General features: G+C 67.6%; 48 protein-coding genes and 3 pseudogenes (1 of these 51 running past the window's edge). 38 read left to right on the top strand and 13 right to left on the bottom strand.

The genetic code is table 11. From position 1 onward, the window contains the following. Positions 1 to 114: 114 nt before the first annotated feature. Positions 115 to 489: pseudogene (locus tag F1599_RS03485) on the bottom strand (flagellin N-terminal helical domain-containing protein); the annotation flags it as partial. 188 nt (positions 490 to 677) lie between these two features. Next, on the bottom strand, positions 678 to 1,007 hold the full coding sequence (locus F1599_RS03490; protein WP_150082192.1) for an RNA chaperone Hfq: 330 nt from the start codon (positions 1,005 to 1,007) through the stop codon (positions 678 to 680). A gap of 969 nt (positions 1,008 to 1,976) precedes the next feature. Between F1599_RS03490 and F1599_RS03495 the strand changes: the two genes are divergently transcribed. The 3 genes from F1599_RS03495 to F1599_RS03505 all read left to right on the top strand — a co-directional run bounded on the left by F1599_RS03495 (position 1,977) and on the right by F1599_RS03505 (position 5,901). Beyond that, positions 1,977 to 3,794: a methyl-accepting chemotaxis protein gene (locus F1599_RS03495; RefSeq protein ID WP_150082193.1), complete on the top strand. Its 1,818-nt coding sequence runs from the start codon at positions 1,977 to 1,979 to the stop codon at positions 3,792 to 3,794. 133 nt (positions 3,795 to 3,927) lie between these two features. Beyond that, positions 3,928 to 4,185 (top strand): helix-turn-helix transcriptional regulator, encoded by a 258-nt coding sequence (locus F1599_RS03500; protein WP_223819442.1) that lies wholly within the window; start codon positions 3,928 to 3,930, stop codon positions 4,183 to 4,185. Between the two features lie 231 nt (positions 4,186 to 4,416). Continuing rightward, the gene (locus tag F1599_RS03505) at positions 4,417 to 5,901 is read left to right on the top strand and encodes an MDR family MFS transporter (protein WP_150082194.1); all 1,485 of its coding nucleotides are present in this window, start codon (positions 4,417 to 4,419) and stop codon (positions 5,899 to 5,901) included. A gap of 127 nt (positions 5,902 to 6,028) precedes the next feature. On the opposite strand, the gene F1599_RS03510 is transcribed toward F1599_RS03505, so the two are convergent. Both F1599_RS03510 and pdxR read right to left on the bottom strand, forming a co-directional pair. Next, positions 6,029 to 7,489 (bottom strand): FAD-binding oxidoreductase, encoded by a 1,461-nt coding sequence (locus F1599_RS03510; protein ID WP_150082195.1) that lies wholly within the window; start codon positions 7,487 to 7,489, stop codon positions 6,029 to 6,031. Positions 7,490 to 7,622: 133 nt separating this feature from the next. After that, positions 7,623 to 9,218: a MocR-like pyridoxine biosynthesis transcription factor PdxR gene (pdxR, locus tag F1599_RS03515; protein ID WP_190286291.1), complete on the bottom strand. Its 1,596-nt coding sequence runs from the start codon at positions 9,216 to 9,218 to the stop codon at positions 7,623 to 7,625. Positions 9,219 to 9,354: 136 nt separating this feature from the next. Here pdxR and F1599_RS03520 point away from each other — a divergent pair, with 136 nt between their 5' ends. From F1599_RS03520 to F1599_RS03585, 14 genes and pseudogenes are all read left to right on the top strand, one after another. Then, entirely contained in the window at positions 9,355 to 10,674 is a 1,320-nt protein-coding gene (locus tag F1599_RS03520; protein ID WP_150082196.1) for an ArgE/DapE family deacylase, read from the top strand. Positions 10,675 to 10,735: 61 nt separating this feature from the next. Beyond that, a complete protein-coding gene (locus F1599_RS03525) occupies positions 10,736 to 12,340 on the top strand; it encodes an ABC transporter substrate-binding protein (protein ID WP_150082197.1) in 1,605 nt (534 codons plus the stop codon). A gap of 132 nt (positions 12,341 to 12,472) precedes the next feature. Next, positions 12,473 to 13,477 carry an ABC transporter permease gene (locus F1599_RS03530; RefSeq protein ID WP_149319518.1) on the top strand — a complete coding sequence of 335 codons (1,005 nt, stop codon included), beginning with the start codon at positions 12,473 to 12,475 and terminating at the stop codon, positions 13,475 to 13,477. After that, positions 13,474 to 14,313 carry an ABC transporter permease gene (locus F1599_RS03535; protein WP_053823479.1) on the top strand — a complete coding sequence of 280 codons (840 nt, stop codon included), beginning with the start codon at positions 13,474 to 13,476 and terminating at the stop codon, positions 14,311 to 14,313. Before F1599_RS03530 ends, F1599_RS03535 begins: the two co-directional genes overlap by 4 nt. 26 nt (positions 14,314 to 14,339) lie before the next feature. Beyond that, on the top strand, positions 14,340 to 16,016 hold the full coding sequence (locus tag F1599_RS03540; protein WP_150082270.1) for an ABC transporter ATP-binding protein: 1,677 nt from the start codon (positions 14,340 to 14,342) through the stop codon (positions 16,014 to 16,016). Between the two features lie 71 nt (positions 16,017 to 16,087). After that, positions 16,088 to 17,350 carry a 4-aminobutyrate--2-oxoglutarate transaminase gene (gene gabT / locus F1599_RS03545; protein WP_150082198.1) on the top strand — a complete coding sequence of 421 codons (1,263 nt, stop codon included), beginning with the start codon at positions 16,088 to 16,090 and terminating at the stop codon, positions 17,348 to 17,350. A 49-nt stretch (positions 17,351 to 17,399) separates the two neighbouring features. Beyond that, positions 17,400 to 18,857: an NADP-dependent succinate-semialdehyde dehydrogenase gene (gene gabD, locus F1599_RS03550; protein WP_150082271.1), complete on the top strand. Its 1,458-nt coding sequence runs from the start codon at positions 17,400 to 17,402 to the stop codon at positions 18,855 to 18,857. 117 nt (positions 18,858 to 18,974) lie between these two features. Continuing rightward, positions 18,975 to 19,313: a cupin domain-containing protein gene (locus F1599_RS03555; RefSeq protein WP_149319521.1), complete on the top strand. Its 339-nt coding sequence runs from the start codon at positions 18,975 to 18,977 to the stop codon at positions 19,311 to 19,313. Continuing rightward, positions 19,310 to 21,052 (top strand): thiamine pyrophosphate-binding protein, encoded by a 1,743-nt coding sequence (locus F1599_RS03560; RefSeq protein ID WP_150082199.1) that lies wholly within the window; start codon positions 19,310 to 19,312, stop codon positions 21,050 to 21,052. The genes F1599_RS03555 and F1599_RS03560 overlap by 4 nt, the downstream gene beginning before the upstream one ends. 59 nt (positions 21,053 to 21,111) lie before the next feature. After that, a complete protein-coding gene (locus tag F1599_RS03565; protein ID WP_150082200.1) occupies positions 21,112 to 22,182 on the top strand; it encodes a histone deacetylase family protein in 1,071 nt (356 codons plus the stop codon). A 24-nt stretch (positions 22,183 to 22,206) separates the two neighbouring features. Beyond that, on the top strand, positions 22,207 to 23,451 hold the full coding sequence (locus F1599_RS03570; RefSeq protein WP_150082201.1) for a Zn-dependent hydrolase: 1,245 nt from the start codon (positions 22,207 to 22,209) through the stop codon (positions 23,449 to 23,451). Beyond that, positions 23,448 to 24,368: a DMT family transporter gene (locus F1599_RS03575; protein WP_150082202.1), complete on the top strand. Its 921-nt coding sequence runs from the start codon at positions 23,448 to 23,450 to the stop codon at positions 24,366 to 24,368. Before F1599_RS03570 ends, F1599_RS03575 begins: the two co-directional genes overlap by 4 nt. Next, positions 24,365 to 25,872, top strand: a pseudogene (locus tag F1599_RS03580) (aldehyde dehydrogenase). Before F1599_RS03575 ends, F1599_RS03580 begins: the two are co-directional and overlap by 4 nt. Positions 25,873 to 26,142: 270 nt before the next feature. Further along, positions 26,143 to 27,366: a PepSY-associated TM helix domain-containing protein gene (locus tag F1599_RS03585; RefSeq protein ID WP_150082203.1), complete on the top strand. Its 1,224-nt coding sequence runs from the start codon at positions 26,143 to 26,145 to the stop codon at positions 27,364 to 27,366. A gap of 121 nt (positions 27,367 to 27,487) precedes the next feature. Here F1599_RS03585 and F1599_RS03590 read toward each other — a convergent pair whose 3' ends face one another. From F1599_RS03590 to F1599_RS03605, 4 genes are all read right to left on the bottom strand, one after another. Further along, complete coding sequence (locus F1599_RS03590; protein ID WP_150082204.1) at positions 27,488 to 28,435, bottom strand: oxygenase MpaB family protein; 948 nt, start codon at positions 28,433 to 28,435, stop codon at positions 27,488 to 27,490. 139 nt (positions 28,436 to 28,574) lie between these two features. Then, positions 28,575 to 29,597, bottom strand: a complete 1,023-nt coding sequence (locus tag F1599_RS03595) for a cytochrome d ubiquinol oxidase subunit II (protein WP_149319529.1) — start codon at positions 29,595 to 29,597, stop codon at positions 28,575 to 28,577. Continuing rightward, positions 29,594 to 30,973: a cytochrome ubiquinol oxidase subunit I gene (locus F1599_RS03600; RefSeq protein WP_150082205.1), complete on the bottom strand. Its 1,380-nt coding sequence runs from the start codon at positions 30,971 to 30,973 to the stop codon at positions 29,594 to 29,596. The genes F1599_RS03595 and F1599_RS03600 overlap by 4 nt, the downstream gene beginning before the upstream one ends. Before the next feature lie 6 nt (positions 30,974 to 30,979). Then, the gene (locus F1599_RS03605) at positions 30,980 to 31,576 is read right to left on the bottom strand and encodes a GbsR/MarR family transcriptional regulator (protein WP_150082272.1); all 597 of its coding nucleotides are present in this window, start codon (positions 31,574 to 31,576) and stop codon (positions 30,980 to 30,982) included. Positions 31,577 to 31,854: 278 nt separating this feature from the next. Here F1599_RS03605 and F1599_RS03610 point away from each other — a divergent pair, with 278 nt between their 5' ends. The 9 genes from F1599_RS03610 (at position 31,855) to F1599_RS03650 (ending at position 42,180) form a co-directional block, all read left to right on the top strand. Continuing rightward, entirely contained in the window at positions 31,855 to 32,592 is a 738-nt protein-coding gene (locus F1599_RS03610) for a response regulator (protein ID WP_150082206.1), read from the top strand. Beyond that, a complete protein-coding gene (locus F1599_RS03615; protein ID WP_150082207.1) occupies positions 32,589 to 33,962 on the top strand; it encodes an ATP-binding protein in 1,374 nt (457 codons plus the stop codon). Before F1599_RS03610 ends, F1599_RS03615 begins: the two co-directional genes overlap by 4 nt. Positions 33,963 to 34,359: 397 nt before the next feature. Then, positions 34,360 to 36,564: a TonB-dependent receptor gene (locus F1599_RS03620; RefSeq protein WP_223819443.1), complete on the top strand. Its 2,205-nt coding sequence runs from the start codon at positions 34,360 to 34,362 to the stop codon at positions 36,562 to 36,564. A 179-nt stretch (positions 36,565 to 36,743) separates the two neighbouring features. Further along, positions 36,744 to 37,430, top strand: a complete 687-nt coding sequence (locus F1599_RS03625) for a Fe2+-dependent dioxygenase (protein WP_149319534.1) — start codon at positions 36,744 to 36,746, stop codon at positions 37,428 to 37,430. Beyond that, positions 37,427 to 38,518 carry an alpha-hydroxy acid oxidase gene (locus F1599_RS03630; protein ID WP_149319535.1) on the top strand — a complete coding sequence of 364 codons (1,092 nt, stop codon included), beginning with the start codon at positions 37,427 to 37,429 and terminating at the stop codon, positions 38,516 to 38,518. The genes F1599_RS03625 and F1599_RS03630 overlap by 4 nt, the downstream gene beginning before the upstream one ends. Positions 38,519 to 38,685: 167 nt before the next feature. After that, entirely contained in the window at positions 38,686 to 39,282 is a 597-nt protein-coding gene (locus F1599_RS03635; RefSeq protein WP_150082208.1) for a DUF2796 domain-containing protein, read from the top strand. Positions 39,283 to 39,287: 5 nt separating this feature from the next. Continuing rightward, positions 39,288 to 40,082, top strand: a complete 795-nt coding sequence (locus F1599_RS03640; protein WP_223819444.1) for an ABC transporter ATP-binding protein — start codon at positions 39,288 to 39,290, stop codon at positions 40,080 to 40,082. A 37-nt stretch (positions 40,083 to 40,119) separates the two neighbouring features. After that, on the top strand, positions 40,120 to 41,463 hold the full coding sequence (locus F1599_RS03645) for an ABC transporter permease (protein WP_150082209.1): 1,344 nt from the start codon (positions 40,120 to 40,122) through the stop codon (positions 41,461 to 41,463). A gap of 3 nt (positions 41,464 to 41,466) precedes the next feature. Next, positions 41,467 to 42,180: a DUF3299 domain-containing protein gene (locus tag F1599_RS03650; protein WP_223819445.1), complete on the top strand. Its 714-nt coding sequence runs from the start codon at positions 41,467 to 41,469 to the stop codon at positions 42,178 to 42,180. A gap of 58 nt (positions 42,181 to 42,238) precedes the next feature. On the opposite strand, the pseudogene F1599_RS03655 reads toward F1599_RS03650, so the two are convergent. Continuing rightward, positions 42,239 to 42,949: pseudogene (locus tag F1599_RS03655) on the bottom strand (cytochrome c biogenesis CcdA family protein); the annotation flags it as partial. 222 nt (positions 42,950 to 43,171) lie between these two features. Here F1599_RS03655 and F1599_RS03660 point away from each other — a divergent pair. From F1599_RS03660 to F1599_RS03685, 6 genes are all read left to right on the top strand, one after another. Continuing rightward, complete coding sequence (locus F1599_RS03660) at positions 43,172 to 43,915, top strand: response regulator (RefSeq protein ID WP_150082210.1); 744 nt, start codon at positions 43,172 to 43,174, stop codon at positions 43,913 to 43,915. Further along, positions 43,912 to 45,213: an ATP-binding protein gene (locus F1599_RS03665; RefSeq protein WP_149319539.1), complete on the top strand. Its 1,302-nt coding sequence runs from the start codon at positions 43,912 to 43,914 to the stop codon at positions 45,211 to 45,213. Before F1599_RS03660 ends, F1599_RS03665 begins: the two co-directional genes overlap by 4 nt. Before the next feature lie 300 nt (positions 45,214 to 45,513). Beyond that, positions 45,514 to 45,876 (top strand): hydroxyquinol 1,2-dioxygenase, encoded by a 363-nt coding sequence (locus F1599_RS03670; protein WP_150082211.1) that lies wholly within the window; start codon positions 45,514 to 45,516, stop codon positions 45,874 to 45,876. A 66-nt stretch (positions 45,877 to 45,942) separates the two neighbouring features. Beyond that, the gene (locus tag F1599_RS03675) at positions 45,943 to 46,359 is read left to right on the top strand and encodes an organic hydroperoxide resistance protein (RefSeq protein WP_150082212.1); all 417 of its coding nucleotides are present in this window, start codon (positions 45,943 to 45,945) and stop codon (positions 46,357 to 46,359) included. Positions 46,360 to 46,497: 138 nt separating this feature from the next. Then, entirely contained in the window at positions 46,498 to 47,073 is a 576-nt protein-coding gene (locus F1599_RS03680) for a thioredoxin family protein (RefSeq protein ID WP_150082213.1), read from the top strand. 214 nt (positions 47,074 to 47,287) lie between these two features. After that, positions 47,288 to 48,319, top strand: coding sequence for an asparaginase (locus F1599_RS03685; protein WP_190286299.1), 1,032 nt, complete (start codon positions 47,288 to 47,290; stop codon positions 48,317 to 48,319). Between the two features lie 27 nt (positions 48,320 to 48,346). On the opposite strand, the gene F1599_RS03690 is transcribed toward F1599_RS03685, so the two are convergent. Then, a complete protein-coding gene (locus tag F1599_RS03690; RefSeq protein WP_150082215.1) occupies positions 48,347 to 49,279 on the bottom strand; it encodes a LysR family transcriptional regulator in 933 nt (310 codons plus the stop codon). 117 nt (positions 49,280 to 49,396) lie between these two features. Here F1599_RS03690 and F1599_RS03695 point away from each other — a divergent pair, with 117 nt between their 5' ends. The 3 genes from F1599_RS03695 to F1599_RS03705 all read left to right on the top strand — a co-directional run bounded on the left by F1599_RS03695 (position 49,397) and on the right by F1599_RS03705 (position 51,950). Continuing rightward, positions 49,397 to 50,191 carry an SDR family NAD(P)-dependent oxidoreductase gene (locus F1599_RS03695; protein ID WP_150082216.1) on the top strand — a complete coding sequence of 265 codons (795 nt, stop codon included), beginning with the start codon at positions 49,397 to 49,399 and terminating at the stop codon, positions 50,189 to 50,191. Positions 50,192 to 50,225: 34 nt separating this feature from the next. Continuing rightward, entirely contained in the window at positions 50,226 to 51,293 is a 1,068-nt protein-coding gene (locus tag F1599_RS03700; protein WP_223819446.1) for a Bug family tripartite tricarboxylate transporter substrate binding protein, read from the top strand. 132 nt (positions 51,294 to 51,425) lie between these two features. After that, positions 51,426 to 51,950 carry a carboxymuconolactone decarboxylase family protein gene (locus F1599_RS03705; RefSeq protein WP_150082217.1) on the top strand — a complete coding sequence of 175 codons (525 nt, stop codon included), beginning with the start codon at positions 51,426 to 51,428 and terminating at the stop codon, positions 51,948 to 51,950. 5 nt (positions 51,951 to 51,955) lie between these two features. On the opposite strand, the gene nhaA is transcribed toward F1599_RS03705, so the two are convergent. Then, complete coding sequence (gene nhaA, locus F1599_RS03710; protein WP_150082218.1) at positions 51,956 to 53,194, bottom strand: Na+/H+ antiporter NhaA; 1,239 nt, start codon at positions 53,192 to 53,194, stop codon at positions 51,956 to 51,958. Between the two features lie 423 nt (positions 53,195 to 53,617). After that, the gene (locus tag F1599_RS03715; protein ID WP_190286300.1) at positions 53,618 to 54,487 is read right to left on the bottom strand and encodes a DMT family transporter; all 870 of its coding nucleotides are present in this window, start codon (positions 54,485 to 54,487) and stop codon (positions 53,618 to 53,620) included. A 162-nt stretch (positions 54,488 to 54,649) separates the two neighbouring features. Here F1599_RS03715 and F1599_RS03720 point away from each other — a divergent pair, with 162 nt between their 5' ends. From F1599_RS03720 to F1599_RS03730, 3 genes are all read left to right on the top strand, one after another. After that, complete coding sequence (locus F1599_RS03720; RefSeq protein WP_150082220.1) at positions 54,650 to 55,099, top strand: Lrp/AsnC family transcriptional regulator; 450 nt, start codon at positions 54,650 to 54,652, stop codon at positions 55,097 to 55,099. Between the two features lie 143 nt (positions 55,100 to 55,242). Then, positions 55,243 to 55,860, top strand: coding sequence for a 2-hydroxychromene-2-carboxylate isomerase (locus F1599_RS03725; RefSeq protein WP_150082221.1), 618 nt, complete (start codon positions 55,243 to 55,245; stop codon positions 55,858 to 55,860). Positions 55,861 to 55,901: 41 nt separating this feature from the next. Continuing rightward, a complete protein-coding gene (locus F1599_RS03730) occupies positions 55,902 to 56,885 on the top strand; it encodes an NAD(P)H-dependent flavin oxidoreductase (protein WP_150082222.1) in 984 nt (327 codons plus the stop codon). A gap of 239 nt (positions 56,886 to 57,124) precedes the next feature. Here the strand turns inward: F1599_RS03730 and F1599_RS03740 are convergent, their stop codons facing one another. Then, positions 57,125 to 57,671: the 3' portion of an SDR family oxidoreductase gene (locus F1599_RS03740; RefSeq protein ID WP_150082224.1), read on the bottom strand. The gene runs 182 nt beyond the window's last position; only the last 547 of its 729 coding nucleotides appear in the window; the start codon falls outside the window, past its right edge; its stop codon occupies positions 57,125 to 57,127.

The following is a 57,671-nucleotide window of genomic DNA, read 5'->3' on the forward strand; positions in this document are numbered from 1 at the left end:
CGCGCGACTCCTGCACCAGGCGCACGGCGCGCTCGCGCACTTCCGGGGAAAACTTGTTTGCGTTGTTCTTGCTCATGGCTCGCATTCTCTCAAGAGTGAGAGCCTCCGCAAAACCCGGGGCGATTCAGCCAGTCGCTGATTGATTTCGTCTTGAATCGACTTTAGGTCCGACGGGGAGTTCGAGCCGGTCGACGCTTGAACAGCCAACTCACGGATACGCTGCAGATTGTTGTTAACTTCCGTCAGCGCGCCTTCGGTCGTCTGCGCCAGCGAGATGCCGTCGTTGGCGTTGCGCTGAGCCTGAGTCAGGCCGCGGATGTTGGCGGTGAAACGGTTGGCAATCGCTTGACCAGCCGCGTCGTCCTTGGCGCTGTTGATACGCAGGCCCGAGGACAGGCGCTGGATCGCGGTGTTCAGCGCCGATTGCGACGTGTTCAGGTTGTTCTGAGTCATCAGAGACAACGTGTTCGTGTTGATGATTTGCGGCATGTACGACTCCTATTTGCAATGTTTTTCGCATTCCGGCGGTTGCCGTAACGTTGGCTGCCTGCACTGCAAAGCGTGAAGTGCCTCCGTTGCCAAGGTTATCGACCGGGCGGCCGAAAGGTTTAGAGTGATCTTTCGGCGGTGGTGCGGAAAGCTGTCATTGCAAGGCTGCGGGCGGCTCCGGGCGGGGCTCAGGCGCGCCGGCGGGAGCGCGTGCGGGGCGTAAACAAGCGGACGAACTCGGGCGGCACCTCGTCCTGGGGCAGCTGGATCGGCTCCCCGTCCACGTTGTCCGGCGTGATCGCCGCGATCGCGTGCTTGTAGACGATCTGGGGCGCCGGGTCACCCGGGCCGGTGGCAAGCAGCACCATATAGGCGTCGGCGCCGACCACGACCCCGTGCAGGCGCACGCCGCTGGTCAGGTGCAGCACCACCGGATGCCGGCTGGCGCGGTGAAAAGCCAGTTGTCGGTCCTGCAGTTGCCGGCCCGGGCGAATACTTCTGATTTCCTGAAACTTCACGACTTCTCCGGTCGAGCCCGATAGGGTTCTGTCGGCAGACAACGGTACGGGGATCAGGCACGAGCCGGGGCGGATGCGGCGTGACGGTATCCGTATTGGCGAGAGCCTGATCATGGCGAGGGATGAAACATTCGCTCTCGGTACCGGCGCGGGGGAAGCCATCGCGTGTCCTTGCGGCCGTGGCGCTTGTTGTTCGCGGATGTTCTGCCTCGACGGTCGGACTGGCGGTGCTGCCAGAAGAGAAGGGGAATACTTCGGCCCGGAGAGTAACAAATTTTTACAACTCGGGGAGCGAAGGGGCCTGTTCTAAGGTCTAGAGGTAAACCTCTAATTAAGTACTTGAATACATCTGCCGATATACGGAGCGGTTCTCCGCGTAAAGTGCCTTTTGAAGCGTCTCCGAAGCGTCGTGCCGCGCTCCAGGCCGCCTTCCATCCGAGTAGGTACTCACCTCGCCACTTTTTGGCATGCGCGGCTGACGTTGCTTCCTTGTTTTATTTGTAAAACAAAGTAAGCGTCACTATCGGCATTTACCCTGATGGAAACTGTATTTACACCTCATCTAAGCACCGCTATAGTCGGCCACGAGCCAATCGGCTCTAGCAGTCCTGGAAAGCCTACGAGCACCCCGCGCGTGGGCTTCTTTTTTTGCCCGCGTCCTGTGCAATGCCGGACGTCTTCGCCGCCTCAGGCGGAATACCGGATGCTCGACGTCAATTGGACACCTGTCCCGTCTCGAGCGATCTGTGGAGCTGACGGGGTTTTTGCCCCTTGTTTTTCATTTGGGCATGGCATCCGTGCCCACCGCTCGTTTTCCTGACATCTCCGCCTGACGCCCGAGGCCGGGCTCTATCCGGCTTGATCCCGCCGTATCGGTTTGCCCATCAAGAAAGCGCCCCCTTCTGCCGTTAGCGATGCACCGTCGCGCATGCGCGCGAGGCGTCGACTACGAGAGAAAAAGGGGGCGGTATGGGAGGATGGAAGCATTTCGGCATTGGCGCGCGGCTGGCGGGGGCCTTTGCCGCGATGGTGGCGCTGCTGGCCGTGGTGGCCGGTTTCGGACTGATCGCGCTTGGCGACATGAACGCGTCGATGCGGACGACCGTCGAGCAGCGTCTGCTGAAGGTGATGGAACTGGACGGCGTCAAGGAGGGCGCACAGGCCATCGGCATCATGGTGCGCGACGCGGTGCTGACCGAGGATCCGGCCGTGGTCCAGCAGAACGTCGGCCGCGTCAACGAGCGCCGCAAGCAGATGAGCGCCACGCTCGACGAGCTCTCCAAGCTGATCGCCGCCACCGATAACGCCGGCCTGAAGCAAACCTTCAATGAACTGGGCAAGCATCGCGCCGCCTATAACGCCCAGCTGGACCAATTGCTGACGCAGTTGCAGGCTGGCGAGTTCGTCGCCGCGCGCGCCGGTTTGATCGTCACGCTGCCCGCGGCGCAGGCGGCGTACTTTGAACGCCTGGACACGCTGATCGCCTCGGGTCGCAAGATGGCCATCGAGGCGGTGGAGCAGGCCCAGGCCGACTATCTGTTCACGCGCAATCTGCTGCTCGCGCTCGGCGCGGTGTCCGCGCTGCTGGCCGTCGGCCTGGCCGTGGCGATCACGCGCTCGATCGCCGGACCGGCGCGGCAGGCGCTGGCTGCCGCCGAGGCGCTTGCGCAGGGCGACCTGGCCTTCGCCATCCGCGCCAAGGGCAACGACGAGATGGGCCGGATGCTGAAGGCAATGCAGCGCGCCCTCGCTGAGCTGTCCGTGCTGGTGCGCGGCATCCAGGGCGCCTCGGGCGCGATCGACGGCGCCACGCGGGAGATCGCCAAGGGCAACACCGACCTGTCGCAACGTACCGAGGAGCAGGCGGCCTCGCTGGAGCAGACCGCGGCCTCGATGGAGCAGCTGACCTCGACCGTGCGCCAGAACGCCGACAACGCCCGCCAGGCCAACCAGCTCGCCGTGAACGCCTCGGCCGTGGCCGCGGAGGGCGGACGTACCGTGCGCAGCGTGGTCGAGACGATGCAGGGCATCTCGCAGTCGTCGGCCAAGGTGGCCGAGATCATCGGCGTGATCGAGGGCATTGCCTTCCAGACCAATATCCTGGCGCTGAACGCCGCGGTCGAAGCCGCGCGCGCTGGCGAACAGGGGCGCGGCTTCAGCGTGGTCGCGGCCGAAGTGCGCAGCCTCGCGCAGCGCAGCGCCGCGGCGGCCAAGGAGATCGGCGAGCTGATCAACCGATCGGTGGAGCAGGTCGAAGTCGGTGCCCGCCAGGTCGAGCAGGCTGGCGGCACCATGGACGGCATCGTGGAAGCCGTTCGCCGCGTGACCGACATCATGGGCGAGATCTCGGCCGCCAGCGCCGAGCAGTCGACCGGCATCGAGCAGGTCAACCGCGCGATCGCGCAGATGGAAAGCGTGACGCAGCAGAACGCCGCGCTGGTCGAACAGGCGGCGGCCGCCGCCGAGAGCCTGCAACAGCAGGCCGCCGGGCTGGTGCAGGACGCGGCCAAGTTCCGCGTCGAGGCGTCGCCGGCTGCATTGCCGCGTGCCGCGGAACCGGTCCGCGAACCGGTGCTCGCCATGGCGGCGCCGTTGGGGAAGTCGTCGGCGCAAGGGGTCATGTCGACCGCGGCGCGGAGCGAGCCCGCTGCCGACAGGCGCCACCGCGAATCCAGAGCCGGCAGTGCCGCCGCAACGCCTGGGAAGGCCCGACCCGCGGCGCTACGGCCGTCCGCCTTGGCGACGGAAGCTTCCGGTGCTGGGGCCGACGACTGGCAGAGTTTCTGAACATATCTCGCCAGGCGAAAGCAGGCTGATGGCATAGCTCATAGCTCCCAGGACCACTGCGATCCTCCGTTTGTCGCGCACAATCGACAAGCAAAGGAGGCCAGAAATGAATCGCGCTTGAATAGGCAATGCCATGCGCCAGCAACGAATGGCGCTTGGCTTGACGCAGCAGATGCTGGCCAGGATGGCCGACATCTCTCGACAGACCGTGAGCGGCATCGAGCATGGCCGTATCAACTTCACGCTCGATATGCTTGGTCGGTTGGGCGATATCCTGGGGCTAACGCTACAGGTTGCGGAGATTCATCCGAGGGCCATCGGGCCCTTGCGGAGTTCAGAGGGTAGCGAAAGCGTGCAGAAACGCACACTTTCAAGCAAGCGCCTACAATAACCTCCTGTCCTTCATTAGAAAAGCCGGTCCGACCAGTGGGGTCGTGCACCGGCTATGTTGTTTCTCCTTGCCCGCCCGATGATCGCTCCCGCTCGTTCTGGTCTGCGCCTTGTCGGCGCGGCTGCCTCCATTGCGGCCTCCGCAGATTCTCCGACGTCGCCTGCGGCGTCATCCCTCCCGCCAAGGCCTCTTCACCCCGGCGAGCCGACCGGGTCTCCACCGGTCCCGGTGATGCAGGTCATCTTCGGCCTGATGCTGGCGATCCTGCTCGGGGCGCTGGAGCAGTCGATCGTCGCCGTGGTGCTGCCCGAGATTGCCCTGCGCCTGAACGGGTTCGACGTGATGGCCTGGGTCGTGTCGGCCTACCTGATTGCGTCGACGGTCGCCACGCCGATCTACGGCAAGCTGTCCGACGTGCTCGGCCGGCGCTCGGTGCTGTCGTTCGCGATCGTGCTGTTCCTGGTGGCCTCGATCGCCTGTGCGCTCGCGCAGACCATGCCGCAGCTGATCGTCGCGCGCATTCTGCAGGGGCTTGGCGGCGGCGGGCTGATCTCGGTATCGCAGGCCGCCATTGCCGACGTGGTGCCGCTGCGCGAGCGCGGCCGCTATCAGGGCTATGTCAGCGGCGTGTGGGCGGTCGCCAGCATGGCGGGCCCGGTGATCGGCGGCTACCTCGCCCACTATCTGTCGTGGCGCTGGATCTTCTGGATCAACCTGCCGCTGGCCCTGCTGGCGCTGGTCACGGTGCGCCGCGCGCTGCGCCATCTGCCGGCCGGCGGCGGCCGCAAGCATCGGATCGACTATCTCGGCGCGCTGCTGTTCGGCGGTGGACTGACCGGCGTGCTGGTGTTCCTGACGCGCCTGGGCCAGGGGCACGACGTCTGGCGCGCCGATTCGCTGAGCCTGCTGGGCGGCGGCCTGGCGGCGCTGCTGCTGTTCGTCTGGCAGGAGCGCCGCGCGGCCGATCCGGTGATTCCCTTGGCGATGCTGCGCGTGCCGACGGTGGCGATCTGCTGCATCACGCTGTTCCTGTGCTTCTTCCAGTTGATCGCGATGTCGGTGCTGCTGCCGCTGCGCTTCCAGGTGGTCGGCGGCGCGCAAGCCGACAGCGCGGCGCTGCGGCTGGTGCCGCTGACGCTGGCGATTCCGTTCGGCGCCTTCATCGCCGGTCGGCTGATGACCTGGAGCGGCCGCTACAAGCCCTTGCAGCTGATCGGGTCGGCCGCGGCACCGCTGGTGATCGCGGCGCTGGCCTTCGTCGATCCGGGTGCGGTGGTGCTGACCGCGATCGTGATGGTGGCGCTGGGCCTGGCGATCGGCCTGCAACTACCGAGCGCGCTGGTGGCGACGCAGAACGCGGTGCCGCCGCAGCAGGTCGGCGTCGCCACCGCGCTGACGGCGTTCTCGCGGATGCTCGGTGGCGCGGTCGGCGTCGCGGTGCTGACCACCGTGCTGATCGCGCTGCTGCGCCACAGCGGCATGGCGGTCAGCCCGCTGCCCGGCGGCGAGGACGTGCTGATGCATCTGTTCCGCGAGGTGCTGTCGCTGGGCGATGGCGCCGAGGCCGCCGTCGTGCGGCAGACCGCCGAGCGCGCCTTCCGCGCGCTGTTCCTCGCCAGCGCCGCGGTATCGCTGCTCGCGCCGCTGCTGGTCGTGCGGCTGCGCGAGGCGACGCTGCGCGGCAGTCCGGTCAAGGCGGCGGCGAGCGTCGAATAGCGGCCGAATCATCGGGGCGCGCCGCGTCATTCGAGGCGGCACACCCCGATGGCCCATCTCGCTCAATCCCGCTCACTCGCGCTCAATTGCACTCAATCCGCGTCCCATCCCACCCGATCCCGCTGGGTCAGTCCAGATCGACGACCTCCAGATCGACGACCCGGCCCGGGCAGAGGATATGGTTCGGATCGAGCGTCCGCTTCAGCAGGCGCATCACGGCCAGTTCCTCGGGCGTGCGCGAGCATCCCAGGAACGGCTTCTTGTGCGTGCCGATCCCGTGCTCGGCGGAAATGCTGCCGCCGAAGTCCTGCACCACGCGATAGACCACCTCGCTGATCTCGTGCTCCGGAAAGTCCGGCAGCGCGACCCCGGGCAGATAGACGCTGACATGCAGATTGCTGTCACCGACGTGCCCGAAGTTCACCAGCTCGGCGGTCGACCACCGGTCCAGCACGGCGGCGCGCAGGGCTTGCGCAAACTCGCCGATCCGGCCGATCGGCAGGCTCACGTCGAAGGCGGCGTTGGGCGCCCACATCACCGGGAACTCCGCCACCGCGTCGCGCAACTGCCAGAAGCTCTGCGCCTCCTTGTCGCTGGTCGCGACCGCCGCGTCCTGGATCAGGCCCGCATCCATCGCCGTCTCCAGCATCGACTCGAAGGCGGGCGCGTCCTGGCCGGCGTCGTCGCCCTGCAGGTCGAGCAGCACGTAGAAGGGATGGCCCGCGGGCAGCGGCGCACGGACGCCCGACACGCGCGTGGTCACCAGCTCGTAGAAGTCGGCCCACATCACCTCGAACGCGGACAGCCTGCCGGCCAGCTTGCGCTGCGCATGGCGCAGCAGCTGCACCACGTCCTCGTAGCGGGACAGCGCGCACAGCGCGGTCTGCGTGCTGGCCGGCAGCGGCGCCAGCTTCAGCACCGCACGCGTGATCACGCCGAGCGTGCCTTCGCTGCCGATGAACAGCTGGCGCAGGTCGTAACCCGCATTGTTCTTCAGCATCTTGTTCAGCGACGTCAGCACGGTGCCGTCGGCCAGCACCGCTTCGAGTCCCAGCACCTGGTCGCGCATCATGCCGTAGCGGATCACGCGATTGCCGCCGGCATTGGTGGCGATGTTGCCGCCGATCTGGCAGCTGCCGCGCGCGCCAAGGTCCACCGGCAACAGCCATTCCGCGGCGCGCGCGGCCTCCTGCGCGGCCTGCAGCGTGGTGCCGGCCATCACGGTCATCGTGCCGGCCTGATCGTCGATCTCCTCGACGCCGCGCATCCGTTCCAGCGACAGCACCAGTTCGCCGCCGGCGGGCGTCGCGGCGCCGGCCAGTCCGGTCAATCCGCCCTGCGGCACCACCGCTTGCCGATGGCGATGGCAGATCGCCAATACCGCGGAGACCTCGGCGGTATTGCGCGGCCGCGCCACCGCGATCGGCGGCACCGGATCGAGCGGGGCGTACCAGTCCTTGCGAAAGCGCGTTTCGATGGCGTCGCCGGTCTGCAGGCCGGCGGGGTCGAGCACGGCGGCCAGTTCGGACAGCAGGGCGTCACGGCTGCTTGCCGCGGCGGGTTGGGTTTGAGTGATCGAAGTGGTCATGAACGGTCTGGTAGCGGGGTCGGATGGACAGGGGAAAAGGGAGCGGGATTCGGCTTCGCGCTTGGCTCTGCGCTCGGTTCGGCGCTCCGCTCGGCGCTCGGCTCGGCGCTCGGCTCCGCACTCGGCTCCGCGCTCACGCCCCGCTCCACGCCTCGCGGTTGATCTTGACCGGCGATTCGCGTCGCGGCGCCTGCGTGCGGGCCAGATGCTCCATCGCCGGTTCGATGACCTCGGCGAGCTTGCGGAACGACGGCCCGATCTCTTCCTCGGGCACGCAGGCATAGCCCATCAGCAGGCCCTGCCGCGCCTGCGTCTCGTCGCTGTAGTAGCGCGACAGCGGCCGCGCGCTCAGGCCCTGCGTGCGTGCCGCCATGCTGATGCCCAGATCGTCTGCGCCCGGCGGGAGATGCATCACCAGATGCAGTCCGGCCTCGTGCGTGGAGGTGGGCCAGTCCGCGCCGAAGCGCTCGGCGATCGCCTCGCGCAGCAGGCTTTGCCGCTGCGCATAACGCAAGCGCACGCGCCGGATGTGGGTGGCGTAGTGCCCCTCCTCGATGAAGTCCGCCAGCACCGCCTGCTGGATCAGCTGCCCCTCGCGGAACAGCTCCGACAGCCCGATGGCGAAATGCGGAGCCAGCGGCTTGGGCAACACCATGAAGCCCATGCGGATGCCGGGAAACAGCGTCTTCGAAAACGTACCCATGTAGATCACGCGATCGTGCTCGTCGAGCCCCTGCAGCGACGCGAGCGGGCGGCCCTCGAAGCGGAATTCGCTGTCGTAGTCGTCCTCGACGATCCAGACCCCGCGCTGGCGCGCGTACTCGAGCAGCATGCGCCGGCGCGACAGGCTCATTACGGTGCCGAGCGGGTACTGATGCGACGGCGTGGCAAAGATGAAGCGCGGCGGATTCTGCAGCGTCGCCGCGTCCGGCGCGATGCCCTCGCCATCGACCGGCACGGGAATCGGCTCCACGCCCGAGTTCGACAGCAGGCTGCGCGTGCCCCAGTAGCCGGGGTCTTCCATCCAGGCCTTGTCGCCGGGGTCGGCGAGCAGACGCGCGATCAGGTCGATCGCCTGATGGATGCCCGTCGTCATGATGATCTGTTCGGGATCGCACCGTACGCCGCGCGCCAGGCGCAGATGCTCCGCGAGGACGCGGCGCAGCGGCAGATAGCCGCCGTTGTGCGCATAAGTCAGCAGCTCGGGACGCGGCTCGCGCCAATGCTTGTTCAGCAGGCGGTTCCACACCGCGCGCGGAAACAGCGAGACGTCGGGCACGCCGGCCATGAACGCACCCCATTGGCGATCGGACGCACCGGCATGCGACACCAGATGCTGGCCGCGCCGCGACAGCGCAAAGCGGTTCGGGTTTTGCTGCGCTGCAGGCACGGTGATGGTGCCATTCGCGGCGCCAACCTTGTGCAATGCACTATGGTCGGGAAAGGTGTGCGACACAAAGGTGCCACTTCCGGTCGATGCCGTGACGTAGCCCTCGGCCAACAGCTGCTCGTAGGCATACAGCACGGTGTTGCGCGAGACCCCGACCTCCTTGGCCAGCATCCGCGAAGCGGGCAGCTTGCACCCCGCGGGGATCGTACCGGCAAGGATTTCCTGGCGAATGATCTGATAGACCTGCCGGTTCATATGCGTACCGGCCTTGTCGGCGCTGCCGTCGGCCGGCCGTTCCAGCCGTTGCAGCAGCAGCTCGGACAGAATGGATTCTTTCAAAAATGGCTCCAGCAAAAACGGCAAATATGGACCTATCTATGGTGCCAACTGTGCGCTAATTTCCCACCCATCGCGTGCCGGTGCAAGCAGTTTTCACATCGGCGAGCCTCGCAGCCCGGCGTTCCAAGGAGCCCCCATGCAAGATTCGGCAAGCCAACTCAGTACCTCTGACATCGCCGGCGCCGTGCGCTCGCTGTTGCCCTATATGGTCCAGACGCTGTCGGGCTTTGTCGCCGCCGCCAGCCCGTCGGGGCAGGAGCAACCCGCGGCGGAATTCATCGAGGCGGCCTTGCGCGATCTGGGACTCGAATCGGAGCGCATCCATCTGCGCGCCGATGCCATCCGGCATCTGCCGTTGTTCTCGCCGCCGTGCTGCCCCGATGGCGGCCGCTACAACCTGCTGGCCACCCATCGGCCCGTCGCGAAGGGTGGACGGTCGGTGCTGTTCAACGGCCATCTCGACGTGGTGCCCACCGGCCCCGAATCGATGTGGCGCAATCCGCCGTACACGCCGGTGGTCGAGGACGGCTGGCTCTATGGCCGCGGCTCCGGCGACATGAAGGCCGGCATCGTTTGCGCGCTGGCCGCGTTCAAGGCGCTGCGCGCGCTCGGCGTGCAGCCGGCCGGCGCGGTCGGCTTCAACGCGGTGCTCGAGGAAGAGAACACCGGCAATGGGGCGCTGGCGACCGTGGCGGCACTGCGCAGCGCGGTCGGCGCCGGCAAGCTGGCCGCCTTCGATACCGTGATCATTCCCGAGCCGCTGGGCGAGGGCTTGATGAGCGCGCAGGTCGGCGTCTACTGGATGTTCATCGAGCTGACCGGAAAGCCGGCCCACGCGGCCTACATGACGTCCGGCGTCAATCCTGTCGAGGCGGGCGTGGCCGTGATGGAAGACCTGCGCGAGCTCGAGGCCGAATGGAACCGGCCCGAGAACCGCCCGCCGGTATATCGCGACCACGCGCACCCGATCAACTTCAATCTCGGGCAGATCCACGGCGGCGAATGGAATTCGTCGGTGCCGTGCACCTGCACGCTCGGCGTGCGCATCGGCTTTTATCCGCATATGGACATCGACGAGACCAAGGCCATCGTCGAGGCGCGCATCCGCGCCACCGTCGCGCGGCTCGCCAGCAATCTCGAACTCGTTATCCGCTACGAGGGCTTCCATGCGCCGGGCTGCGAGTTCGATCTCGACGTGCCGAGCATGCTGGCGCTGGCCGAGGCCCATCGCAAGGTCCACGGCGAGCCGGTCAAGCGCGAGGCGACCACCGCCACCACCGATGCGCGCCATTTCCGCCTGATGCTCGATACCCCGGTGACGTGCTACGGGCCGGTCGCCCGCAACATCCACGGCATCGACGAATCCGTGTCGCTCGACAGCATGGTGCGGGTGACCACCACGTTGGCGCAGTTCCTGCACGACTGGTGCGGTGTGGAGCCGATTGCCACGGCATGACGATCCAAGTGCAAGCAGTGCCCTCAGTACCCGCTGTTCACTACGACAAGGAAACGAGCCGATGAAACGAGTTACGACGCGCTTTCAACAGCGCCTGGCTTCGCTGGCGATCGCGGCGGCAGGCCTGTCCCTGTTGCCGCTGGCGCTGCCCGCCGGCGACGCCGCCGCACAGACCACCGGCGGCACGCTGTCCGGCATCGTGCAGCCCGAGCCGCCGATCCTGGTCAGCGCGCTCAATTCGCAGGCGCCGACGCAATACATCGCCGGCAAGATCTATCAGGGCCTGCTGACCTATACGCCGGACCTGAAGCCGCAGCCGGAGCTGGCCAAGTCGTGGAAGATCTCGCCCGACGGCCTGACCTACACCTTCGAGCTGCAGAGCGGCGTCAAGTGGCACGACGGCAAGCCGTTCACCTCGGCCGACGTGGTGTTCTCGATCGACAAGCTGCTGCGCGAGGTCCATGTGCGCACGCGGGCCGTACTAAACAAATACATGGCGTCGATCCGCGCGGTCAACGACACCACCGTCGAGATCAAGCTGAAGGAGCCGTTCCCGCCGTTCATCTCGATGTTCGAGACCGGCACCATGCCGATGATGCCGAAGCATCTGTACGAGGGAACCGACTACCGCAACAACCCGGCCAACCAGAAGCCGGTCGGCACCGGCCCCTTCATGTTCAAGGAGTGGAAGAAGGGTGCCTATATCAAGCTGGCGAAGAACCCGAACTACTGGAAGAAGGGCAAGCCGTACCTGGACGAGCTGGTCTTCTACGTGATCCCCGATTCGGCCTCGCGCGCGGTGGCGTTCGAAAAGGGCGACGTGCAGGTGCTGCGCGGCGGCGATGTCGACAACGTCGACGTCAAGCGCCTGCGCGCGCTGCCCAACGTGGAATACACCACCAAGGGCTGGGAGCTGTTCTCGCCGATGGCTAGCATGCTGATGAACCAGCGCAAGCCGCCGTTCGACAACGTCAAGGTGCGCCAGGCGGTCATGCATGCGCTGAACCGCAAGATGATCGTCAACAACATCTTCTTCGGCATGGGCAAGCCGGCGGTCAGCCCGTTCGCGTCCACCACGCTGTTCTTCGACAAGAACATGCCGGCGATGGACTTCAACCTGAAGAAGGCGCGCGACCTGATCAAGGAATCGGGCGTCAATGTCGGCCAGTACCCGATCAAGATCCTCGCCACCTCGTATGGCGCCAACTGGGACCGGCTGGACGAGTACGTCAAGCAGATGCTCGAGCAGCTGGGCTTCAAGGTCAGCATCGAATCGGCCGACGCCGGCACCTGGGCCGCGCGGGTCAGCAACTGGGACTTCGACCTGACCACCACCTACACCTACCAGTACGGCGATCCGGCGCTGGGCGTGGAGCGGCTGTACGTCGCGCGCAATATCGTCAAGGGCACGCCGTTCGCCAACGTGCAGGGCTACAACAATCCGAAGGCGGACGAACTGTGGGCGAAGGCGGGCGCCACCATGGACCCGGCCGAGCGCCAGAAGCTCTATAGCGAGGTGCAGCGCATCCTCGTCAACGACGTCGCCAACGCCAACCTGTTCGAGCTGGAGTTCCCCACGCTCTATCGCAAGAACGTCAAGAACCTGGTGACCACGGCGATCGGCCTGAACGAGTCGTTCGACAACGTCTCGATCGAGAAGAACTGAGGGCTGTAGCGCCATCCGAAACGCCCCCGGTGTTCTCCCCTCTCCCGCCAGCGGGAGAGGGGCAGGGGTCAGGGGTGACCGCCCCAACGAAGTGCTGTCCGCCACCCGCCGATCGCCCGCGTGGAGTCCGCCGTGAATTTCCTTTCCTTCCTGATCTCGCGTCTTGGCAAGGCCATCGTGGTCGTGCTCGGCGTCGTCATCATCAATTTCTTCCTGATCCGCCTGGCGCCGGGCGATCCGGCCACCGTGATGGCGGGCGAGGCCGGCGCCGGCGATGCCGCCTTCGTCGGCCAGCTGCGCGAGCAGTTCGGCCTGGACAAGCCGCTGCTGGCGCAGCTCGGCATCTATCTGAAGGGCGTGGCCCAGCTGGACCTGGGCTATTCGTACCGCAACCATCTGCCGGTGCTGGACCTGATCCTCGACCGCCTGCCGGCCACCTTCCTGCTGATGAGCGGCGCCTTCGTCTTCTCGATCGTGCTGGGCGTGCTGCTCGGCGTGATCGCCGCGCGTACCCGCTATGAGAACCGCCGCCGCTGGATCGACAGCGCGGTGATGTCAGGCGCGCTGCTGCTGTATGCGACGCCGCTGTTCTGGCTGTCGCTGATGGCGATCATCCTGTTCTCGGTGGTGCTCGGCTGGCTGCCGGCATTCGGCATGGAGACCATCGGCGCCGGCTACACCGGCATGGCGCGCGTCAAGGACGTGGCGCTGCACATGATCCTGCCGACGATCTCGCTCGGCTGCTTCTTCATGGCGGTCTATGTGCGGCTGACCCGCGCCTCGATGCTGGAGGTGATGGGCATGGACTACGTGAAGACCGCGCGCGCCAAGGGCGTGCCGGCCAACCGCGTGATCCGCGTGCACGTGCTGCGCAACGCGCTGCTGCCGGTGATCACCTTCGCCGGCATCCAGCTCGGCCAGATGGCCGGCGGCGCGGTGCTGACCGAGACGGTGTTCTCGTGGCCGGGCATTGGCCGCCTGATGTTCGATGCGCTGCTGCAGCGCGACTACCAGCTGCTGCTGGGCATCTTCTTCGTGACGTCGGCCCTCGTCGTCTTCTTCAACCTGCTGACCGACGTGCTCTATCGCTTCATCGATCCGCGCATCTCGGTCGGCGGCAAGGGAGCCACCGCATGAAAGCCTTCCTGCAACGCTATTGCCGCAACTACGGCGCGGTCATCGGCGCGCTGGTGCTGCTCGCCGTGATCGCCTTCGCGCTGTTCGCCCCGGTGCTGTACGAGGAATCGCCGTGGCTGATGGTGGCCGATCCGCTGGTGCAGCCGTTCGCCGATCCGGCCTATCCGTTCGGCACCGACATGCTGGGCCGCGACATCACCGCCGGCATGCTGTACGGCGCGCGGGTGTCGCTGCTGGTCGGCGTGATCTCCACCGCGGTCGCGCTGCTGTTCGGCATCCTGATCGGCGCGGTGGCCGGCTACTGCGGCGGCCGCATCGACGACGCGCTGATGCGCTTTACCGAGTTCTTCCAGACGATTCCGCAGCTGGCGATGGCGGTGGTCATCGTCGCGATCTTCAATCCGTCGATCTATTCGATCGTCGGCGCCATCTCGGTGGTGTCGTGGCCGCCGGTGGCGCGCCTGGTGCGCAGCGAATTCCTGTCGCTGAAGCAGCGCGAGTTCGTGCAGGCCGCGGTGGTGATCGGCCAGAAGCCGCTGCGCATCATCGCCACGCAGATCCTGCCCAATGCGATGTCGCCGATCATCGTGTCGGCCTCGTTCATGGTGGCCACCGCGATCCTGACGGAGTCCGCGCTGTCCTTCCTGGGCCTGGGCGACCGCAACATGATGAGCTGGGGTTTCATGATCGGTGCGGCCCGCACGATGATCCGCGAGGCCTGGTGGATGAGCGTGTGGCCCGGCGTGGCGATCCTGCTGACGGTGCTGTCCATCAACCTGATCGGAGAAGGCTTGAACGACGCCATGAATCCGCAGCTGCGCCGCCGCGGCGAATGAGGGAGCCAGCCATGCCTGTCCAATCCATGCACGCTGACCAAAGCTCCTGCGGCGCTCACGGCTCCCATGCTGCGCAGATCTCCGCGCCGCTGCTGTCGATCCGTGACCTGACCATCGCGCTGCCCAAGGGCGGCGACCGCCCCTACGCGGTGCGCGACATCTCGTACGACCTGCACGCCGGCGAAATTCTTTGCATCGTCGGCGAATCCGGTTCCGGCAAGTCGATGAGCGCCAACGCCATCATGGGGTTGCTGCCGTCCTACCTGAAGCCGCAGGGCGGCCGCATCCTGTTCCGCGGCAAGGACCTGCTGGCGCAGGACGAAGCCACCTTGCTGGCGATGCGCGGCAAGGACATGGCGATGGTGTTCCAGGAGCCGCTGTCCGCGCTGAATCCGGTGATGACCGTCGGCGACCAGATCGCCGAGGTCATGCGCGTGCACCACGCCTATCCGGGCGAGGCGCGCATGCGCCGCGTGCTCGAGCTGCTCGACTTCGTCGGCCTGCCCGATCCGGCGACGCTGGTGCACAGCTATCCGTTCCGGCTCTCGGGCGGCCAGCGGCAGCGCGTGGTGATCGCGATGGCGCTGGCGCTCGAGCCCGCGCTGCTGATCGCCGACGAGCCGACCACCGCGCTCGACGTCACCACGCAGGCGCAGATCCTGGCGCTGATCAAGCGCATCCAGGCCGAGAAGGGCATGGGCGTGATGTTCGTCACCCACGATTTCGGCGTGGTGGCGGAAATTGCCGACCGGGTCGCCGTGATGGAGAAGGGCGTGCTGGTCGAGATGGGGACCGCGCAGCAGGTGCTGAACCACCCGCAGCATCCCTATACGCGCCGGCTGATCGGCGCGGTGCCGCACGGGCGCTGCGGCGAAGCCGACGGCCAGGCCGCGGAGACGGTGCTGGAGGTGCGCGACCTGCGCAAGACCTATGTGTCCGGCGGCGGCCTGTTCTCGCGCAAGCGCGTGGTGCATGCGGTCGACGGCGTCAGCTTCACCGTGCGGCGCGGCGAGACGCTGGGCATCGTCGGCGAGTCGGGCTCGGGCAAGTCGACCATCGGCAAATGTCTGCTGCGGCTGACCGACATCGATGGCGGCACGCTGCTGTTCCAGGGCCAGGACATCGCGAAGCTGCCGGAGCGGCGCTTCCGGCCGCTGCGCAAGGACGTGCAGATGATCTTCCAGGACCCGTTCGCCTCGCTCAATCCGCGTCATACCGTGGGCCGGATCATCAGCGACGGGCCGGTCGCGAGCGGCGTGCCGCGCCAGAAGGCCGAGGCGCGGGCGCGCGAACTGCTGCAGCTGGTCGGGCTGGAAGACTCGGCCTTCGACCGCTATCCGAACCAGTTCTCCGGCGGCCAGCGCCAGCGCATCGGCATCGCGCGCGCACTGGCGCTCGAGCCGAAGCTGCTGGTGGCCGACGAATCGGTGTCGGCGCTCGACGTCTCGGTGCAGGCGCAGGTGCTGGAGCTGCTGGCCACGCTGCAGAAGCGTCTCGATATCGGCCTGATCTTCATCACGCACGACCTTCGCGTGGCGGCGCAGATCTGCCACCACGTGATCGTGATGCACAAGGGCAAGGTCGTCGAATCCGGGCCGCCGGCCCAGATCTTCGACGCGCCGCGCCACGACTACACGCAGCGCCTGATCGCGGCGATCCCCGGCAAGGAGTGGGATCCGAAGGGGATCCGCGCCGCCGCATGACAACGCATTGGCCCGGACGGCCGGCCCGTATGCCGTCCGCGCGCCCAACCCGAAGCCCCATGGAGAAGACGATGAAGAATGCCGAACTGGTCCGCCGCAAGGATGCCGCCACGCCCCGTGGCGTGGGCGTGATGTGCAATTTCTACGCCGAACGGGCCGAGAATTCGGAGATCTGGGATGTCGAAGGCCGCCGCTATATCGACTTCGCCGCCGGCATCGCCGTGCTGAACACCGGCCACCGGCATCCGCTCCTGGTCGCCGCCGTGCAGAAGCAGCTGGAGCGCTTCACGCATACGGCCTACCAGATCGTGCCCTATGCCAGCTATATCGAGCTGGCCGAGAAGATCAACCAGCGCGCGCCGGGCCAGTGGGCCAAGAAGACCGCGTTCTTCACCACCGGCGCCGAGGCCGTCGAGAACGCCATCAAGATCGCCCGCGCCGCCACCGGGCGGCCGGCGGTGATCGCGTTCTCCGGCGGCTTCCACGGCCGCACGATGATGGGCATGGCGCTGACCGGCAAGGTCGTGCCCTACAAGGTCGGCTTCGGTCCCTTCCCCGGCGAGGTCTATCACGCGCCGTATCCGTGCGAGCTGCACGGCGTGTCGGTCGAGGACTCGCTGAAGGCGCTGCAGGTCCTGTTCAAGGCCGACGTCGATCCGAAGCGCGTCGCGGCCATCATCTTCGAGCCGGTGCAGGGCGAGGGCGGCTTCAATGTCGCGCCCGCCGCCTTCGTCAAGGCGCTGCGCGCGCTCTGCGACGAGCACGGCATCCTGCTGATCGCCGACGAGGTGCAGACCGGCTTCGGCCGCACCGGCAAGCTGTTCGCGATGGAGCATTACGGCGTGGCGCCGGACCTGACCACCATGGCCAAGAGCCTGGCCGGCGGCATGCCGCTGTCGGCGGTGTGCGGCCGCGCCGAGATCATGGACGCGCCGGCGCCGGGCGGGCTCGGCGGCACCTATGCCGGCAATCCGCTCGCGGTGGCTTCCGCGCTGGCGGTGCTGGAGGTGCTGGAAGAAGAGAACCTGATCGCGCGCGGCGCCGCGCTCGGCGAACGGCTGATGGACCGGCTGCACAGCCTGCGCCCGCGCGTGCCGCAGATCGCCGAAGTGCGCGGCCTCGGCGCGATGGTCGCGGTGGAGTTCCAGCAGGCCGACGGCAGCCCCGATGCGGAGTTCACGCGCGAGGTGCAGAACCGTGCGCTGCAGAAGGGCCTGCTGCTGCTGTCGTGCGGCGTGCACGGCAATGTGATCCGCTTCTTGTTCCCGCTGACCATCCCCGATGCGGTGATGGACGAGGGGCTGGACATCCTCGCCGACGTGCTGGTCCGCTGATCCGCCGATTCGCCGAGCGATACCGCCCCCCATTCCCCCGGAGCTGATGATGCAATTGAACGATACCGGCCTGCTGCGTGCGCAGGCCCTGGTCGGCGGCGCGTGGGTCGACGCCGACCGCGGCGAGTCCTTCGTCGTCACGAATCCCGCCACCGGTGCGCCGATCGGCAAGGTGCCGATGATGGGCGCGGCCGAGACGCGGCGCGCCATCGAGGCCGCGCGCGTCGCGCAGGTCGAATGGCGCCGCCGCACCGCGCGCGAGCGCAGCCAGGTCCTGCGCAAGTGGCATGAGCTGATGCTGGCAAACGCCGACGACCTCGCGCTGCTGATGACGACCGAGCAGGGCAAGCCGCTGGCCGAGGCGAAGGGCGAGGTGATCTACGCCGCCTCGTTCCTCGAATGGTTCGCCGAGGAAGGCAAGCGCGTCTGCGGCGATGTGCTGGCGTCCCCGACGGCGGACCGCCGCCTGGTGGTGGTCAAGGAACCGGTCGGCGTCTGCGCGGCCATCACGCCGTGGAATTTCCCGCTGGCGATGATCACGCGCAAGGTCGGTCCTGCGCTCGCGGCCGGCTGCACGATGGTGCTCAAGCCCGCCGAGGACACGCCGCTGTCGGCGCTGGCCCTCGCCGTGCTCGCCGAGCGCGCCGGCGTGCCGGCCGGCGTGTTCAGCGTGGTGACCGGCGACGCGGTGGCGATCGGCGGCGAGCTGACCGCCAATCCGGTGGTGCGCAAGCTGACGTTCACCGGTTCGACCGAGGTCGGACGCATCCTGATGCGCCAGTCCGCGGACACGATCAAGAAGCTGTCGCTGGAGCTGGGCGGCAACGCGCCGTTCATCGTGTTCGACGATGCCGACCTCGACGCGGCGGTGGAGGGCGCCATCGCGTCGAAGTATCGCAACGCCGGCCAGACCTGTGTCTGCGCGAACCGGCTCTACGTTCACGACAAGGTCTACGACGCCTTCGCCAGCAAGCTGGTCGCCGCGGTGGCGAAGCTGAAGGTCGGCCATGGCGTCGAGCCGGGCGTGCTGCAGGGTCCGCTGATCAACGAGGACGCGGTCGCCAAGGTCGAGCTGCATATCGCCGACGCGCTGGACAAGGGCGCGCGCGTGCTGGCCGGCGGCAAGCGCCATCCGATCGGCGGCACCTTCTTCAAGCCGACCGTGCTGGCCGACGTCACACCGGCGATGCGCGTGGCGAAGGAAGAGACGTTCGGCCCGCTGGCGCCGCTGTTCCGCTTCCATACCGACGACGAGGTGGTCGGCATGGCCAACGACACCGAGTTCGGGCTGGCGTCGTACTTCTACAGTCGCGATATCGGCCGCATCTGGCGCGTGGCCGAGGCGCTGGAGTACGGCATGGTCGGCATCAATACCGGCTTGATCTCGAACGAGGTGGCGCCGTTTGGCGGGGTCAAGCAATCTGGCCTGGGCCGGGAAGGTTCGCGATACGGCATCGAGGACTATCTCGAGATCAAGTACCTGTGCATGGGCGGCATCGACCGCTGACCTTGCGATCGCCATTTCTTTGCCATCTGTTTGCCATGTCCGCCGCCCGGACGCCGTCCGCGGCGTGGCATCACCGACCCACCGGTCCTCACCGGACCCAATCCGAGCCCGAACAACATGAGCAGACCCCAGGCAGTGCCGACCGTGCAGGTCGACAACGAGCGTGTGATCGTCACCGAATGGCGCTTCGCGCCCGGCGCGGAGACCGGCTTTCATCGGCACGGCTACGACTACGTAGTGGTGCCGATGACGACCGGCCCGCTGCTGCTGCAGACCCCGCAGGGTGAAGTCACCAGCCAGCTGGTGGCGGGACGCGCGTACTCGCGGCCGGCCGGCGTCGAGCACAACGTGATCAACGCGCACGAAGGCGAATGCGTGTTCGTGGAGATCGAGATCAAGACGGCGGCGGGCACGGCATCGCCGTCGTGCGCGGCCGCGCACGGAGCCAATCGATGACAACAGCATCCAATCCCGACCGCGCCGCGCACCGCCAATCGCTGCGCGAGCGCAATGGCGGCCAGATCCTGGTCCAGCAACTGCGCATCCATGGCGTCAAGCGCGTGTTCCTGGTGCCCGGCGAAAGCTATCTGCCGTGCATCGACGCGCTATACGACCATCAGGACGCGATCCAGCCGGTGGTCTGCCGCCAGGAGAGCGGCGCCGGCTATATGGCCGAGGCCTACGGCAAGCTGACCGGCGAGCCCGGCATCTGCTTCGTGACGCGCGGCCCTGGCGCGACCAATGCCAGCATCGCGGTGCACACGGCCTATCAGGACTCGACGCCGATGATCCTGTTCGTCGGCCAGGTCGGCAACGACTTCATCGAGCGCGAGGCGTTCCAGGAGATCGACTATCGCCGCATGTTCGGCGAGATGGCGAAGTGGGTCGCGCAGATCGACCGCACCGATCGCATTCCCGAGTTCGTCGCGCGCGCCTTCGCGGTGGCGACCAGCGGCCGGCCCGGGCCGGTGGTGCTGGCGCTGCCGGAGGACACGCTGTGGGGCAAGGCCACGGTGCCCGATCTGCCGCGCTACCAGCGTGCGCATGCGGCGCCGACCCCGGCGGCAATGGCATCGCTGGAAACGCTGCTGGCGCAGGCGCAGCGGCCCTTCCTGCTGGTCGGCGGCTCCGGCTGGACGCCGCAGTCGATGCGCCAGATCGAGGGCTTCGCCGAGCGCTTCGCGCTGCCGGTGGGCGCTGCCTGGCGCCGGCTGGAATGCTTCGACAACCATCATCCGAATTTCGCCAGCCATGTCGGCTGGGGCATGGGCGACGCGCTGCGCGCGCGCATCCGCGATGCCGACCTGCTGATCGCGGTCGGCACGCGCATGGGCGAGGCGACCACCGAGGGCTACACGCTGGTGGAAAGCCCGCTGCCGCGCCAGCGGCTGGTGCACGTCTATCCGGATGCCAACGAGCTGGGCCGCGTGTTCCAGTCCGCGCTGCCGATCGCCGCCGACGTGGTCTCGTTCGCGCAGGCCGTCGATACGCTGCGGCCCGCGGCCGAACCGGCGTGGGGGGGCCAGACCCGTGCGGCGCGAGGCGACTACCTGGCGCAGCAGGAGCCGGCACCCGCGCCGGGCCCGCTGAATGTGAATGCCGTGGCCTGCCATGTGCGCGACCACGTGCCCCCTGACGCCTGCATCACCGTGGGCGCCGGTAACTACGCGCTGTTTGCGCACGCCTACCACCGCTTCCAGGGCGTCGGCACCAGCCTCACGCCGACCGTGGGCTCGATGGGGTATGGGCTGCCGGCGGCGATCTCGGCCAAGCTGGAATACCCCGATCGCACCGTGGTCTGCTATGCCGGCGACGGCTGCTTCCAGATGAACCTGCAGGAGCTGGGCGTGGCGATGCAATACCGGCTCGGCATCGTCGTGCTGGTCTTCAACAACGGCATGTGGGGCACCATCCGCGCCCACCAGGAGCGCGAGTTTCCCGGCCGCACCATCGCGTTGACCTTCGACAACCCGGACTTCAGCGAACTGGTGCGCGCCTATCGCGGCCACGGCGAAGTGGTGGGCAGCGACGCGGAATTCGGACCCGCGTTTGCGCGCGCGCTGGAATTCGCCAACACGCAGCGGCTGCCCGCGCTGCTCGAGCTGCGCTACGACCCGGACGGCGTGGGGCCCGGCATCACGCTGTCGCAGATTCGCGCGGCGGCGCTGGCGCGCCAGGCGCAGGCCGCCTCCTGAACGCGTCGCGCCGGCTGGCGCTACGCACGACAGCCGCCCCAAAACCTACACCTGACAATATGCGTGCCTTCTTCTCGGATGACCAGTTGCTCCATCAGCCGCGCCAGTTCATGCGCGCGGGCCGGCTGTGCGAGCCGACCGACGTGCCCGCACGCGCCGCCGCGCTGCAGGCCACGCTCGCCACGCGCGGCATCGATCTGGCCGTCGCGCCGGACTACGGCCGTGCGCCGCTGGAAACGGTACACAGCGCGGCCTATCTCGATTTCCTGTGCGAGGCCTACGAACGCTGGCAGGCGCTGGCGCGCCCCGGCTTCGAACCGGGCGTCGAGGTGCTGCCCAATCTGTCGCCGTACCACAACGGCAAGCTCGACCAGAACCGCCGGCCCGATTGCCCGACCGACTCGGTGATCGCGCAGGCCGGCTATTACCTCGGCGACCTGAGCTGCCCGCTCGGCCCGCACAGCTGGCGCTCGATCCTGCGCTCGGCCCACAGCGCGGTGGCCGCGGCGGACTACGTCTGCGAGCAGGGGGACGGCGGCATGGCCTACGCGCTGTGCCGGCCCTCCGGTCATCACGCGCACAGCGACCGCGCCGGCGGCTTCTGCTACGTCAACAACGCCGCGATCGCCGCGCAGGGTCTGCTCAAGCGCTTCGGCAAGGTGGCGGTGCTCGACGTCGACGCGCACCACGGCGACGGCACGCAGCAGATCTTCTACCAGCGCTCGGACGTGATGACGATCTCGCTGCATGCCGATCCCGCGGGCTACTACCCCTTCTATACCGGCTATGCCAACGAACGCGGCTACGGCGCGGGCTACGGCTACAACCTGAACTTCCCGCTGCCGCACGGCACGGGCGACGCCGGCTTCCTGGCGGCGCTCGACAGCGCGCTCGACGCGCTGCGCGACTACCGGCCGCAGGCGCTGGTGCTGTCGCTGGGCTTCGATACCTATGTGGACGACCCCATCAGCGTGCTGGCCGTCGGCATGGACGGCTACCGCGGCATCGGCGAGCGCATCCACGCGCTGGGCGTGCCGACGGTCGTGGTGCAGGAGGGCGGCTACGAGGTCGACGCCATCGGCCACGCGCTGGACACCTTCCTGTCGGGCTTTGCCCCCGCGATGGCCTGAGCCCCGCTTCCCAAGGAGATCACGATGACGACACTGAAGATCGACGGCCAGCGGCTGTGGGAATCGCTGATGGCGCTGGCGCGCATCGGCGCGACGCCCAAGGGCGGCAACGCGCGGCTGGCGCTGACCGCACTGGACGGCCAGGGGCGCGACCTGGTGGCCGGCTGGATGCGCGAGGCCGGCCTGACGGTGACCGTGGACAAGGTCGGCAATATCTTCGGCCGGCGCGCCGGCCGCAACGACGCGCTGCCGCCGGTGATGACCGGCAGCCATATCGACACGCAGCCGACCGGCGGCAAGTTCGACGGCTGCTTCGGCGTGCTGGCCGGGCTGGAGGTGGTGCGTACGCTGAACGATCGCGGCATCCAGACCGAGGCGCCGCTCGAGGTCGCGATCTGGACCAACGAGGAAGGCACGCGCTTCGTGCCGGTGATGATGGGCTCGGGCGTGTTCGCCGGCATCTTCCCGTTGAAGACCGCGCTGGACGCGACCGATCGCGACGGCAAGCGCGTCGAGGACGAACTGCGGGCGATCGGCTATGCCGGCACCGCGGAGGTCGGCGGGCGCCAGGTCGGGGCCTATTTCGAGGCCCATATCGAACAGGGCCCGATCCTCGAAGCCGCCGACAACGTGATCGGCGTGGTGACCGGCTCGCTGGGCCTGCGCTGGTACGACGTGACCGTGACCGGCATGGAGGCCCATGCGGGCCCGACGCCGATGCCGCTGCGGCGCGACGCGCTGTATGGCGCCACCTTCCTGATGCAGGAGGTGGTGCGCATCGCCAACGATTTCGCGCCGCATGGACGCGGCACCGTCGGCGTGGTCAATGCCCATCCGGCCTCGCGCAATGTGATTCCCGGCGCCGTGACCTTCACCGTGGACCTGCGCCACGAGGACGCGGCGTGCCTCGCCGAGATGGACGCGCGCTTTCGCGCGGCCTGCGCGGCGCTGGCCGCCGGTACCACCACCGGCACGCCGCTGGAGGTCGATGTGCGCGACGTGCAGTATTTCCCGCCGACGCCGTTCGACCCGGAGCTGATCGCCCACGTGCGCAATGAAGCGCAGGCGCGCGGCTACCGGCATCAGGACATCGTCACCGGCGCCGGCCACGACGCGGTCTACATGGCCGGCGTCGCGCCCACCGCGATGATCTTCGTGCCCTGCAAGGACGGCATCAGCCATAACGAGATCGAGGACGCCAGGCCCGAGCATCTGGAAGCGGGCGCCAACGTGCTGCTCGGCGCGATGGTGGCGCGGGCGGGCACGTGAACGCCGCGCTGGGCCGCGACGGCGGCTGGTGGCGCGGGGGCCTGCTGTTCCTGTGCGTGGTGATGTTGTTCGCCACGGTCGATGCGACCGCCAAGCATCTGGTGGGGCGCTATCCGGCGCCCTTCCTGAACGCGGTGCGTTATGCGGCCACCTGCACCGTGGCCGTCGCGATGCTGGCGAACGCGGGCCGCCTGCGCTTCTGGCGCACGCCCCATCGCGGCCTGCTGGTGTTGCGCGGGCTGATGCTGGCAGTCATGGGCACCTGCTTCATGACCGCGCTGTTGTGGATGCCGCTGGCCGAGGCCACCGCGATCTATTTCATGGCGCCGCTGGTCGTGGTGGCGTTGTCGCCGTGGCTGCTGGCCGAGCGCGTCGGCGCGCGCCAGTGGCTGGCGGTGGCAACGGGATTCGCCGGCATGCTGTTGATCGTGCGTCCTGGCGGCCAGTTGTCGTGGATCGGCACGGCGCTGATGGTGGCGGCCATGCTCGGCTACGCGCTGCTGCAGCTGCTGACCCGGCGTATGGCCGGAAAGGTCGATGCCACGGTGCAGTACGGCTTCGCGGCGGTCATCTGCATGATCGCCACCGGCTTGCCGGCGCCGTTTTTCCTGCCGCCGGTGTGGCCGGATCTGATCGACTGGCTGACGATCCTTGCAATGGGCTTCATGAGCGCGCTGGCGCAGGTGCTGTTGATCCTGGCGCTGCAGCGGGCACCGGCCTCCACGCTGGCGCCGCTGAACTACTGCCATCTGCTGCTGGCGCTGGTCTACAGCGCATGGTGGTTCGGCCGCTGGCCGGATGCGCTGGCGATGGGCGGCATCGCGCTGATCGTCGGCGCGGGGCTGTCGCTGACGCTGCCCGGACGCGCGGCATCAGCGGTTTCTTCTTCTACCCTGGATTCGAGGCAACCCTCATGAGCGAGCTTCACGACCTGGCCTATTGGCGCCAACGCGCGCAGTCGATCGTCCCGAGCCTGCGCGGACAGGCCTATATCGACGGCAGATGGACCGACGCGGCCGACGGCGCCACCTTCGACAGCATCGATCCGGCCACCGGTACCGTGCTGGCGAAGGTGGCCGCCTGCGGCGAGGCCGACGTGGATCGCGCCGTCGCCGCCGCGCGCAGGGCATTCGAGCAGGGCGTGTGGGCGGCCATGCCGCGCCGCGAGCGCAAGGCCACGCTGTGCTGCGGCTCGCCGCGCTGATCGAAGCGCATCGCGAGGAACTGGCGCTGCTGGAAACGCTGGACATGGGCAAGCCGATCGCCGACACGCTGCTGTACGACATCCCCGAGTCGGCGCGCACCTACGCGTGGTACGCCGAGGCGATCGACAAGATCTACGACGAGATCGCGCCGACCGATGCCAACGTGCTGGCGACCATCACGCGCGAACCGCTGGGCGTGGTGGCGGCCGTGGTGCCGTGGAACTATCCGCTGCTGATGGCGAGCTGGAAGGTCGCCCCCGCGCTGGCGGCCGGCAACAGCGTGGTGCTCAAGCCGGCCGAGCAGTCGCCCTTGAGCGCGCTGCGCCTGGCCGCGCTCGCCGAGGAGGCCGGCATTCCGGCCGGCGTGTTCAACGTCGTGCCGGGGCTTGGCGCGCAGGCGGGGCAGGCGCTCGGCCGGCATCCCGACGTGGACTGCATCGCCTTCACCGGCTCGACCGCGACCGGCAAACGCTTTCTGGAATATGCGGGACAGTCGAACCTGAAGCGGGTCTGGCTCGAATGCGGCGGCAAGTCACCGCATATCGTGTTCGACGATTGCCCGGACCTGGACCGCGCGGCGCAGGCCGCGGCGATCGGCATCTTCAACAACCAGGGCGAGATCTGCATCGCGGGCTCGCGGCTGTACGTGCAGCGCGGCATCTACGACGCCTTCATGGCGAAGCTCGAGGCCTGCGCCGCCAACATGCAGCCCGGCGATCCGCTCGATCCGGCCTCCGCGATGGGCGCGATCGTCGACGCGCGCCAGCTCGACCGCGTGATGTCCTATGTGGCAGCCGGCCAGCGCGAAGGCGCCCGGCTGCGGCTGGGTGGCCAGCGTGTCCGGGCCGACAGCGGCGGCTACTTCCTGCAGCCGACCATCTTCGAATGTCCCGCGCAATCGCTGTCGATCGTGCGCGAGGAAATCTTCGGGCCGGTGCTGGCCGTGACCGTGTTCGATACCGAGGAGGAGGCGCTGCGGATGGCCAACGACTCGCCCTATGGTCTCGGCTCGGGCCTGTGGACCGCGAACCTGGCGCGCGCGCATCGCGTGTCCCGGCAGCTGCGGGCCGGGCTGGTATGGGTCAACTGCTATATGGACGGCGACATCACGGTGCCGTTCGGCGGCGTCAAGCAGTCCGGCTCGGGCCGCGACAAGTCGCTGCATGCGCTGGACAAGTACACGGACCTGAAGACGACCTGGATCAGCCTGGCGTAGTCCGCCTCAGGGCCGCCGCGCGGTCCACGCGGCCCGGGGCCCGGGGCACGGGGCCCGGGGCACGGGGCACGGGGCACAGGGCACGGGGCGCAGGGCACAGGGCACGGGGCACAGGGCACAGGGCACGGGGCACAGGGCACAGGGCACAGGGCACAGGGCGGCGGACCCGGGCGCGGTTCCTGTCCCGAAACGGGTTCCGGCTCCGGTTCCGGTTCCGCTTCCGCGCCACCGTTCGTCAATGTCAGAGGAACAATGTCCCCCCTCTGACCCATGCGCTCACTTCTTGTCCGGCTGCACCGCTGGTTCGGCCTTGCCGCCGCCATCTTCCTGTTCATCTCCGGAGTGACCGGCGCCATCATCTCGTGGGACCACGAGCTCGATGAATGGCTCAATCCCGGGCTGTTCCACGCGCGTACCGAAGGCACGCCGATGCCGGCGCTGGAGCTGGCACGCCACGTCGAGCAGGCCGATCCGCGGCTGCGGATCAGCTATACGCCGCTGGAGCTGGAGCCCGGCCATGCGCTGACGATGTTCGTCGAAGGGCGGATCGATCCGGCCACCGGCAAGCCTTTCGACCTGGGCTTCAACCAGATCGCGGTCGACCCGGTCACCGGCGAGATCCAGGCGCGCCGGATGTGGGGCGCGGTCTCGCTGTCGCGCGAGAACCTGCTGCCCTTCCTCTACAAGCTGCACTACACGATGCATATCCCCGACGGCTGGGGCATCGAGCTGGGCAAATGGTTCATGGGGCTGATCGCGATGGCGTGGGCGCTGGACTGCCTGATCGCGCTGTGGCTGTCGTTCCCGAGCCGTGCCGCATGGCGCAAGTCCTTCGCCTTCCGCTGGCGCAAGGGCGGCTATGCGCTGAACTTCGACCTGCATCGCTCGGGCGCGGTCTGGCTGTGGGGCCTGCTGTTGCTGCTGGCCGTGACGTCGATCTCGATGAATCTCGAGACGCAGGTGATGCGGCCGCTGGTGGCCAAGCTGTCGCCGCTGAGCCCCAACGAATTCGACAAGCGCACGCCGCGCCCGCTGGACCGGCCGCACGAACCGGCGGTCACGCGCGAGCAGGTCTTGGCCGCGGCACGTGCGGAAGGGGCGCGCCGCGGCTGGACCGAGCCGGCCGGCGGCATCTTCTACTCGTCGCCGTACGGCCTCTATGGCGTGGGCTTCTTCGAGGCCGGCAACGACCACGGCGACGGGGGCCTGGGCAACAACTGGCTGTACTTCGATGGCAAGACGCTTGCGCCCGCAGGCGGGAGCCTTCCGGGCACCGGCAGCGCCGGCGATCTGTTCCTGCAGGCGCAATTCCCGCTGCATTCCGGCCGCATTCTCGGCCTGCCAGGGCGGGTACTGATCTCGCTGATGGGACTGGTGGTGGCCACGCTGTGTGTGACGGGCGTGGTGATCTGGGCCCGCAAGCGGGCGGGCCGGCGCGCGGCGGCCGGTATGCGGCAAGTGCATTCGATTCCTGCCGCGGGGCAGGGAGCGTAAGTCGGCGGGGATGCGGCAAGTGCGATCGATTCCCCCGGCGGAGCAAGGGGCGTAAGCGGGGACGCGGCAACGCGATCGATTGCCGCCGTGCAGTAGGGTGCGTAATCCGGGAGGGGCGGCCTCAGCGCGGCGCCGCGGCGGCACGCCGCCGGGCGCGCGCCGCCAGTCCGCCGCCGAGCGACCAGCGCAGCGTCGGCGCCAGCACGCGCATGCCGGCCAGCGACAGCGGGCGCCGCAGCGCGCTGACGTTCGCCCCGGCCAGCCCCAGTTCGCGTCGCACCCACTCCGGCAGCAGCGCAATGCCGGCATCGGCCATGATCCGTACCGCCGGCACCAGCAGCGGGTTGGCGACCGGCATCTGCATCACCAGCCGCACCACTTCATGAGTGCGCTCGGTGACCAGCAGTTGCGGGCGCATCCTGTCCAGATATGCCGCGATCTGGTCGCGCGAGCGCGGCACCTCGGTCGCCCCGAGCAGCTCGGCCACCAGGGCCACCTCGTCGTAATAGCGATCCTGTTCGGCGTGGGATAGCGGGCCGACATAGCGCAGGTAGGCGGCGAGAAAGCTCGAAACCTCGGCGACATGGACCCAGGTCAGCAGCGCGGGGTCGCTTGCCGCATAAGCACGGCCGTCGGGCGCGGTGCCGGTGACCCCAGCGTGGATGCGGCGCACCCGTTCGATCAGCCGCATCGCGTCGGCGCGGTTGCCATAGGTGGTGCCGGCGATGAACTGCGCGGTGCGGCCCAGGCGTCCCTGCATGTCGGTACGGAAGCTGGAGTGGTCCCACACGCCGGCCAGCGCGAGCGGGTGCATGGTCTGCATCAGCAGCGCGCTGACGCCGCCGGCCAGCATCGCGGGAAAGTCGCCATGCACGCGCCAGCAGACCGCGTCCGGCCCGAACAGGCCCGGATCGCCCGGGGGATTGTCGTAGTCCAGCGTCAGGCCGGAGTTGCTGCGGGTCAGCGCGCGCACATGCGCGCCGGCCTGTTCGCGCACGCGCCGGACCACGCTGCCCGGACGCGCCGCCGCGGCATTCAGCCCCTGTCTGCTTCCTTCGCTGCCCTTCATGCCTGCCCGATCTCGTGCCGTCTTCAGTGGATCGGCGCTTCGGGGAGCGCCGCTCTGGCGCCCCTGCTGCGCCGTTCCAGCGCCGTTTCAATGCCGCTTCAATGCCGCTTCAATGCTGTTTCGGCGCTGGTTAGACAGCCTAATAGTAACGAAGGTCGGTGGCCTTGCCCCAGAACACGCGGTAGGCGTAGATCGTGTAGCCGAGGATGGTCGGCAGCACGATCACCGCGCCGATCAGGATCACGGCCAGCGATTCCGGGGCGCTGGCGGCTTGCCAGATGTCGAGCTGGTCGACCACCAGGTAGGGGAACAGGCTGTAGGCCAGGCCGTTGAAGGCCATCAGGAAGATCACCGCGGTGCCGACGAACGGCACCCACGCCCAGCGGTCGTTGCCGGCCTTCTGCATCGGCCCCATCCGCCGCAGCAGCCGGTCGATGATCACGAACAGCGCCACCGTGATCAGCGGAATCGGCGCCAGCAGGATGATGTTCGGCAGCGAGAACCATTTGTCGAAGATCCGCTCGCTGACCAGCGGCGTCACCACCGAAATGGCGGCCACGCCCACGCCGGTCAGCCACAGGCTGCGCCGGGCCCAGTAGATCGCCCGCGCCTGCAGGCTGCCGGTGGTCTTCATGATCAGCCAGCTGGCGCCGAGCAGGCAGTAGCCCGCCACCAGGCACAGCCCCACCACCACCGCGAACAGCAGGTCGAGCCAGCCGTATTCGAAGCCGGTGATATAGAGCCCCAGCATCAGGCCCTGCGAGAACGAGGCCAGCAGCGAGCCGCCATAGAAGGCCCAGTTCCACCACGGCTTGTGGTGGGCGCGGGCCTTGACGCGGAAGTCGAAGGCGACGCCGCGCAGGATCAGCCCGGCCAGCATCAGCGCGACCGGCAGGTACAGATTGGTCAGGATCACGCCGTGCGCCATCGGGAAGGCCGTCAGCAGCAGGCCGACGCCGAGCACCAGCCAGGTCTCGTTGGCATCCCAGAAGGGGCCGATCGACGCGATCATCGTGTCCTTGTCGGCGTCGTCGGCGCGCCGCAGCAGCACGCCGACGCCCAGGTCGTAGCCGTCCAGGATCACGTAGATCAGCATCGACAGCCCCATCAGGGCCAGGAAGACCAGCGGCATCCAGCCGGCGGGTTGGGACAGGTCGGTCATTGCGCGCTACGTGGCTTGCCGCCGATGACGGGTTGAGGGGTTTCGATTTCCGGTTCGTCGATGGCCGGATCGGTGCCGGCGCGGCGGGCCAGATAGAAGACCACCGAGATATAGGCGGCAATCAGCAGCAGATACAGCGACAGGTACATCAGCAGGGTCGAGGCGACCATCGTCGCCGGCACCTTCGAGGCTGCCTCCGCGGTGGTCAGCACGCCGTAGACCAGGTAGGGCTGGCGGCCGATCTCGGTGACATACCAGCCGGCCACCAGCGCGATCCAGCCGGAGAAGGTCATCGCCAGCAGCAGGCGCGCCACGGCGCGGGACGGCTCGCCGCGCCGCTTGAATTGCCAGGCCGCCAGCCAGGAGACCAGCAGCATCAGCATGCCGATGCCGACCATGATGCGGAAGGCGAAGAACACCGGCGCCACGGGCGGATGCTTGCCGGGGAAGGCGTCGATGCCCTTGACCTCGCCGTCGAAGGTATGGGTCAGATAGAAGGACGCGAGCTTGGGGATCGAGATCTCCCAGTCGGTGCTCTGCGTCACCGCGTTGGGCCAGCCGAACAGCACCGCGGGAACGCTCTTGCCGGTAGTCCAGATGCCCTCCATCGCCGCGATCTTGGCCGGCTGGTGTTCCAGCGTATTGAGGCCATGCAGGTCGCCGACGACGATCTGCAGCGGGATCAGCACCGCCGCCACCATCACGCCGGTGCGCATGGTCGAGCGGACCTCCGGCGAGCGGTCGTTGCGCAGCCAGCGATAGGCGGCGATGCCGGCCAGCAGGAAGGACACCGTCAGCCCCGAGGCGATCAGCATATGGGTCAGGCGGAACGGGAACGACGGGTTGAAGATCACCTGCAGCCAGCTGACCACATGGGCCTTGCCGTCGATCATCTCGAAGCCCGCCGGCGTCTGCATCCACGAGTTCAGCGCCAGGATCCAGAACGCCGACAGCGTGGTGCCGCCGGCCACCAGCAGCGTGGCGATCGTATGGGTGCGGTTGCTGACGCGGCGCATGCCGAACAGCATGATGCCGAGGAAGGTGGCCTCCAGGAAGAACGCGGTCAGCACCTCGTAGGCCAGCAGCGGCCCGGCGATATTGCCGACGGTCTCCATATAGCCGGGCCAGTTGGTGCCGAACTGGAAGCTCATCGTGATGCCGCTGACCACGCCGAGCGCGAAGGTCAGCGCGAACACCTTGACCCAGAAGCGGTAGGCCGCCATCCAGCGCTCGTCGCCGGTCTTGCCGTAGCGCAGCTTGAAGAACAGCAGCACCCAGCCGAGCGCGATGCTGATGGTGGGGAACAGGATATGGAAGGTGATATTGGCGGCGAACTGGATCCGCGCCAGCAGGATCGGGTCGAGCGACGACAACATGGGGCACTACTCCTTCTTGGTGCGAGCCGGCTTGCGCTTGCCTTCGGCGGGTTTGCCGCCAAGGGCCCCGGATAGCTTGTCCTTCACTTCCAGCAGCTTAGTCACGCGGGAACCGAGTCGCATCAATTTTTCCAGGGTGGCGACATCCAGCTTCTGCATGTCGCTGAACCAGCCGGTCACCAGCAGGATCAGTTCGTACATCTCCTGCATGCGCCGCTGGGCGTGCTTGTCGTCGGGATCGGACGGCGTTTCGAGCTGAACTTCCCGCAACATCGACAAAGTCGGATCGATCTCCCGGCGGCGGCGTTCCTCCGCCAGGGTCCGGAAAATGGCCCAGACATCGTCCGGCGCGGAGAAATACTCGCGCCGGTCGCCCGGCTGGTGCGAAAGCCGTACCAGGTTCCACGACTCCAGTTCCTTCAGCCCGATGCTGACGTTGGAGCGGGAGAAGCCCAGCGACTCGGCGATCTCGTCGGCATTGAGCGGGCGCGCCGCGGTGAACAGCAGCGCGTAGATCTGGCCGACGGTACGGTTGATGCCCCAGCGGCTTCCCATTTCGCCGAAATGGAGGACGAAGCGCTGGACCAGGGGCGAGAGTTGCATGTTTGTCTTTTTTGAATTTTCAGGAATTTGTGAAAGTTTAGAACGGAATGATGCGGCGCGGCAAGCGCGGTGGCCGGTGTGCGACCGGATGCCGCACGCCGCCCGCACGTCGCCTGCACGTCGCCTGCAATTAGGCGGCGCTTTGGCTCCGGCGCGGTGCCCGTCATTCCCGGGAGGCATATGCCGCCGATCTCGATGCGGCGCCGACGGGTGGGGCCAAGCCCCCTCACTGTAGAATACGATAACGATTCTCGTTTATTGATAGCAGTGTGAGCAGAATGGACACCCGTCCCAGCATCCTGATCGTCGACGACCACAAGGACATACGTGATCCCTTGTCGACTTACATCAGGCGCTTCGATTTCGACGTAGAGGCCGTGGCCGACGGCAAGGCGATGCGCCAGCGGCTGGAAGAGCGCCGCTACAGCCTGATCATCCTGGACATCATGCTGCCAGGAGAAGACGGGCTGTCGCTGTGCCGCTATGTGTCCGAGCATGTGGGAACGCCGGTCATCCTGCTGACCGCGATGACCGAGCAGGCCGACCGGATCGCCGGCCTGGAGATCGGCGCGGCCGACTATGTGGTCAAGCCCTTCGATCCGCGCGAGCTGGTGGCCCGCATCCGCAGCGTGCTGCGCCGCAACCGCGTGCCGGAGGCGCGCGAGCCCAGCGAGGTGCCAGTCCCCCGGGAATACCGCTTCACCTTCTGCGGCTGGACCTTCGATACGCGGACGCGGGCGCTGCGCAATCCGCGCGACGAGGAGGTGCCGCTCAGCACCGCCGAATTCCATCTGCTGCGGGCGCTGGTCGAAAACGCCAATCGCGTGCTGAGCCGCAGCCAACTGCTCGACATGACGCAGCGCTCCGGGACGATGACGTTCGACCGCAGCATCGACAGCCAGGTCAGCCGCCTGCGCAAGAAACTGGAACCCGATCCGCGGCATCCCGGCATGCTGAAGACCGTCCGCGGCGACGGCTATCTGCTCGCGACCAAGGTCTCGGTCCTGCCGTCATGAAATGGTTCCCGCGCAGCCTGTCGGGCCAGCTCGTGGCCCTGTGGCTGCTGGCGATGCTGGCCGCCCACGTGTTCGCCGTGGTCGCGCTGTCGTGGTGGCGCGCCGACAATGCCACGCTGCATCCGTTGTCGGTGCGGACCATCGAGACCCGCATCCTGTCCGCCTACCGGCTGGCCGGCCGATCCGCCAATGCCGATGCCCTGCTCGAGGACATCAGCCTGCCGGATTCGACGTTCCGGCTCGCCTCGTATGCCTCGCCTGACCCCTACGGCATGGGCGAGCAGGAGCGGGCGCTGGCGCAGCGGCTGCGCAGCCTGCTCGATGTGGCGGACCAGGTGCCGATCCATGTCCGCCTGCAGCAGGCCGAACCCGAGCGCAGCAGCCAACGCGGCGGCAACTGGCTGGAGCGCGCGTTCAGCCGGACGCATGCGCTGGCGCTGGACGTCGAGGTCCGGTTGCCCAACGGACGTTGGCTGCACAGCCGGCACTGGCCGACGATGGTCCCCGCGCACTGGTCCCGTGTCCTGACGTTCTCGCTGCTGGTCGGCATGCTGCCGACGGCGATCATCGCGCTGCTGTTCGGACGGCGCATCATGCGGCCGCTGCGGCTGCTGACCGAGGCGTCGAAGCGCGTCAGCCGCGGCGAGCGCGTCATTCTTCCCGCGCCCGACGGGCTCAGCGGCGTGCGGGAGATCACCCAGGCCTTCAACGACATGCAGGAGAGCCTGACCCGCTTCGTCAACGGACGCACGCAGATGTTTGCCGCCATCGGGCATGACCTGCGCACGCCGCTGACCTCGTTGCGCATCCGCGCCGAGCTGATCGACGACGCCGAGCTGCGCGAGGCGATGGTCAAGACGCTGGACGACATGAGCGTGATGGTCGAAGGGGCGCTGCAGTTCGCGCGCGACGATGCGCTGCAGGAGCCGACCCAGGACGTCAGGCTGGACGAACTGATCCAGGAAATCGTCGACCAGCAGACCGTGCAGGGGCGCGAGGTCCGCTGCGAATCGCGGCCGGACCCGACGCTGTTCTATCGTTGCCGCCCCGTTCATCTGAAGCGGGGGCTCAGCAACATCATCGACAACGCCGCGCGCTACGGGCAGGTCTGCATTCGTGTCGCGGCCGACAAGGTCCGGCCTGCGCTGCGCATCGAAGTCGACGACGAGGGCCCGGGGATCGATGCCGAGCATCTGGAGCGGGTGTTCGAGCCGTTCACGCGGCTCGACTCCGCGCGCAGCGCCGACACCGGCGGGCTCGGCCTGGGCCTGGCGATCGCGCGTTCCTGCATCCGCGCCCACGGCGGCGACGTCACGCTGCACAACCGGGCGGAGGGCGGCCTGCGGGCCGTCATCGAGCTGCCGAACTAGGCCGCAGGCCGGCAAGCGCCGGAGGCGAGCCGAGGCGGGAACGAAGGCGGGAACGAAGGCGGGAACGAAGGCGGGGGCGGCCGCCGGACCGGTGCATCCCGATTGTGGCGAATTGTGTCAACGCGTCCCCGCTGCAATGGTCCGCCACAAATCAACAAACGCCGGCAACATCAAATAGTAATCATTCGCATTTTGACGGTTGCTGAATGCCTGCCGTAGCGGCAGCGCCGAAATGCGGTGTTCACCTCTTTGACGGGGAGGGTGCTAATCGTTTCCAGCGGAGGCTCGGCAGCGTCATGTCCGTTGTCCTTCTCTGGAGTCCTCCGTGCAGCAAAGAAAAATAGCGAACGCCATCCGCCTGCTGGTCTCAGGCGCTTCCGCGGGTCTGGTGATTTCGGTGTCGACGATTCCCCTCGCGGCCCATGCCCAGGTGGCGGCGGACGCGGACACCTCGGCTGGACGCGCGAAGACCGGCGGCAACGTGCTGCCTCAGGTCACCGTTTCCGGCGACGCCATCCAGAACACCAACGACGCGCCGCTCGGCATCTCGCGGCTGCCGGACACGGTCCGCGAAACGCCGAAGACGATCAACGTGGTGCCGCAGGAGGTCATCGAGCAGCAGCACGCCACCTCGCTCGAGCAGATCCTGAAGAACGTGCCGGGCATCACGATCTCGACCGGCGAGGGCAACGGCGGCCAGAACGGCGACCAGTTCCGCATTCGCGGCCTGTCCGCCAAGGGCGACATCTACGTCGACGGCCTGCGGGACTTCGGCGCCTACAAGCGCGATGCGTTCAATACCGAAAGCGTCGAGGTGATCAAGGGACCGTCGGGCGAGAGCTTCGGCGTGGGCAATGTCGGCGGCCTGATCAACCAGACCACCAAGAAGGCGAACCTGCATACCAGCACCAGCATCGATCAGGGCTTCGCCACCGAAGACACCTATCGCACCACGGTCGACAGCAACTTCCGCCTGAACGACACCTCGGCGCTGCGCATCAACGGCATGTTCCAGAACGGCCGGGTGGCCGACCGCAACCACATCGGCGATGACCGCCGCGGCCTGGCGATCGATTTCGGCACGGGCCTGGGCACCAGTACCGAGTGGCACCTGAACTATTCGTACCTGCGCCGCACCGGCGCGCCGGACTTCGGTGTGCCCGTCGCGCAGGGTTCCGATGGCATCTACCGTCCGCTGACGGAGTACGGCGTGCCGGGCATTTCGTCGTCGACCTCGTACGTCCGCAACACCGACCGCGACAGGACCGATGCGCACGTGGTGTCGTCGAACTTCAAGACGAAGCTCGACAACGGCATCACCATCAGCAATGACACGCGCTTCAGCTACTACGAGCGCGATTTCTCGGCGACCAATCCGGCCGGCATCAATGCCGCCAACCTGCAGCGGCTGCTGTCCGGCGGCAACGTCGCGCTGTCGTACGGCGCCGGCGGCGGCATGACCTATCTGCAGCGCGGCTGGGGCGTGCAGAACGTGCTGAGCGCCAAGGGCGAGTTCATGACCGGCAGCCTGCGCCACAAGGCGATGGTCGGCCTCGATACGATCTACCAGCGCGACCATCGCAGCCTGGGCACCTGGACCGGCCGCAACAACAACCAGACCGTCGTCAATCCGGTCTTCGACAACAGCCCGAACGCGACGGTCGTGTACGGCAACACGCGCGACGCCAATGCGACCAATGTCGGCGTGTTCGCCAACGACCGCGTCTGGCTGAACGACAAGCTCTCGCTGCTGGGCAGCCTGCGCTGGGACTACTTCCAGAGCGAATTCTCGACCAGCGCCTCGACGCTGGGCGGCAAGGCCGACTCGAAGAAGCTGAGCCCGTCGATCAGCGCGATCTGGGAGCCGACCAAGGACGCGATGTTCTACACCTCGTTCTCGCGCACCTACCGGCCGGTGGGCACCGATATCGCGGTGGCGGTCGGCGGCGTCGCGTCGGAAGTGCCGCAGAACGGCGTCGGCAACGAGCCCGAGCGTTCGGACACTATCGAGGTGGGCGCCAAGGTCGACTTCCTCGACAAGCGCCTCGGCCTGACCGGCGCGATCTTCCAGACCAGGAAGGCCAATGCCTACACGGTCGATCCGGTGACCGGCGATATCACCAACGGCTTCTCCGACTCGGGCGAAGGCCGCAAGATCCGCGGCGTGGAAGTGGGCCTGAGCGGCCGCATCGTCGGCGGCTGGACCGCCAATGTCGCCTATGCCTACCTGAGCGGCGAGGTGACGTCGGCCACCAATGGCGCGATCGTCGGCAATGCGGCGCCGGGCGTGTCGCGCCACAACGTCACGCTGTGGACCGCCTATGACATCCCGCATACGCTGCTGCCGGTGCCGGGCAAGCTGACCATCGGCGGCGGCCTGCAGTACGCCACGGGTTATTGGGCGGATTCGGCGAACACCGCGAAGATGCCGGACAACTTCTCGCTCGACGCGATGATCGCGTACAAGGTCGGCAAGTACCGGATTTCGCTGAACGGCTACAACCTGACGGACCATCTGAACTACCAGTCCTCGTTCGGCGCCGTGCGCGCGGTGCCGACCTCGCGCAGGACGTTCCTGCTGAACGTCGGCATGACGTTCTAAGCGGAAACGAAGGGGCCGGCAGTGTGCGGTCCCTTCGTTTCTGGGGACGGGCTCCTGTGTGCGAGCCCTCTTCTGGCGGGAACGTTTTTCGCGAGCCCTATTCGGGAAGCCTTTTCAGGGAAGCCGCTAGAATCGGGCTTTCCGCCGCCCGCCGCCTGTTTCCTTCCGCCAACGTTGCCATGCTGGTCCAGATCCCCGATGTGCTGACCCCCGAAGAAGTCCGGTATTGCCGGGAACGCCTCGCGCGCTCGCAATGGGTCGACGGGCGCGTGACCGCCGGCGATCTGGCGGCGAAGTCCAAGCAAAACCTGCAGATTCCGGTCGACAGCGCCGAGGCGCGCGAGCTCGGCGAGCTGGTGCTGACCGCGCTGGGCCGCAACCCGACCTACCACTCGGCCGCGCTGCCGCTGCGCGTCCTGCCGCCGATGTTCAATCGCTACGAGAGCGCGATGACCTTCGGCACCCATGTCGACAATGCGATCCGCACGGTGCCGGGAACGGGCGGCATGCGCATTCGCGCCGATGTCTCCAGCACGCTGTTCCTGTCCGATCCCGATGAGTACGAAGGCGGCGAGCTGGTGATCCAGGACCTCTACGGCTCGCATACCGTCAAGCTGCCGGCCGGGCATCTGGTGGTCTATCCCGCCTCGTCGTTGCACACGGTGACGCCGGTCACCAGGGGCACGCGCTGGGCATCGTTCTTCTGGGCGCAGTCGATGGTCAAGGACGACGGCCAGCGGCGCATGCTGTACGAACTCGATCTCGCCATCATCGAGATCCGCAAGCAGTTGGGCGATGACAAGGACGCCGTGCTGGCCCTGGTCAATCACTATCACAACCTGCTGCGGCGCTGGGCCGAGCTGTGACGCGCTGGCAGATTCCCCCGGATACCGTCTCGCTGCGCGACTACGAGCGGCGCTTTCACGAACGGGTGGAACCGGGCGTGCGCGCCTATATCGCGGGAGCCGCGGCGGATGGCATCACGCAGCACGAGAACGCTGCCGCCTTCGAGCGGCTGCGGCTGATGCCGAGGGCGCTGGTCGACATGTCGCAGGCGTCGGCACGCCGCACGCTGTTCGGCGAAATTCTGGAATATCCGATCCTGCTCGCGCCGACGGCCTTCCATCGGCTGGTGCATCCGGACGGCGAACTGGCGACGGTGCAGGCGGCCTCGCTGACGCGCACCTGGATGACGGTCGCCACGCAGGCCAGCGTGACGCTCGAGGAGATTGCGAAGGCGTCGGCGGTGCCGCTGTGGTTCCAGCTGTATTTCCAGCCGCGGCCGCAGGATACGGCCGACCTGGTGCGCCGCGCCGAGCAGGCCGGATACAAGGCGATCGTCGTGACGATCGACGCCGCGGTCAGCGGTGTCCGCAATATCGAGCAGCGCGCGGGCTTCCGCCTTCCGGACGATGTTGGGGCCGTCAATCTCGCGGCGTATCCGCCGGTTGCGCCGGTCAGCACCAGCAACGGCAGCCCGGTGTTCCGAGGCATGCTGAAGCATGCGCCGACATGGCGCGATATCGAGGCGCTGTGTCGGAAGACCTCGCTGCCGGTGCTGGTCAAGGGGCTGCTGAACCCGCAGGACGTCGAGCCGGCCCTGAGCGCCGGGGTCGCCGGCATCGTCGTCTCGAACCATGGCGGGCGCACGCTCGACACCGTACCGGCCACGATCGACTGCCTGCCGGCCATCGCGGCGCAAGTTGGCGGCAGGGTGCCGATCCTGCTGGATGGCGGCATCCGGCGCGGAACCGATATCGTCAAGGCGATCGCGCTGGGCGCGACCGCGGTGCTGCTCGGGCAGCCGGTGCTCCATGCCCTGGCGGTCGGCGGCATGCCGGGCGTCGCGCATATGCTGACGCTGCTGCAGGCCGAGCTGGAGGTCGCGATGGCGCTGACGGGCAAGCCCACGCTGGACGCGATCGATGCGTCCGTGCTGGCGCCGTCGCGATAGCGTGTGTCCCGCCAGCCCGCGCGCCCCGGCGCGGGGTGGCCGGCGAGGCCTGCAGGCCCTCTACTGATAATAAGTTATCATTAATCGATCGACGCACGCCCCAAAAGGCGTGCGCGCTTTTATCCCGCCCCGCGAACGGACGGGAGTTGCAGAAGGACGATCGACACATGTATTCGCTACTCTCGCGCCCGCTGCGGGTCATCGCCTTCGTCGCGAGGGCCATCACCGCGATGACCGTCACCGCGATCACCATCAGCGCCATGGCCGCGCCCGCCCACGCCGCGGAGCCGCATATCCATGGCCAGGCCACGCTCGACGTCGCGGTGGAAGGGCCGGTGCTGTCCATTTCTCTGGCCTCGCCGCTGGACAACGTGTTCGGCTTCGAGCGCCTGCCGCGCACCGACGCCGAGCGGGCGAAGGTCCGTCAGGCGATCGCGCGCCTGCGCGACGGCGCGGCGTTGTTCCTGCCGTCGCCCGAAGCGGATTGCCGCCTGGAGGCCGCGCAGGTTCATTTCGGCGCGCTGCATCACGGCCTGACCGGCGAGGGCGAAGCGCCGCGCGGGGAGCCGCAGGGCGAGCACCAGCATGCGGACCTCGATGCGGACTACCGCTTCCGCTGCGCGCGGCCCGAGGCATTGCGCTCGCTCGAGGTGCGCGTGTTCGGCCTGTTCCCCGGCGTCAGCCGGATTGCCGCGCAGCTCGCCACCGACAAGCGCCAGTCGGGCGCGACGCTGACGCCGGCGCAGGCGCGCCTGCGCTGGTGAGGGCGATGGCGGACGCGATGCCACAGGCGCAGCGCGGCGAGCCGCTCGTCGCCGCCAGGAATCTCGCCTTTCGCTGGCCCGGGCGCGATGGCGGCGCGTTGGCGCTGCATTCGTTCGAACTGGCTCGCGGCGAGCATCTGTTCGTGTCCGGCCCGAGCGGCAGCGGCAAGACCACGCTGCTGTCGCTGCTGGCCGGCGTGGTGGCGCCGCGCCAGGGCTCCATCCGTGTCGCCGGCACCGACCTGACGGCGCTGCCGGCCGCCCGGCGCGACCGCTTTCGCGCCGACCACATCGGCATCATCTTCCAGCAGCTGAACCTGCTGCCCTATCTGTCCGTGCTGGACAACGTGCTGCTGCCGTGCCGCTTCTCCGCGAGCCGCAAGGCCCGCGCCTGCGAGCAAGCCGGAGGCGTGACGGAGGCGGCCGGCATGCTGCTCGAACGGCTCGATATGCCTTCCAGCTTGTGGCAGCGCCCCGCCGCGCAGCTGTCGGTGGGACAGCAGCAGCGCGTGGCCGCGGCGCGCGCGCTGCTGGGGCGGCCCGAACTGATCCTGGCCGACGAGCCCACGTCTTCTCTCGATGCCGCCCGGCAGGGCGCATTCATGGCGCTGCTGCAGCGGGAGTGCCGCGCCTCCGGCGCCGGACTGGTGATGGTCAGCCACGACGATCGGCTGGCGGCCGGCTTCGACCGGCGCTTCACGATGCCGGCCGCCGGAGAGGGAGAAACGGCATCAGGGGCGGACCTCAGACGCGGGCATCAGGGGGCGGACATGAGCGGCGAGTGTGAGGAGCGGACATGAGCGGCCGGCATGAGGGGACGGGCATGAGGGGACGGCCATGACGGCGTTGATCGCGATTGCCGCGCGCAGCGCCTGGAACCGCCGCGCCAACCTGGTCTGGATGGTGCTGGCGATTGCGCTGTCGACGGCGCTGTTGCTCGGCATCGAGCGGGTCCGCCATCAGGTACGCGCCAGCTTCGCGCAATCGGTGTCGGGCACGGACCTGATCGTCGGCGCCCGCACCAGCCCGATCCAGCTGGTGCTGTATGCGGTCTTCCGGCTCGGCGGCGCGACCAACAACATCGGTTGGGACAGCGTGCAACGCCTCGGCAGCCATCCGCAGGTCGCATGGACGATCCCGTTGTCGCTGGGAGATTCGCATCGCGGCTTTCCGGTGCTGGCGACCACGGCCGCCTATTTCGAGCATTTTCGCCATGGCGACGGCCGCGCGCTGCGGCTCGCGCAGGGCCGGCCCTTCGGCGAGAAGATTGACGGCGGGGCTGATGGGACGAGTGGCGCCAGCGTTGACGGCAGCGTTGACGGCAAGATTGACGGCATGTTCGACGCGGTGCTCGGTGCCGAGGTCGCCCGGCGCCTGGGCTATCGCATCGGACAACAGATCGTGCTGACCCATGGCGATGTGGCGGCCCCGGGCGCGCTGCGCCTGGAGCACGGCGACAAGCCCTTTACCGTGGTCGGCATCCTGGCGCCGACCGGCACGCCGGTCGATCGCACGATCCATATCGGCCTGCAGGCGATGCAGGCCATCCATCTCGATTTCCAGGGCGGCACGCGCGTGCCCGGCGCGGCGATCGCGCCCGAGCATCTGCGGCGGTTCGACCTGACGCCCGACAGCGTCACCGCGGTGCTGGTCGGCCTGAAGCTGCGCTCGCGCGTCTTCGCGCTGCAGCGGGAGATCGCGCAGGACACGCGCGAGCCCTTGATGGCGGTGCTGCCCGGCGTGGCGCTCGACGCGCTGTGGGACCTCGTCGATATCGCCGAAAACGCGCTGCGTGCGGTGTCGGCGATGGTCGCGGTGATCGGACTGGCGGGCCTGGCCTCGTCGATCCTGGCGGCGCTCGGCGAGCGGCGCCGCGAACTGGCGATCCTGCGCGCGGCGGGGGCGCGGCCGCGCGATATCCTGGCCTTGCTCGCCATCGAAGGCATGATGCTGATGCTGACCGGCGTCGCCGCGGGCGTGGCGCTGCTGTCGCTGACCAGCGCGCTGCTGGCCGGCTGGCTCGAGGCGCGCCTTGGCGTGGCGTTGCCGGTGTCCTGGCCGAGCGCGGCGGAGCTGCCGATCCTGGCGGCGCTGGTGCTGGCCGGGTTTGCAGCGAGCCTGCTGCCGGCATGGCGCGCCTACCGCCTGAGCCTGGCGGACGGGCTCAATCCAAGGACATAAGGCATGACAAGGCAAACGCGAACCGAAACGCCAACCCCGGCGCAAACCAACCCGCGGCGCCGCAAGTGGCTGCGCGCGGCAGGCGGCTTCGCGGTGGTGGCGGGCGTGAGCGCCGCGGGCCTCTGGTGGATCCGCCGCGGCGGCGATTCGGCGGAGGCGTCCGGGTCATCGTCGGCGGCGCGGCCGAAATACGCGATCGGCGAAACGCTGGAACGCCAGGGACCTGCTGCCGCTGCTGCGCCCACCAGCTATCGCGAAATCGAATGGGACGCCTTGCTGCCGAAGGGATGGGACCCGCTGGCGCCGCTGAAGGGCCTCGATCTGGCGCAGATGGAGGATGGCGATCCGCGCGCGCAGGCCGCGCTGGAGCAGGCAAAGCGCTACTGGCAGGAGGCGCCGGTCGAACCGTCGCTCGACGGCTCGCCGGTGCGCTTGCCGGGCTTCGTGGTGTCGCTGGGCGGCGAGGGCGAGGCGATCCGCGAATTCCTGCTGGTGCCGTACTTCGGCGCCTGCATCCACGTGCCGCCGCCGCCCGTCAATCAGGTCGTCCACGTGAAGACCAAGGCGCCGCTGCAGGGAATCCGCACGATGGATACCGTGTGGATCGAGGGCGTGCTGCGCGTCGAGCGCGCCGAGACGGCGATGGGCGACAGCGGCTACGCGATGCGGGAGGCGCGGGTGGAACCGTATCTGGAACCGAGGGGCGAGCGGCGCTGAGCGGCGCCCTCGGTCCCTCTCGGTCCCCTCAGGCCTAGTGCGCGCCGGCAGGCAGTCCCACCGCATCGACCAGCACCTGCTCCAGCCATGCCGGCCCGCTGGTCGACAGGCGGGCCAGCAGCCCCGTATCGGCGCCCGTGGCGATCGCCAGCACGCCGCCCAGCACGGCCACCCCCAGCGCGCGGCGCAGCCATTCGCTCGCGCCCATCGACCGCTTCATTGCGGCCAGCACGCGGCCGCCGATGCCCAGCGCCGCCGCCAGCGAGGTCGCGGCCCCGGCGGCGTAGGCCAGCAGCGCCAGCGACGTGGACACGCTGGCGCCGTTCAGCGCTGCGCCGGTCAACACCAGCCCGAGAATCGGACCGGCGCACGGGGCCCACAGCATGCCGGTGGCCGCGCCCAGGCCGAGTGAGCCCCACACGGTGCTGTTGCCGTTGCCGCGCCCGTCGGCGAGGCGGTTGCCCAGCGCCACCAGCGGATGGGCCAGCGCATCGGCAAGCCGGGGCAGCAGCAGCGATAGTCCGAACACCGCCAGCAGCGCCAGCGCGGCCAGGCGCCCGTATTCGTTGGCCCGGACCACCCAGGCGCCGCCGACCGAGGCCAGCGTGACGACAGCGGCAAAGGTCAGCGCCATGCCGGCCAGCATCGGCAGCGTGCCGCGCAGGAAGGGCTGTCCGGTACGGCTCAGCACGAAGGGGAGCACCGGCAGGATGCAGGGGCTCAGGATGGTCAGGGCGCCGCCGAGGTAGGCGAGAATCAGCAAGGTCATGATCGTGTCTCCAGGCAAGGGGTTGGCTTGCCCTCGATCAGACCCGGCCGGCGTCGCTGCGATGTGTCGCGAAGGGGCGAGTTTGTACCGCAATGTGGGGCCTTCCCGGCCGGATACATTGCGATACACCCGGATTTGCCGTCCCCATACAATGCCGGGGCGGTGGGCATATCGCTCTGCGCTCGCTCTCCTCTCACTCTCCTTCAACTGCCGGTGACAACCATGGACGCCCACGTCGACCATATCCTCATCGTCGATGACGACCGGGAAATCCGGGAACTGGTCTCGACCTATCTGACCAAGAACGGTCTGCGCGTGACGGTGGCGCCCGATGGCCGCCACATGCGCACGTTTCTGGAAGCCAATACCGTCGACCTGATCGTGCTCGACGTGATGCTGCCCGGCGACGACGGCCTGGTGCTGTGCCGCGAGCTGCGCGCCGGCAAGCACAGGGCCACGCCGGTGCTGATGCTGACCGCCCGCGACGACGAGACCGACCGCATCATCGGCCTCGAAATGGGCGCCGACGACTATCTGGCCAAGCCCTTCGCCGCGCGCGAACTGCTGGCCCGCATCAAGGCCGTGCTGCGCCGTACCCGCATGCTGCCGCCGAACCTGCAGATCACCGAGGCCGGACAGATCCTCGCCTTCGGCAGCTGGCAGCTCGATACCACCGCGCGCCACCTGATCGATGCCGAGGGCACCATCGTCGCGCTGAGCGGCGCGGAATACCGGCTGCTGCGCGTGTTCGTCGACCATCCGCAGCGCGTGCTCAATCGCGACCAGCTGCTCAATCTGACGCAGGGCCGCGAGGCCGAGATGTTCGAGCGCTCGATCGACCTGCTGGTCAGCCGCCTGCGCCAGCGCCTGAACGACGATGCGCGCGAGCCCAGCTATATCAAGACCGTGCGCAGCGAGGGCTATGTCTTCGCCGCGCCGGTGGAGATTCGCGAGGCCCGGCAGTGAAGGCCCCCGGCTGGGCCTGGCCCCGCACGCTGCGCTCGCGCCTGTTCCTGATCCTGCTGACGGGCCTCGTCGTCGCGCATGGGCTGTCGTTCGCGGTGCTGTTTTCCGAGCGCTATATGTCGGCGCGGCAGGTGATGCTCGGCACGCTGGAAACCGATGTCGCCACGTCGATCGCCATCCTGGACCGGCTGCCCGCGGCGGAGCGGCCGCAGTGGCTGCCGCGCGTCAATCGCGGCAATTACCAGTACATCCTTGGCACCGGCCTGCCCGGCGTGCCGGAGATGACCGCGCGGGGCAGGGATATCGCCGAACGGATCACCGAAGCGAGCGGCGGGCGTTTTCCGGTGCGGGTGGAGTCGATTCCCGGCGACGGCAAGCGCGTGCAGGCGCATCTGACGCTGAGCGATGGCAGTCCGCTGACCATCGACGTGCATCCGCGCATGACGCCGATCGCGCAGTGGCTGCCGTATGTATTGATCCTGCAGCTGCTGTTGCTGATCCTGTGCTGCTGGTTTGCGGTGCGGCTGGCGATCCGGCCGCTGGTCGCGCTCGGCGATGCCGCCGATGCGCTCGATCCCAACACCCAGTCCGCGCCGCTCGACGAGTCCGGTCCGACCGAGCTGGCCCGTGCCGCGCGGGCGTTCAATGCGATGCGCGGGCGCATTGCCCGCTTCGTCGAGGAACGGGTGCAGATCCTCGCCGCGATTTCGCATGACCTGCAGACGCCGATCACGCGGATGAAGCTGCGGGCCGAAATGGCCGACGATTCGGACGAGAAGCGCAAGATGCTGAACGACCTGTCCGAGATCCAGACGCTGGTCCAGGAGGGGCTGGCGTACGCCCGCAGCGCGCATGGCGATGGCGAGAAGGCGTCGCGGGTCGATCTGGGCTCCTTTGTCGAGAGCCTGGCCTACGATTACCAGGACACCGGCAAGGACGTCACGGTACTGCAGAACGCCGGCGGGGCCATCGTCACGCGGCCGCACGCGTTGCGGCGCGTGCTGACCAATCTGATCGACAACGCGATCAAGTTCGGCGGATCGGCCGAACTGCGCGTGCGCCGCGACCGCGACGTGGTGGCGATCGAAGTGCTCGATCGCGGTAGCGGCATCCCGGACGATCAGCTGGAGGCCGTCCTCAAGCCCTTCGTGCGCCTGGAGCAGTCGCGCAGCCGGGAAACCGGCGGCACCGGCCTGGGCCTGGCAATCGCGCACGAGCTGACGGCGGCCATCGGCGGCACGCTGACGCTGCGCAATCGGGAGGGCGGCGGACTGGCGGCGGAGGTTCGGCTGGGCTGACTGCGCGCCTTCCCGCGCCCCCTTCCCGCGTCCTTCCCGCGCCCTTCCCGCGCCCCTTCTGCTTATGACATCGGCCCCCCGGGGCCGATTTTTTTGCCCGCTTTGTATGCCTTTGTATCCGGCGTCCGCCGCGATACGCACCCAGACAAAAACGCCCCACATCCGCTACGGGCGCGATACGTCGGTCTCCTTAAATGGCATCCGTGGCCCGGCGCTGAACACCAACGAAGCGATCCGGACCGCGCAATACCCAACTACCCAAGACCTTGCAACACCAACTCTCTTTAAAGGAAACCGATCATGACCGCCCAATTCGCCAAGCGCTTCGTCCTTGCGCTCTCGCTCGCCGCCGCTGCCGCTACGACGGCCGCAGGTGCGCACGCCGCCGGCTTGGGCCAGCCCGGTGCACGCGACCCGTACACCGAGGGGGCCCGCTCGGTGGCCGACGCACGCGACCCGTACAGCAGCGGCGCCCGCTCGGCGCAAGAGCCGCGCAGCGTCTACAGCGACGGCGCGCGCCAGACCGACCCGTTCAACGACGGTGCCCGCCAGTTCGACCCGTACAGCGACGGTGCCCGTACGCTGGCCGGCCAGGACCGCACCGGCGTCTCGGCCGAGCCGGCGCGCAGCGCCGATCCCTATCTCGACGGCGCCTATGCCTGACGCTCCGGCCCGCGAAACGACCATCATCGAACCCATCCCATTCATCGAATCAGCGAGGAAATCCAGATGATCCAGATCGACAAGGTGCTGTACACGGGCAAGGTCCGCACCACCGGCGGACGCGACGGCGAGGCGCACAGCGACGACGGCCGGTTGAGCCTGAAGCTGTCGCCGCCGGAAAGCAAGGGCGCCGGCACCAATCCGGAGCAGCTGTTTGCCGCGGGCTGGTCCGCCTGCTACATCGGCGCGCTGGGCAGGGCCGCCAGCAAGCTGAACGTGGCGCTGCCGTCCGCGCCGTCGGTCGATGCCGAGGTCGATCTGGCCATGGCCGGCGATGCCTTCCTGCTGCAGGCCCGGCTGCGTGTCCATATTCCGGGCGTGGACGGCGAGGTGGCCCGCGCACTGGTCGAGGCGGCGCACGGCATCTGCCCGTACTCGAAGGCAACGCGCGGCAACATCCACGTGGATACCGTGCTGGTCTGACCGTGTGGCGGCCCTGCGCCGGTCCAGCGACCGGCAAGGGCCGGCTTCCGCGGTCCGCGGCCCCGCATCCCCGCATCCCCGCATCACCGCATCCCCGCATCCCCGCATCCCATCATTCCAATCGACCTGTCCGACATCATGCGCACCCTTCTCGCCACCACATTGGCCGCCGCGGGCATCGCCGCGGTCTGCTTCATCGGCAATGGCGCCAACGCCGTTGGTTCCGCCGTGGGTTCCTCCGCTGGTCCCGCTGCTGGTTCCACTATCCCCAATCAAACCAGGGCCCCCGAATTCGCCGGCATCGAGCGCTGGCTGAATTCGCAGCCGCTTTCGATGGAGGGCTTGCGCGGCAAGGTCGTGCTGGTCGATTTCTGGACCTATTCCTGCATCAATTGCATCAACACGCTGCCCTACATCAAGCAGTGGCACGACAAATACAAGGACCAGGGACTGGTGGTGGTCGGCGTGCATACGCCCGAATTCCCGTTCGAAAAGTCGACCGCCAACGTGCAGGCCGCGATCAAGCGCTTCGATATCCGCTATCCGGTCGCGCAGGACAATCGCTATGCGACATGGTCCGCCTACCACAACCGATACTGGCCCGCGCTCTATCTGGTCGATGCGGAAGGCAAGGTCGTCTACCAGCATTTCGGGGAAGGGCAGTACGCGGAAACGGAGGCGGCGATCCGCAACGCGCTGGCGCAGCGCAAGTAATGCAGGGCCTGTCTCCGGCCGGGGCGTAGCGCGGCGCCCCGGTGCATGCGGGGAATGGGGTTCAGCGGACCCGGGGAGTCGCCCGGATGGCGCGCGGTGCCAGGATGTGGCCCAATGCAGGCGAACCCGCCGGTCCCAGGCAGAGGCCTGGCCCGGGTTCCGATAATCACATCCCAGGAGACTTCGAATGAAGCCAACCCGCGCCCTGCTCAGCATGCTGTTGTTCGCGTCCGCCACCGCCTCCGCCCCCGCTTTTGCGCAAGGCAAGCCCGTGGTGCAGTTCATCGCCACGGGCGGCACCATCGCGATGAAGATCGATCCCGTCAAGAATGCGCCGGTGCCGGCGATATCGGGCGACGACCTGCTTGCCACGGTGCCCGATATCGGCAAGTACGCGACCATCCAGGTCAACAACCTGTCCAACGTGCCGTCGGACTATATGGACCCGCCGCGCTGGATCGCGCTGACCCGGGCCGTGCAGGCATCGCTCGATCGGCCCGACGTGGCCGGCGTGATCGTGTCGCACGGCACCGATACGCTGGAGGAAACCGCGTACTGGCTCGATCTGACGGTGCGCTCGGACAAGCCCGTCGTGCTGATCGGCGCGCAACGCAACGCATCGTCGCCTGACTTCGACGGCCCGCGCAATCTGCTGAACGCCGCGCGCATCGCCGTCGACGAGCAATCGAAGGGCAAGGGCGTGATGCTGGCGATGAACAACCAGATCAATGCCGCCCGCTACGTCACCAAGACCCACACCTCGAACGTCGAGACGTTCAACTCGGGCGACTTCGGCTTTATCGGCGAGGTATATCCGGACCGCGTGATCTACACCAGCACCCCATCGCGCCGCCAGCACATTCCGATCCAGACCGACAAGATGCCGGAGGTCGAGATCGTGGCGATGTACGGCGGGGCGGACGGCGCGGCGCTGCGCAACGCGGTCGACCGCGGCGTCAAGGGCATCGTGGTGCAGGCGCTCGGCATGGGCAACATGAACCAGCCGATGTTCGAGGCCGTCAAATACGCGCTGTCGAAGAAGGTGCCGGTCGTGATCTCGACCCGCGTGCACAACGGGCGCGTGCTGCCGAACTACGGCTTCGTCGGCGGCGGCAAGACCAGCTTCGACGCGGGCGCCGTGATGGCGGACGATCTGAAGCCCGCCAAGGCGCGCATCCTGCTGATGCTGCTGTTGCAGCGGGGCGTGACCAGCCAGGCCGACCTGCAGGCCGCGTTCAGCCGCTAGCGCGGGCAGGGCAGGACCGCGGCAACGCTATGCGGCCGGTGGCCAGATCCAGCCCGGCCACCGCCGCTTCAGCCGGTCGGCGACGATGCCGACCTCCGCCATGGCCCGCGCCGCGATTTCCGAGGGCGGCGATGTCTTGCGGCTGACCAGGCCGACGGACCGCACCGGTCCGTCCACGATCTCGGCCACGCGCATGCCCTTGAGCGACAGCAGCGGCATGATGCCGAGATAGGGCAGGACCGCAATGCCCAGCCCTTCCTTGACGAAGCCGGCGATGGTGCCGATCTGGTCCAGCTGCAGCTTCGGCCGGAACTGCACGCCGCGCTGCAGGAACGCGGCGCTCATGTACTTCATCGCGGTGCTGCGGTCGGTCATGCTGATCAGGGGCAGGCCGGCCAGTTCGTCCATGTGCATCCGCTTGCGCAAGGGCTTGCGCCACTGCGCCGGGGCCAGCAGCACAAAGCGATCGCGCAGGATCTCCTGGAACAGCAGCTCGGGGTTCGACGGCGAGGCGGAGGCCAGCGCGAAGTCGACCTGGTAGTCGATCACGCGCTGGACAGCGGCCTGGTCCGCGCAGTCGTGCACGGCGATCTGCGCATGCGGGTAGCGCTTCTCCAGCGCCGCGCAGACGCCGGGCAACAACACATTGGCCAGCGACGGCAGCGCGGCGATCGACAGCCGCTGCGCCTCCTGTTCCGCGCGGCTCTGCAGATGCCGCAGGCCGGAATCGAACTCGCCGACGATGCGGCGGGCCATCGGCACCAGCTGCTCGCCCGCCGGCGTCAGGCGCACGCTGCGCGTCGACCGTTCGAACAGCGCGATGCCCAGCTCCTCCTCCATCTCCTTGACGGCCTTGCTCAACGACGGTTGCGTGACGAAGAACTGCTCGGCGGTGCGGCTGAAGTTCAGCGATTGCGCCAGCGCGAGAAAGATCCGGAGTTGGCGGGGCGTGATATTCATTCTTCAGGGCTATCAATCTATAGACAAAGGGAATTTCCGCAATAAATGTAGTCTCCCTAGAATGGGCCGCGCAAGCTTTTGCGGGACTTCTTTGCAGACCTCGACAACGGAGACGAGATGCTGGATCTGAACGGCAAGGTAGCGCTGATCATGGGATGCGGCGCCGTCGCCGAAGGGTGGGGAAACGGACGCGCCACCGCCATGCTGATGGCGCGGCAGGGGGCGCGAGTCTTCGGCACGGACCTGCATCTGGCGCATGCGATGCGCACGCGCGAACTGATTGCCGCGGAAGGCTTCGACGCCGATGTGCTCGCCTGCGACAGCACCAGCGCCGAGCAGGTCGAGCGCGCGGTGCAGGCCTGCCTGTCGCGCCATGGCCGCATCGATATCCTGGTCAATAACGTCGGCCTGTCGCAGCCCGGGGGTCCCATCGAGATGGACGAAGCGGTCTGGGACGCGCAGATGCAGGTGAACCTGAAGGGCGCGTTCCTGGCCTGCAAGCACGTGCTGCCGATCATGAAGACGCAGGGCGGCGGCGCTATCGTCAATATCGCCTCGGTGGCCGGGCTGCGTTATGTGGGCAAGCCGCAGGTCGCCTATGCCGCGGCCAAGGCGGGCCTGATGCATTTCACGCGGACCACCGCGGTGATTCACGCGCCGGACAACATCCGCCTGAACTGCGTGGTGCCCGGCCTGATGCATACCCCGCTGATCGAAGGGTTGGCGGCCAAGTATGCGGGCGGCGATACCGAGGCGTTCATCGCCCATCGGCATGGCCAGGTGCCGATGCAGCGCATGGGCGATGGCTGGGACACCGCGCACGCGGTGCTGTTCCTGGCAGCCGACGAGAGCCGCTATATCACCGGCACCGAGATTGTCGTCGACGGCGGGCTGGTTGCCGCGACGCGATAGATAAACAGCGATAGCGGCGGCATTGCCGCATGGCATGGGCAAGGCTCTCGCCGGCCTTGCCATCGATAACGGCAACGACAGCGACAACGACAGCGACAACGACAACGACAACGACAAGGAGACAACGATGACAAACCGATCCCGGCGCCTGCTTGGGGCCGCGGCGCTGGCCGCCGCTGCCCTTTTTCACGCCGCGCCCGCCTGGAGCCAGGCGTATCCGAGCCAGCCGATTCGCCTGATCGTGCCGTTCGCGCCCGGCGGCGCGGTGGACCAGACCGCGCGCACGATTTCCGGCGCGCTGGGACGGGAGCTGGGCCAGCCGATCGTCATCGAGAACAAGCCCGGCGCCAGCGGCTCGCTCGGCGCGGCCGACCTGGCGCGGGCGAAGCCGGACGGCTATACGCTGATGCTCGCGCTCGATTCGCACGCGGTGAACCACTACACGGTCAAGAACCTGCGCTTCGATACCTTCAAGTCGTTCGACTACCTGAGCCTGCTGGTCACCACGCCGCAGGTGCTCGTCGTCAACAACGCGCTGCCGGCCAACAATCTCGATCAGCTGGTGACCTATCTGAAGGCGAATCCGAACACGTCGTATGGTTCGGCGGGAACGGCGTCGGCAGGGCACGTCAACAGCGCGCAGCTGTCGCTCGCCCGGCAGCTGGCGACGACCCATATCCCGTACAAGGGCGCGGCGCCGTTGCTGACCGATCTGCTGGGCGGCCATGTCCAGTATGCGTTTGCCGGCCTGTCGGTGATGCTGCCGCATATCAAGGCCGGCAAGGTCCGCGCGCTGGCCGTCAGCTCGCCAAAGCGCTCGGCGATGTTGCCCGACGTGCCGACCATGAGCGAAGTGATTCCGGGCTTCGAATATCCGACCTGGATTGGCCTGGTCGCGCCGCATGGCCTGCCGCCGGAGGTCCGCGGCAAGCTGCTGGCGGCAACCCACAAGGTCATGCACGATCCGGAGGTATCGAAGCGATTCGCGGAGAATGCCTTCGATATCGTCAACAGCAGTCCCGAGGCGTTCGCCGCCCGGGTCAACAAGGACGCGGCCGCCATGGGCGACCTCGTGCGCCGCAAGGTGATCGTCGCCGAGTGATTGCCGGCGACGATCCTTGCCGAACAATCTTCGCCGAGCCGTCCTCGGCGAACGAACTTTGCCGAACGATCTTCGGCAAGCGATCTTCGCCGACTGAAACACCGAACCATCCATCCCACTACGGACATCGACATGGCCGCCATTCCCTACGCCGATCTTTCGGCGCCGGACATTCAGCCGCTGGCCGAGCGGATCGCCGCCGAGCGCGGCAGCGTGCTGCACCTCTATCAGATGCTGCTGCACGCGCCGCCCGTCGCCGAGGGCTGGCTGACCTATCTGACCGCCATCCGCCAGAAGTCCACCTTGCCGGGCGCGCTGCGGGAGATGGTGATCATGCGCGTGGCGATCCTGAACGGGGCTTCCTACGAAGCCGACCAGCACGCGCCGATCGCGCTGAAGGAAGGCATGACGCAGGCCCAGCTCGATGCGTTGCCCGCCTGGCGCGACAGCACGCTGTTCGTCGACGTCGAGCGGGCGGTCCTCGCCTACACCGACGCGATGACGCGCGACATCCGCGTCGAGCCGGCGGTGTTCGCGGAGATCGCCCGGCACTTTTCGCACCGGCATGTGGTCGAGCTGACCGCGACGATCGCGGCGTACAACATGGTGTCGCGCTTCCTCGAGGCCCTGCAGGTGCATTCGCACGACGCAAGATAGCGCGGTCAGCGCACCGCGGAGCCACCCGCGGGCGGTGCCTGGTCCGACTCGAAGTCCATCGTGTCCATATCGACATCGGACGCGACCGGCTTGCCGAACAGCTTCAGCCAGACGAAGCCCAGCACACCCGCGCTCAGCGACGCCAGCAGGATCGCCATCTTCGAGGCATTGATCACGCCGGGCTCGCCGGTGAAGGCCAGGTTGGTGATGAAGATCGACATCGTGAAGCCGATGCCGCCCAGCAGGCCCGCGCCGAACACATGGCGCCAGCGCAGGTCCAGCGGCAGCTTGCAGATGCCGATGGCGACCGCCAGGAAGCTCACGATCGTGATGCCCAGCGGTTTGCCGACCACCAGCCCGGCCAGGATGCCCAGGCTGTTCGACGAGGCCAGCTCCTGCGCCCAGTCGCTGCCGATCACGATGCCGGTGTTCGCCAGCGCGAAGATCGGCAGGATCACGAAGGCCACCGGCCGGTGCAGCACATGCTCGAGCCGATGCGACGGCGATGCCGCGTCGTCCTGTCGGGCGGAGAACGGAATCGCGAAGGCCAGCAGCACGCCGGCGATCGTCGCGTGCACGCCGGACTTCAGCATCAGGAACCACATCAGCGCGCCGCCCAGCAGATAGGGAATCAGCGACATCACGCGCAGCACGCGATTCAGGAACAGCAGCGCGCCGAACACCGCGAGGGCGCCGAGCAGGTAGACGAACGCCAGCTCGGCCGTGTAGAACAGCGCGATCACGATGATGGCGCCGAGGTCGTCCATCACGGCTAGCGCGGTCAGGAAGACCTTCAGCGAAGCCGGCACGCGGCTGCCGAGCAGCGCCAGCACGCCGAGCGCGAAGGCGATGTCCGTCGCCATCGGAATGCCGATGCCAGCCTGCGTCGGGGTGCCGCCGTTGAATCCGAAGTGGATCAGTGCGGGAACGGCAATGCCGCCGGCCGCCGCGACGATGGGCAGCAGCGCATTGCGCAGGCTGGACAGCTCGCCGTTGTACAGCTCGCGTTCGAGTTCGAGGCCGATCAACAGGAAGAAGATCGCCATCAGCGCGTCATTGATCCAGTGCTCGACGCTAAGGCCGGCGACCTTCACATGCCACAGATGGAGGTACTGGTCGCCGATCGGCGAATTGGCCAATATCAGCGAAATGACGGTGCAGACGATCAGCAGGATGCCACCCGCCTTCTCGGACTCGAAAAAGCGCTGGAAGGTATTGGAGAGTCTTCTTTGTACGATTGCCATGGGGCCTCTCTTGGGAGCTATACCGGGAGACATACCGGCAGATATGCCGGGATGGAAGCGAAGGGAATGGCGCGCGCGCAGGCGCCGCGGCTCCCGCGGCCGGGAGGCGCGGAGGGCGGCGTTGCGTGACAGCGCGTGGAAGCGGAGAGTCGACCAGTGAAATGGTCTGGATGAGGGTGGTGCATGCATCGGTCGCGGAAAAGCCGCGTGGCGGCCCGACCGACGCTGATCCTGCCACCCCGTGGGGTGAGCACCCGCGCGGAAGTATACCGGAACCCGATTGCCGGAACCGAATGGCCGGAACCGAATGGGCGGAACCGAATGGGCGGAACCGGATTTCCGGAAGCGGATTGCCGGAAGCGGATTTCCGGAAGCGGATTGCCGGAAAGGGGCGGCAGGAAGGCTGGAGCGTTGCCGAGGTGGTCAGCTCCGCGTCGCAGCGGCGCTGGGCCGGCGCGCGAACGGCAGCCGCCATCCAAGCGTCATGCCGGCGGCCGCGATCAGGATTGCCGCGGCGCCGGCCCATTGCGCCCAGTCCAGGCGCAACCCGAACGCCACCATGTCGACGACGATCGCCACCACCGGATAGATGAAGGACAGCGCCGCCGTCATCGCCGTCGACAGCTTCTGGATCGCGCCGTACAGCAGGATATAGACCAGCCCGGTATGAACGACGCCGATCGTCACCAGCATCGGCCACGAACCGTCATAAGCCGCGAGGTCCGACAGATTCGCGAACGGCGCCAGCATCGCCATGCCGACGCAGGCCTGGATCAGTGCGATCAGATGCGGCGGCACGCCCGACAGCCGCTTGGTAATGATGGCCGCCACCGCATAGAAGAACGCCGCGCCAAGCGCCAGCGCGATGCCCCCGAGATAGTCGGTCGCGCCATGCCCGTGATCCGGCTTGGCCTGCACGATCATCAGCACCCCCGCGAACGCGATCAGCAGCCAGGCCAGCTTGGTCAGCGTGATGCGCTCGGAAAACAGCAGCGCGCCCAATGCCACCAGCATGAACGGTTGCGTGTTGTAGACCGCCGTCGCGATCGAAATGGACGCCCGCGGATAGGCCGCGAACAGCAGCAGCCAGTTCATCACGATGGCGACGCCGCCCAGCGCCGCGAGCCCGAGCGTGCGCCAGGTCAGCTGCCGCAGCATGCCCAGCGCGCCGCAGATCGCGAGCAAGGTCAGTGCGCCGAACAGGCAGCGCCAGAACACCACGTCGCGGATCGGCTGTCCGGACTCGACCACGAACCAGCCGATGGTGCCGGACAACACCATCGACGCCGTCATTTCGGCAGTGCCGCGTAGGGAATTCACCGTCTTTCTCCTGAAGGCTCAATGGTGTTTAGAATCGCATGACAAGGGCGCGGATTCTATATCCTTTATTAGGTTTGATCGCCTCCTTTCCTGTATTTGGAAGGCATAACCCTTTTTTCCCTAAGGAATCAAAAAATGCTCGACGATGTCGATCGGCGCATTCTTGCCGTGCTGGCCGAGGACGCCCGGATTTCACTGAAGGAACTGGCCGCTCGTGTCGGCCTGTCTTCGCCGAGCACTTCGGAACGGCTGAAACGCCTGGAAGAGCGCAAGGTGATTCGCGCCTTCACCATCGATATCGATCCCGCTGCGCTCGGCTATCCGCTGCAGGCGATCGTTCGCATCCGCCCGTTGCCCGGCAAGCTCCATATCGTGCAGAAGCTCATTGCCGAAATTCCCGAGATTGGCGAATGCGACAAGGTGACCGGCGAGGATTGCTTTGTGGCCCGGCTGTATGTGCGATCGATCGAGGAACTGGATGGCCTGCTCGATCGCGTCGCGCAAATGGCGGAAACCAATACCTCGGTGGTCAAGGCCAAGGTGGTGCACAAGCGCGGCGCGCCGATCGGAGAGGCCGGCGACTAGCGCCTCGTCGCTTGCGCGTCAGAACTGCATCGTGGAACGTGCGCGGAAAGCCTTGCCAAAATTCCGATCGACGGTACATTGTTGCGGGAAACCGGCCGGCCGGACCGTCCGGCAACAATCACCATCCGAGGTGGAGACAAGCGATGCGTACCGTCAACGCGCAGTTCCTGTTCGATTTCGGCAGTCCCAACGCCTATCTCGCGCACAAGGTCATTCCGGACATTGAAGCGCGCACCGGCGTGACATTCGAATACGTTCCGATTCTGCTAGGCGGCCTGTTTCGGCTGACCGGCAATCGCTCGCCGGTGGAGGCGTTTGCCGGCATCAAGAACAAGCCGGAATATGGCCGTCTGGAAATGGAACGCTTCGTCAGGCGGCATGGCCTGACCGCATTTCGTATGAATCCCCACTTTCCGGTCAATACCCTGCAGATCATGCGAGGCGCGATCGCAGCGAGTCAGGATGGCGGCTTCACGCGTTATGTCGATGCGGTCTTCGGCGCGATGTGGGAGCGCGGATTGAAAATGGACGATCCGGCCGTGATCGAGGCCGCCTTGAACGAGGCCGGACTCGATGGCGCCCGCCTGCTCGAGGCGATCAATCAGCCGGCCGTCAAGGAAACGCTGCTGGCCAATACGCAGCGCGCATTCGAGCGCGGGGCATTCGGCGCGCCGACTTTCTTCGTCGACGACGAGATCTTCTTCGGCAAGGACAGCCTGCGCGACGTCGAAGAGGAAATCGTGCGGGCGCGCGCCGCCTGATTCGCGTTCGGTCATTCCACTCGTTCGGAGCCTTCCTGCCCATGAAAACACGCATCACTGAACTGTTCGCGATCCGCTATCCGATCATCCAGGGCGGCATGCATTTCGTCGGCCTGGCCGATCTGGCGGCGGCCGTCTCCAATGCCGGCGGCCTGGGCATCATCACCGCGCTGACGCAGCGCACGCCCGAGCTGCTCGCCAAGGAAATCGCGCGTTGCCGCGAGATGACGGACCAGCCGTTCGGCGTCAATCTGACCTTTCTGCCGACGTTCTCGGAGCCGCCCTATGCGGAGTACATCGCCGCGATCGCCGAGGGCGGCGTGCGCATCGTCGAGACCGCGGGCCGCAGTCCCGAGCAGTACATGCCGGCCCTGAAGGCGGCCGGCATCAAGGTGATCCACAAATGCACGTCGGTGCGCCACGCGCTGAAGGCCGAGAGGATCGGCTGCGATGCGGCCAGCGTGGACGGCTTCGAATGCGGCGGCCATCCGGGCGAGGACGACGTGCCCAACATGATCCTGCTGCCGCGGGCCGCCGAAACACTGAAGATTCCGTTCGTCGCCTCCGGCGGCATGGCGGACGGCCGCAGCCTGGTGGCCGCGCTGGCGCTGGGTGCCGACGGCATCAATATGGGAACGCGCTTCCTGGCCACCGAGGAAGCGCCGGTGCATGTCAACGTCAAGCGGGCCATCGTCGGCGCGAGCGAACTCGATACGCGGCTGATCATGCGGGCGCTGCGCAATACCGAACGCGTGCTGAACAACGGCGGCGTCGAGCGGCTGCTGGAAATCGAACGCGAGAAGGGCGCCGATCTGAAGATCGCCGACATCTACGACCAGGTTGCGGGCATCTATCCGAAGGTGATGGTGGAGGGTGATGTCGAGGCCGGTGCATGGAGCTGCGGCATGGTTGCCGGCCTGATCCACGATATCCCGAGCGTCAAGACCCTGATCGACCGGATCGTCAGGGAAGCCGAGCAGCTGACGTTCGAGCGGCTGGCGGGGATGTTCGACGCGCGGCGTTGAGCGGTAAAACATGGGCGAGGCACGGTGCCTCGGTGCCATGCGGGGAAGCCGGGTGCCGGAAACGCGGAAAGCCGGAGCCCCGAGCCCCGAGTCCGGCGCCCGCAGCCCGCAGCCTGGAGCCTGGAGCCTGGAGCCTGGAGCCTGGAGCCTGGAGCCTGGAGCCTGGAGCCTGGAGCCGGATCCCGAGACCGGTGCCGGGTCCGGGTCCGGGTCCGGGTCCGGGACTGCCTGGAGTCAGATCACCACGCCTCGATCCAGGGCCGCAGATCGAGCTCGTGCGTCCACGCGTCCCGCGGCTGCTGGTGCAGCATCCAGTAGGCGTCGGCGATATGCTCGGGATTCAGGATGCCGTCGCGATCCTTCAGCGCGTAGCGCTCGGGAAAGTTCTCGCGGATAAAGGCGGTGTCGATGGCGCCGTCGATGATCGGGTGCGCAACGTGAATGCCCTGCGGCCCCAGCTCCTTCGCCATCGATTGCGCCAGCGCGCGCAGGCCGTGCTTGGCGCCGGCAAACGCCGAGAATCCGGCGCGGCCGCGCAGGCTGGCCGTGGCTCCCGTGAAGAAAATCGAGCCGCGTCCGCGCGGCACCATCACGCGCGCCGTCTCGCGACCCATCAGGAAGCCCGCGAAGCAGGCCATCTCCCAGACCTTGAAGTAGACCCGGGCCGTCGTGTCGAGAACGTCGAAGCGGACGTTCGCGCCGATGTTGAACACCGCCACCTCGATCGGCGCGATGTCGGCCTCGATCCGCTGCACCAGGCTGGTCATTTCCTCTTCCTTGCGCGCG

The sequence above is a fragment of the Cupriavidus cauae genome, from assembly GCF_008632125.1.
GTDB classification, from domain to species: Bacteria; Pseudomonadota; Gammaproteobacteria; order Burkholderiales; family Burkholderiaceae; genus Cupriavidus; species Cupriavidus cauae.

Coding starts and splice junctions, on each gene's coding strand:
- F1599_RS03495 (WP_150082193.1), top strand. CDS start 1,977: ATGGGAGGATGGAAGCATTTCGGCATTGGCGCGCGGCTGGCGGGGGCC.
- F1599_RS03500 (WP_223819442.1), top strand. CDS start 3,928: ATGCGCCAGCAACGAATGGCGCTTGGCTTGACGCAGCAGATGCTGGCC.
- F1599_RS03505 (WP_150082194.1), top strand. CDS start 4,417: ATGCAGGTCATCTTCGGCCTGATGCTGGCGATCCTGCTCGGGGCGCTG.
- F1599_RS03510 (WP_150082195.1), bottom strand. CDS start 7,489: ATGACCACTTCGATCACTCAAACCCAACCCGCCGCGGCAAGCAGCCGT.
- F1599_RS03520 (WP_150082196.1), top strand. CDS start 9,355: ATGCAAGATTCGGCAAGCCAACTCAGTACCTCTGACATCGCCGGCGCC.
- F1599_RS03525 (WP_150082197.1), top strand. CDS start 10,736: ATGAAACGAGTTACGACGCGCTTTCAACAGCGCCTGGCTTCGCTGGCG.
- F1599_RS03535 (WP_053823479.1), top strand. CDS start 13,474: ATGAAAGCCTTCCTGCAACGCTATTGCCGCAACTACGGCGCGGTCATC.
- F1599_RS03540 (WP_150082270.1), top strand. CDS start 14,340: ATGCACGCTGACCAAAGCTCCTGCGGCGCTCACGGCTCCCATGCTGCG.
- gabT (WP_150082198.1), top strand. CDS start 16,088: ATGAAGAATGCCGAACTGGTCCGCCGCAAGGATGCCGCCACGCCCCGT.
- gabD (WP_150082271.1), top strand. CDS start 17,400: ATGCAATTGAACGATACCGGCCTGCTGCGTGCGCAGGCCCTGGTCGGC.
- F1599_RS03555 (WP_149319521.1), top strand. CDS start 18,975: ATGAGCAGACCCCAGGCAGTGCCGACCGTGCAGGTCGACAACGAGCGT.
- F1599_RS03560 (WP_150082199.1), top strand. CDS start 19,310: ATGACAACAGCATCCAATCCCGACCGCGCCGCGCACCGCCAATCGCTG.
- F1599_RS03565 (WP_150082200.1), top strand. CDS start 21,112: ATGCGTGCCTTCTTCTCGGATGACCAGTTGCTCCATCAGCCGCGCCAG.
- F1599_RS03570 (WP_150082201.1), top strand. CDS start 22,207: ATGACGACACTGAAGATCGACGGCCAGCGGCTGTGGGAATCGCTGATG.
- F1599_RS03585 (WP_150082203.1), top strand. CDS start 26,143: ATGCGCTCACTTCTTGTCCGGCTGCACCGCTGGTTCGGCCTTGCCGCC.
- F1599_RS03590 (WP_150082204.1), bottom strand. CDS start 28,435: ATGAAGGGCAGCGAAGGAAGCAGACAGGGGCTGAATGCCGCGGCGGCG.
- F1599_RS03595 (WP_149319529.1), bottom strand. CDS start 29,597: ATGACCGACCTGTCCCAACCCGCCGGCTGGATGCCGCTGGTCTTCCTG.
- F1599_RS03600 (WP_150082205.1), bottom strand. CDS start 30,973: ATGTTGTCGTCGCTCGACCCGATCCTGCTGGCGCGGATCCAGTTCGCC.
- F1599_RS03605 (WP_150082272.1), bottom strand. CDS start 31,576: ATGCAACTCTCGCCCCTGGTCCAGCGCTTCGTCCTCCATTTCGGCGAA.
- F1599_RS03610 (WP_150082206.1), top strand. CDS start 31,855: ATGGACACCCGTCCCAGCATCCTGATCGTCGACGACCACAAGGACATA.
- F1599_RS03615 (WP_150082207.1), top strand. CDS start 32,589: ATGAAATGGTTCCCGCGCAGCCTGTCGGGCCAGCTCGTGGCCCTGTGG.
- F1599_RS03625 (WP_149319534.1), top strand. CDS start 36,744: ATGCTGGTCCAGATCCCCGATGTGCTGACCCCCGAAGAAGTCCGGTAT.
- F1599_RS03635 (WP_150082208.1), top strand. CDS start 38,686: ATGTATTCGCTACTCTCGCGCCCGCTGCGGGTCATCGCCTTCGTCGCG.
- F1599_RS03640 (WP_223819444.1), top strand. CDS start 39,288: ATGGCGGACGCGATGCCACAGGCGCAGCGCGGCGAGCCGCTCGTCGCC.
- F1599_RS03645 (WP_150082209.1), top strand. CDS start 40,120: ATGACGGCGTTGATCGCGATTGCCGCGCGCAGCGCCTGGAACCGCCGC.
- F1599_RS03650 (WP_223819445.1), top strand. CDS start 41,467: ATGACAAGGCAAACGCGAACCGAAACGCCAACCCCGGCGCAAACCAAC.
- F1599_RS03660 (WP_150082210.1), top strand. CDS start 43,172: ATGGACGCCCACGTCGACCATATCCTCATCGTCGATGACGACCGGGAA.
- F1599_RS03670 (WP_150082211.1), top strand. CDS start 45,514: ATGACCGCCCAATTCGCCAAGCGCTTCGTCCTTGCGCTCTCGCTCGCC.
- F1599_RS03675 (WP_150082212.1), top strand. CDS start 45,943: ATGATCCAGATCGACAAGGTGCTGTACACGGGCAAGGTCCGCACCACC.
- F1599_RS03680 (WP_150082213.1), top strand. CDS start 46,498: ATGCGCACCCTTCTCGCCACCACATTGGCCGCCGCGGGCATCGCCGCG.
- F1599_RS03685 (WP_190286299.1), top strand. CDS start 47,288: ATGCTGTTGTTCGCGTCCGCCACCGCCTCCGCCCCCGCTTTTGCGCAA.
- F1599_RS03690 (WP_150082215.1), bottom strand. CDS start 49,279: ATGAATATCACGCCCCGCCAACTCCGGATCTTTCTCGCGCTGGCGCAA.
- F1599_RS03695 (WP_150082216.1), top strand. CDS start 49,397: ATGCTGGATCTGAACGGCAAGGTAGCGCTGATCATGGGATGCGGCGCC.
- F1599_RS03700 (WP_223819446.1), top strand. CDS start 50,226: ATGGGCAAGGCTCTCGCCGGCCTTGCCATCGATAACGGCAACGACAGC.
- F1599_RS03705 (WP_150082217.1), top strand. CDS start 51,426: ATGGCCGCCATTCCCTACGCCGATCTTTCGGCGCCGGACATTCAGCCG.
- nhaA (WP_150082218.1), bottom strand. CDS start 53,194: ATGGCAATCGTACAAAGAAGACTCTCCAATACCTTCCAGCGCTTTTTC.
- F1599_RS03715 (WP_190286300.1), bottom strand. CDS start 54,487: ATGACGGCGTCGATGGTGTTGTCCGGCACCATCGGCTGGTTCGTGGTC.
- F1599_RS03720 (WP_150082220.1), top strand. CDS start 54,650: ATGCTCGACGATGTCGATCGGCGCATTCTTGCCGTGCTGGCCGAGGAC.
- F1599_RS03725 (WP_150082221.1), top strand. CDS start 55,243: ATGCGTACCGTCAACGCGCAGTTCCTGTTCGATTTCGGCAGTCCCAAC.
- F1599_RS03730 (WP_150082222.1), top strand. CDS start 55,902: ATGAAAACACGCATCACTGAACTGTTCGCGATCCGCTATCCGATCATC.